This window comes from Wenxinia marina DSM 24838 (assembly GCF_000379485.1).
GTDB lineage: Bacteria > Pseudomonadota > Alphaproteobacteria > Rhodobacterales > Rhodobacteraceae > Wenxinia > Wenxinia marina.
Genome location: NZ_KB902315.1, coordinates 56,334 through 111,432, shown reverse-complemented (window position 1 = coordinate 111,432; position 55,099 = coordinate 56,334). Strand labels below are relative to the sequence as shown.

The 55,099-nt window shown below is 71.1% G+C and carries 52 protein-coding genes and 1 tRNA gene (2 of these 53 only partly in view); 24 read left to right on the top strand and 29 right to left on the bottom strand.

Annotated features, from left to right (window positions below; translation table 11 throughout):
* The 4 genes in view from hmgA to A37W_RS0119635 are tightly spaced (at most 37 nt apart) and all read right to left on the bottom strand, a layout consistent with a single transcriptional unit that may run on beyond the window.
* Positions 1-558, bottom strand: the 5' end (the start) of a protein-coding gene (gene hmgA, locus A37W_RS0119650; protein ID WP_018304764.1) for a homogentisate 1,2-dioxygenase. The gene continues 801 nt to the left of window position 1, outside the view; only the first 558 of its 1,359 coding nucleotides appear in the window; the start codon lies at positions 556-558; its stop codon lies beyond the left edge, outside the window.
* 37 nt (positions 559-595) lie between these two features.
* Positions 596-784 carry a DUF2783 domain-containing protein gene (locus A37W_RS0119645; RefSeq protein ID WP_018304763.1) on the bottom strand — a complete coding sequence of 63 codons (189 nt, stop codon included), beginning with the start codon at positions 782-784 and terminating at the stop codon, positions 596-598.
* Positions 781-2,409, bottom strand: coding sequence for an FAD-dependent oxidoreductase (locus A37W_RS0119640; RefSeq protein ID WP_018304762.1), 1,629 nt, complete (start codon positions 2,407-2,409; stop codon positions 781-783). The genes A37W_RS0119645 and A37W_RS0119640 overlap by 4 nt, the downstream gene beginning before the upstream one ends.
* Before the next feature lie 24 nt (positions 2,410-2,433).
* On the bottom strand, positions 2,434-3,384 hold the full coding sequence (locus tag A37W_RS0119635; RefSeq protein ID WP_018304761.1) for an MBL fold metallo-hydrolase: 951 nt from the start codon (positions 3,382-3,384) through the stop codon (positions 2,434-2,436).
* A 91-nt stretch (positions 3,385-3,475) separates the two neighbouring features.
* Between A37W_RS0119635 and A37W_RS0119630 the strand changes: the two genes are divergently transcribed.
* Entirely contained in the window at positions 3,476-3,979 is a 504-nt protein-coding gene (locus tag A37W_RS0119630) for a MarR family winged helix-turn-helix transcriptional regulator (RefSeq protein ID WP_018304760.1), read from the top strand.
* A gap of 13 nt (positions 3,980-3,992) precedes the next feature.
* On the opposite strand, the gene A37W_RS0119625 is transcribed toward A37W_RS0119630, so the two are convergent.
* Together A37W_RS0119625 and A37W_RS22515 are read right to left on the bottom strand one after the other, a co-directional pair.
* Positions 3,993-5,876: an ABC transporter ATP-binding protein gene (locus tag A37W_RS0119625; RefSeq protein WP_026198624.1), complete on the bottom strand. Its 1,884-nt coding sequence runs from the start codon at positions 5,874-5,876 to the stop codon at positions 3,993-3,995.
* On the bottom strand, positions 5,873-7,771 hold the full coding sequence (locus tag A37W_RS22515) for an ABC transporter ATP-binding protein (protein WP_018304758.1): 1,899 nt from the start codon (positions 7,769-7,771) through the stop codon (positions 5,873-5,875). Before A37W_RS22515 ends, A37W_RS0119625 begins: the two co-directional genes overlap by 4 nt.
* A gap of 306 nt (positions 7,772-8,077) precedes the next feature.
* On the opposite strand from A37W_RS22515, the gene A37W_RS23040 reads away from it, so the two are divergent.
* A complete protein-coding gene (locus tag A37W_RS23040; protein ID WP_018304757.1) occupies positions 8,078-9,091 on the top strand; it encodes a sensor histidine kinase in 1,014 nt (337 codons plus the stop codon).
* A gap of 3 nt (positions 9,092-9,094) precedes the next feature.
* On the opposite strand, the gene A37W_RS0119610 is transcribed toward A37W_RS23040, so the two are convergent.
* Entirely contained in the window at positions 9,095-9,832 is a 738-nt protein-coding gene (locus tag A37W_RS0119610; protein WP_018304756.1) for a FadR/GntR family transcriptional regulator, read from the bottom strand.
* Between the two features lie 186 nt (positions 9,833-10,018).
* Between A37W_RS0119610 and chvE the strand changes: the two genes are divergently transcribed.
* The 4 genes from chvE to A37W_RS0119590 all read left to right on the top strand — a co-directional run bounded on the left by chvE (position 10,019) and on the right by A37W_RS0119590 (position 15,193).
* Positions 10,019-11,086: a multiple monosaccharide ABC transporter substrate-binding protein gene (chvE, locus tag A37W_RS0119605; protein WP_018304755.1), complete on the top strand. Its 1,068-nt coding sequence runs from the start codon at positions 10,019-10,021 to the stop codon at positions 11,084-11,086.
* A gap of 66 nt (positions 11,087-11,152) precedes the next feature.
* Positions 11,153-12,688, top strand: a complete 1,536-nt coding sequence (gene mmsA / locus A37W_RS0119600; protein ID WP_018304754.1) for a multiple monosaccharide ABC transporter ATP-binding protein — start codon at positions 11,153-11,155, stop codon at positions 12,686-12,688.
* Positions 12,685-13,917, top strand: a complete 1,233-nt coding sequence (mmsB, locus tag A37W_RS0119595; protein ID WP_018304753.1) for a multiple monosaccharide ABC transporter permease — start codon at positions 12,685-12,687, stop codon at positions 13,915-13,917. The genes mmsA and mmsB overlap by 4 nt, the downstream gene beginning before the upstream one ends.
* 22 nt (positions 13,918-13,939) lie before the next feature.
* Complete coding sequence (locus A37W_RS0119590; protein ID WP_018304752.1) at positions 13,940-15,193, top strand: FAD-binding protein; 1,254 nt, start codon at positions 13,940-13,942, stop codon at positions 15,191-15,193.
* A 40-nt stretch (positions 15,194-15,233) separates the two neighbouring features.
* On the opposite strand, the gene trhA is transcribed toward A37W_RS0119590, so the two are convergent.
* On the bottom strand, positions 15,234-15,902 hold the full coding sequence (trhA, locus tag A37W_RS0119585; protein ID WP_040754448.1) for a PAQR family membrane homeostasis protein TrhA: 669 nt from the start codon (positions 15,900-15,902) through the stop codon (positions 15,234-15,236).
* 184 nt (positions 15,903-16,086) lie between these two features.
* On the opposite strand from trhA, the gene msrB reads away from it, so the two are divergent.
* Positions 16,087-16,575: a peptide-methionine (R)-S-oxide reductase MsrB gene (gene msrB / locus A37W_RS0119580; RefSeq protein ID WP_018304750.1), complete on the top strand. Its 489-nt coding sequence runs from the start codon at positions 16,087-16,089 to the stop codon at positions 16,573-16,575.
* A 95-nt stretch (positions 16,576-16,670) separates the two neighbouring features.
* Positions 16,671-17,201 (top strand): chitin binding peritrophin-A domain-containing protein, encoded by a 531-nt coding sequence (locus A37W_RS0119575; protein WP_018304749.1) that lies wholly within the window; start codon positions 16,671-16,673, stop codon positions 17,199-17,201.
* Between the two features lie 4 nt (positions 17,202-17,205).
* Here A37W_RS0119575 and rimO read toward each other — a convergent pair whose 3' ends face one another.
* Positions 17,206-18,579 carry a 30S ribosomal protein S12 methylthiotransferase RimO gene (rimO, locus tag A37W_RS0119570; protein WP_026198623.1) on the bottom strand — a complete coding sequence of 458 codons (1,374 nt, stop codon included), beginning with the start codon at positions 18,577-18,579 and terminating at the stop codon, positions 17,206-17,208.
* A gap of 107 nt (positions 18,580-18,686) precedes the next feature.
* On the opposite strand from rimO, the gene A37W_RS0119565 reads away from it, so the two are divergent.
* Positions 18,687-19,892: a mechanosensitive ion channel family protein gene (locus tag A37W_RS0119565; protein WP_018304747.1), complete on the top strand. Its 1,206-nt coding sequence runs from the start codon at positions 18,687-18,689 to the stop codon at positions 19,890-19,892.
* A 28-nt stretch (positions 19,893-19,920) separates the two neighbouring features.
* On the top strand, positions 19,921-21,015 hold the full coding sequence (locus A37W_RS0119560) for an endonuclease/exonuclease/phosphatase family protein (RefSeq protein WP_018304746.1): 1,095 nt from the start codon (positions 19,921-19,923) through the stop codon (positions 21,013-21,015).
* A gap of 227 nt (positions 21,016-21,242) precedes the next feature.
* Here A37W_RS0119560 and A37W_RS0119555 read toward each other — a convergent pair whose 3' ends face one another.
* A complete protein-coding gene (locus A37W_RS0119555; protein WP_018304745.1) occupies positions 21,243-21,824 on the bottom strand; it encodes a GcrA family cell cycle regulator in 582 nt (193 codons plus the stop codon).
* A 152-nt stretch (positions 21,825-21,976) separates the two neighbouring features.
* On the opposite strand from A37W_RS0119555, the gene A37W_RS0119550 reads away from it, so the two are divergent.
* The 3 genes from A37W_RS0119550 (at position 21,977) to argF (ending at position 25,138) form a co-directional block, all read left to right on the top strand.
* Positions 21,977-22,780: an ABC transporter permease gene (locus A37W_RS0119550; RefSeq protein WP_018304744.1), complete on the top strand. Its 804-nt coding sequence runs from the start codon at positions 21,977-21,979 to the stop codon at positions 22,778-22,780.
* A gap of 185 nt (positions 22,781-22,965) precedes the next feature.
* On the top strand, positions 22,966-24,141 hold the full coding sequence (locus A37W_RS0119545; protein WP_018304743.1) for an aspartate aminotransferase family protein: 1,176 nt from the start codon (positions 22,966-22,968) through the stop codon (positions 24,139-24,141).
* A gap of 91 nt (positions 24,142-24,232) precedes the next feature.
* The gene (argF, locus tag A37W_RS0119540) at positions 24,233-25,138 is read left to right on the top strand and encodes an ornithine carbamoyltransferase (RefSeq protein WP_018304742.1); all 906 of its coding nucleotides are present in this window, start codon (positions 24,233-24,235) and stop codon (positions 25,136-25,138) included.
* A gap of 135 nt (positions 25,139-25,273) precedes the next feature.
* Here argF and malG read toward each other — a convergent pair whose 3' ends face one another.
* The 4 genes from malG to A37W_RS0119520 form a co-directional block, all read right to left on the bottom strand.
* Complete coding sequence (gene malG / locus A37W_RS0119535) at positions 25,274-26,164, bottom strand: maltose ABC transporter permease MalG (protein WP_018304741.1); 891 nt, start codon at positions 26,162-26,164, stop codon at positions 25,274-25,276.
* Positions 26,165-26,288: 124 nt separating this feature from the next.
* Positions 26,289-27,785, bottom strand: coding sequence for a maltose ABC transporter permease MalF (gene malF, locus A37W_RS0119530; protein ID WP_086017015.1), 1,497 nt, complete (start codon positions 27,783-27,785; stop codon positions 26,289-26,291).
* A 106-nt stretch (positions 27,786-27,891) separates the two neighbouring features.
* The gene (malE, locus tag A37W_RS0119525) at positions 27,892-29,061 is read right to left on the bottom strand and encodes a maltose/maltodextrin ABC transporter substrate-binding protein MalE (RefSeq protein WP_018304739.1); all 1,170 of its coding nucleotides are present in this window, start codon (positions 29,059-29,061) and stop codon (positions 27,892-27,894) included.
* Between the two features lie 124 nt (positions 29,062-29,185).
* Positions 29,186-30,823, bottom strand: coding sequence for an alpha-glucosidase (locus A37W_RS0119520; RefSeq protein ID WP_018304738.1), 1,638 nt, complete (start codon positions 30,821-30,823; stop codon positions 29,186-29,188).
* Between the two features lie 137 nt (positions 30,824-30,960).
* On the opposite strand from A37W_RS0119520, the gene A37W_RS0119515 reads away from it, so the two are divergent.
* Positions 30,961-32,058 (top strand): ABC transporter ATP-binding protein, encoded by a 1,098-nt coding sequence (locus A37W_RS0119515; protein WP_018304737.1) that lies wholly within the window; start codon positions 30,961-30,963, stop codon positions 32,056-32,058.
* An 8-nt stretch (positions 32,059-32,066) separates the two neighbouring features.
* Here A37W_RS0119515 and A37W_RS0119510 read toward each other — a convergent pair whose 3' ends face one another.
* From A37W_RS0119510 to A37W_RS0119500, 3 genes are all read right to left on the bottom strand, one after another.
* The gene (locus A37W_RS0119510) at positions 32,067-32,450 is read right to left on the bottom strand and encodes a hypothetical protein (RefSeq protein ID WP_018304736.1); all 384 of its coding nucleotides are present in this window, start codon (positions 32,448-32,450) and stop codon (positions 32,067-32,069) included.
* Positions 32,451-32,716: 266 nt separating this feature from the next.
* Positions 32,717-33,382: a GntR family transcriptional regulator gene (locus A37W_RS0119505; RefSeq protein ID WP_018304735.1), complete on the bottom strand. Its 666-nt coding sequence runs from the start codon at positions 33,380-33,382 to the stop codon at positions 32,717-32,719.
* A 31-nt stretch (positions 33,383-33,413) separates the two neighbouring features.
* A complete protein-coding gene (locus A37W_RS0119500) occupies positions 33,414-34,106 on the bottom strand; it encodes a M48 family metallopeptidase (RefSeq protein WP_018304734.1) in 693 nt (230 codons plus the stop codon).
* Between the two features lie 121 nt (positions 34,107-34,227).
* Between A37W_RS0119500 and A37W_RS0119495 the strand changes: the two genes are divergently transcribed.
* The 3 genes from A37W_RS0119495 (at position 34,228) to A37W_RS0119485 (ending at position 35,215) form a co-directional block, all read left to right on the top strand.
* A complete protein-coding gene (locus tag A37W_RS0119495) occupies positions 34,228-34,560 on the top strand; it encodes a TIGR02300 family protein (RefSeq protein ID WP_018304733.1) in 333 nt (110 codons plus the stop codon).
* Between the two features lie 94 nt (positions 34,561-34,654).
* Positions 34,655-34,730 (top strand) — tRNA-Ala (locus A37W_RS0119490).
* A gap of 152 nt (positions 34,731-34,882) precedes the next feature.
* On the top strand, positions 34,883-35,215 hold the full coding sequence (locus tag A37W_RS0119485; RefSeq protein WP_018304732.1) for an HdeA/HdeB family chaperone: 333 nt from the start codon (positions 34,883-34,885) through the stop codon (positions 35,213-35,215).
* A gap of 74 nt (positions 35,216-35,289) precedes the next feature.
* On the opposite strand, the gene A37W_RS0119480 is transcribed toward A37W_RS0119485, so the two are convergent.
* The gene (locus tag A37W_RS0119480) at positions 35,290-35,589 is read right to left on the bottom strand and encodes a 4-fold beta flower protein (protein WP_018304731.1); all 300 of its coding nucleotides are present in this window, start codon (positions 35,587-35,589) and stop codon (positions 35,290-35,292) included.
* A 199-nt stretch (positions 35,590-35,788) separates the two neighbouring features.
* Between A37W_RS0119480 and A37W_RS0119475 the strand changes: the two genes are divergently transcribed.
* Both A37W_RS0119475 and A37W_RS0119470 read left to right on the top strand, forming a co-directional pair.
* Positions 35,789-36,352 (top strand): DUF2585 domain-containing protein, encoded by a 564-nt coding sequence (locus A37W_RS0119475; RefSeq protein WP_018304730.1) that lies wholly within the window; start codon positions 35,789-35,791, stop codon positions 36,350-36,352.
* A 69-nt stretch (positions 36,353-36,421) separates the two neighbouring features.
* Complete coding sequence (locus tag A37W_RS0119470; protein ID WP_018304729.1) at positions 36,422-37,945, top strand: aldehyde dehydrogenase (NADP(+)); 1,524 nt, start codon at positions 36,422-36,424, stop codon at positions 37,943-37,945.
* Positions 37,946-37,949: 4 nt separating this feature from the next.
* Here the strand turns inward: A37W_RS0119470 and A37W_RS0119465 are convergent, their stop codons facing one another.
* Entirely contained in the window at positions 37,950-39,209 is a 1,260-nt protein-coding gene (locus tag A37W_RS0119465; RefSeq protein WP_018304728.1) for a glycerate kinase type-2 family protein, read from the bottom strand.
* Positions 39,210-39,369: 160 nt separating this feature from the next.
* Here A37W_RS0119465 and A37W_RS22505 point away from each other — a divergent pair, with 160 nt between their 5' ends.
* From A37W_RS22505 to A37W_RS0119450, 3 genes are read left to right on the top strand one after another with little or no spacing between them, the layout of a single operon-like run.
* Positions 39,370-39,873, top strand: coding sequence for a 2Fe-2S iron-sulfur cluster-binding protein (locus A37W_RS22505; RefSeq protein WP_018304727.1), 504 nt, complete (start codon positions 39,370-39,372; stop codon positions 39,871-39,873).
* Complete coding sequence (locus A37W_RS0119455) at positions 39,870-40,892, top strand: FAD binding domain-containing protein (RefSeq protein WP_018304726.1); 1,023 nt, start codon at positions 39,870-39,872, stop codon at positions 40,890-40,892. Before A37W_RS22505 ends, A37W_RS0119455 begins: the two co-directional genes overlap by 4 nt.
* Positions 40,889-43,078 (top strand): xanthine dehydrogenase family protein molybdopterin-binding subunit, encoded by a 2,190-nt coding sequence (locus A37W_RS0119450; RefSeq protein ID WP_018304725.1) that lies wholly within the window; start codon positions 40,889-40,891, stop codon positions 43,076-43,078. The genes A37W_RS0119455 and A37W_RS0119450 overlap by 4 nt, the downstream gene beginning before the upstream one ends.
* 583 nt (positions 43,079-43,661) lie before the next feature.
* Here the strand turns inward: A37W_RS0119450 and A37W_RS0119445 are convergent.
* From A37W_RS0119445 to A37W_RS0119425, 5 genes are read right to left on the bottom strand one after another with little or no spacing between them, the layout of a single operon-like run.
* The gene (locus A37W_RS0119445) at positions 43,662-44,072 is read right to left on the bottom strand and encodes a DUF1801 domain-containing protein (RefSeq protein WP_018304724.1); all 411 of its coding nucleotides are present in this window, start codon (positions 44,070-44,072) and stop codon (positions 43,662-43,664) included.
* 4 nt (positions 44,073-44,076) lie between these two features.
* A complete protein-coding gene (locus tag A37W_RS0119440; protein ID WP_018304723.1) occupies positions 44,077-44,292 on the bottom strand; it encodes a hypothetical protein in 216 nt (71 codons plus the stop codon).
* Positions 44,289-44,705: an SRPBCC family protein gene (locus A37W_RS0119435; RefSeq protein ID WP_018304722.1), complete on the bottom strand. Its 417-nt coding sequence runs from the start codon at positions 44,703-44,705 to the stop codon at positions 44,289-44,291. Before A37W_RS0119435 ends, A37W_RS0119440 begins: the two co-directional genes overlap by 4 nt.
* Positions 44,702-45,022 carry an ArsR/SmtB family transcription factor gene (locus A37W_RS0119430; protein WP_018304721.1) on the bottom strand — a complete coding sequence of 107 codons (321 nt, stop codon included), beginning with the start codon at positions 45,020-45,022 and terminating at the stop codon, positions 44,702-44,704. Before A37W_RS0119430 ends, A37W_RS0119435 begins: the two co-directional genes overlap by 4 nt.
* 60 nt (positions 45,023-45,082) lie before the next feature.
* Positions 45,083-45,364 carry a metal-sensitive transcriptional regulator gene (locus A37W_RS0119425; RefSeq protein WP_018304720.1) on the bottom strand — a complete coding sequence of 94 codons (282 nt, stop codon included), beginning with the start codon at positions 45,362-45,364 and terminating at the stop codon, positions 45,083-45,085.
* Positions 45,365-45,462: 98 nt separating this feature from the next.
* Here A37W_RS0119425 and A37W_RS0119420 point away from each other — a divergent pair, with 98 nt between their 5' ends.
* Complete coding sequence (locus A37W_RS0119420; protein ID WP_018304719.1) at positions 45,463-47,799, top strand: heavy metal translocating P-type ATPase; 2,337 nt, start codon at positions 45,463-45,465, stop codon at positions 47,797-47,799.
* An 838-nt stretch (positions 47,800-48,637) separates the two neighbouring features.
* On the opposite strand, the gene A37W_RS0119415 is transcribed toward A37W_RS0119420, so the two are convergent.
* The 3 genes from A37W_RS0119415 to A37W_RS0119405 form a co-directional block, all read right to left on the bottom strand.
* Positions 48,638-50,005 carry an aminotransferase gene (locus A37W_RS0119415; protein ID WP_018304718.1) on the bottom strand — a complete coding sequence of 456 codons (1,368 nt, stop codon included), beginning with the start codon at positions 50,003-50,005 and terminating at the stop codon, positions 48,638-48,640.
* A 131-nt stretch (positions 50,006-50,136) separates the two neighbouring features.
* Entirely contained in the window at positions 50,137-50,523 is a 387-nt protein-coding gene (locus A37W_RS22500; protein WP_018304717.1) for a GFA family protein, read from the bottom strand.
* A gap of 4 nt (positions 50,524-50,527) precedes the next feature.
* Positions 50,528-51,715, bottom strand: a complete 1,188-nt coding sequence (locus tag A37W_RS0119405; protein ID WP_018304716.1) for a DegT/DnrJ/EryC1/StrS family aminotransferase — start codon at positions 51,713-51,715, stop codon at positions 50,528-50,530.
* 207 nt (positions 51,716-51,922) lie between these two features.
* Between A37W_RS0119405 and A37W_RS23035 the strand changes: the two genes are divergently transcribed.
* Positions 51,923-52,360 carry an SH3 domain-containing protein gene (locus tag A37W_RS23035; protein WP_156169336.1) on the top strand — a complete coding sequence of 146 codons (438 nt, stop codon included), beginning with the start codon at positions 51,923-51,925 and terminating at the stop codon, positions 52,358-52,360.
* Positions 52,361-52,501: 141 nt separating this feature from the next.
* On the opposite strand, the gene A37W_RS0119395 is transcribed toward A37W_RS23035, so the two are convergent.
* Positions 52,502-53,794: a sigma-54-dependent transcriptional regulator gene (locus tag A37W_RS0119395; protein WP_018304714.1), complete on the bottom strand. Its 1,293-nt coding sequence runs from the start codon at positions 53,792-53,794 to the stop codon at positions 52,502-52,504.
* Positions 53,791-55,099, bottom strand: partial view of a sensor histidine kinase gene (locus tag A37W_RS0119390; protein WP_018304713.1) — the 3' portion only. 464 nt of this gene lie beyond the right edge of the window; only the last 1,309 of its 1,773 coding nucleotides appear in the window; its start codon lies beyond the right edge, outside the window — the gene reads right to left on this strand; it ends in the stop codon at positions 53,791-53,793. Before A37W_RS0119390 ends, A37W_RS0119395 begins: the two co-directional genes overlap by 4 nt.

The window sequence follows — 55,099 nt, the reverse complement described above, 5'->3', positions numbered from 1 at the left end:
GTCGAGGATGCCGAGCTCGGTATGGAAGCGCAGGCGCCCCTGCTGCGGCACCACCAGCATCTCGCTGTCGGCGGAGAAGAAGTAGTCGTCCACCATCGACTCGGTCACGAGGTAGACGTGGGAGGCCATGCCGACCTGCGTGTGCACGTCGCCCGCCGTCGTCATCGTGCGCATGCCGGTGATCCAGGTCAGCGCGGCGCCCGCCTCCGCCTCCACCGGGTTCCAGCGGTACTGGCCGAGGCTCGCCACCTCGGGGTCGATCAGCGGCGCGCTCTTCCAGTAGGGCACGTCGATGCGCCGGTAGCGGGTGGAGTGCTTGACCGACGGGCGGATGCGGTAGCACCAGGTCCGCTCCGGCGGGTGGACGGTGAAGGCGGTGCCCGACAGCTGCTCGGCATAGAGGCCGTAGGGACACCGCTGGGGCGAGTTGCGGCCCTGGGGCAGGGCGCCCGGCAGCGCCTCGGTCTCGTGGTCGTTGCCGAAGCCGGGCATGTAGCCGGGCGTGATGGCGTTGCTGGCCAGCTGCTGCTGGATGGCGCGTTTGTCCTGGACGTTCATGTCTGTCCTCCTGTCGGGTCGGCCCTGCCGGGCCGGGTCATGTCTCGGCGGCAAGCGCCAGCGCTTCGTCCAGCACCTGCGGATCGCCGATATGATTGGCGAGGATGAGGATGAGGCGCGCGTTCAGCGCGTCGCTCTCTGCTTTGGTCAGCCCCTCATGGACGGCGAGAAGGCGGGCGTAGAAGTCGTCCGGCCGGGCGATATTGGGGTCGGTGACGAGCGTCATGGCCTGTCTCCCCGCGCGGTGGCGACGGCGACCGCCTGCCGCACCGCGCTGTCGTCGAAGGTCTCCCAGCGGGCGGCGACGTGCTGGTCCGGCCTCACAAGGTAGACCGCCGACCGCGCCTCGCCCAGCAGACGCTCCGCCAGTTCGGGATGTCCGGCGGCGGTCAGGGCCACGCGCGTCACCGCGATCCCGCCTGCGTCCAGCCGCTCCGGCGCGTCCGCGTCGATGCTCAGCAGTCGGAACCCTCCGCCCAGCCGCGCCAGCAGCCAACCGCCTTCGACCGGCGCGTCCGGCATCGGCGCGCCGACGCGGGTGCGCGCCGGCCCGCCGGGCAGGGCGTCCGGCCCGTTCAGCGACAGCCCGTCGTAGCAGCAGGGCACCGACAGCCGGCCCGAATTGACCAAGGGCCGCGCGAACGCCGCCCGTCCCGCCAGCGCCAGCACCGCATCGCGGAACAGCCGGCTGAGCTCGGTCTTCGGCGTAATGAAGTCGGTGGAGCGGGTGGAGTTCAGGATGTTCTCGTCCGCCCCGTGCACCCGCTCCTCGGAGTAGCTGTCGAGAAGCGCCTCGGGCGCCAGCCCCTTCAGCACCAGCGCCAGCTTCCAGCCGAGGTTGTCGGCGTCCTGGATGCCGGAATTCGCCCCCCGCGCCCCGAAGGGCGAGACCTGGTGCGCGGCATCCCCGGCGAACAGGACGCGGCCGTGGCGGAACCGCTCCATCCGCTTGCACTGGAAGGTGTAGATCGAGGACCAGACGATCTCGTAGTCCACCGGCCCGAGGAAGGCGTCGATCCGGCGGCGGACGTTCTCCTCCTTCAGCTCCTCCTTGCGATCGACGTCCCAGCCGATCTGGAAGTCGGTGCGCCAGACGTCGTCCGGCTGCTTGTGCAGCAAGGTGGAGGCGCCGGCGCCGTGGGTCGGCTCGAACCAGAACCAGCGCTCGGTCGGGAAGGTCGTCTCGCCGGTGAGGCGGATGTCGGCGATGAGGAAGCTGTCCTGGAACACCTTGCCGGTGAAATCGAGGCCGAGACGCCCGCGTGTCGGCGAATGCGCCCCGTCGCAGGCGATCAGCCAGTCCGCCTCGACCCGGTACGGCCCGTCGGGCGTCAGGACGTCCAGCGCGACGTGGTCGTCCGCGACCTCCATCCCCTCGACCCGGTTGCGCCCACGGATCTCGATCGGCACGCCTTGCGCCTGCATCTCTCGGATGCGCTCCACCAGGTACTGCTCGACGTAGGGCTGCTGCAGGTTGACGAAGGCGGGGAAGCGGTGGCCGCCCTCGGGCAGGAGGTTGAACTCGAACACCTTGGCGTCGCGGTGGAACACCTTGCCGAGGTTCCAGACGACGCCCTTGTCCAGCATCCGCTGCCCGCAGCCGTAGCGGTCCGCGATCTCCAGCGTGCGCTTGGCGAAGCAGATGGCGCGGCTCCCGGCGCCGACGCCCTCGTGGTCGTCCAGCAGCAGCACCGGCACGCCCTGCAGGCCGAGGTCGAGGGCGGTGGCGAGGCCGACGGGACCCCCGCCCACCACGACGACCGGATGGCGCACGGCGTCCGGCCGGTCCTGATCGGCGGACCTCTGGTAGGGATACAGGCGGTGCACCACCTGATAGCGGTCGTCGAACATCCTCCGGTCCTCCCGCCGGCGCCTTCAGGCCTGCAGCTGCTCCCACATCGCGGCGTCCCGCTCGGCGGTCCAGATGCGCGGCGTGTCGATGTCGCGGGCCTCGTCGTAGGCGCGGGCGACGTTGAAGGGCAGGCAGTGCTCGTAGATGGCGTAGTCGCCGAACTTGGGATCGCACTCGGCCCGCACGGCGTCGTAGGCGTCCTTGAGCGAGCCGCCGCCCAGCGCCACCTTCGCGGCGGGGCGGTAGGTGGAGCGGACGAAGTCGGTGGTGGAGTCGAGCGCCGCGTTCACCATGTCGCGGCCGACCAGGGCGTCGCCGCGGCCAGGGGCGATGGCGTCGAGATCCCAGGCGCGGATCGCCTCGATCGTGGCGGGCCAGTCGTGAAAGTGGCCGTCGCCGCAATAGCAGGCGGATTTGTATTCGACGATGTCGCCCGTGAACATCACGTTCTGGTCGGGCACGTAGACGACGGCATCGCCGGCGGTATGCGCCCGTCCCGGCTGCATGAGGTCGATCCGGCGCTTGCCGAGATAGACGCTCATCCTCCCGTGGAAGGTCGTCGTCGGCCAGGTCAGGCCCGGAATCTCCTCGTGGCCCTGGAACAAGCGGGGGAAGCGGGCGAACTCGCTGTCCCAGTCCTCCTGCCCGCGCTCGGCGACCATCGCGCGGGCGGTCTCGGACATGATCACCTGCGGCGCGCCGTAGGCGCTCGCGCCGAGGACGCGGACCGCATGGTAGTGGGTCATCACGAGGTGGCTGATCGGCTTGTCGGTGACCGAGCGGACGCACTCGATCACCTTGCGGGCGAGGCGCGGGGTCGCCTGCGCCTCGACGATCATCACGCTGTCGTCGCCGACGATCACGCCCGAATTCGGATCGCCCTCGGCGGTGAAGGCGTAGAGGCCCTCGCCGATCTGGGAGAAGCTGACATTCTTCTCGGCGGTGTCGCCCTGCGACGCGAAGGCCCTGGCCATGTCCGTTCCTCCCGGTCTGTTGCCGCCTTTATCGTTGCAAACGCAACGATCGTCAATATCATTGCAGGCGCAACGACCCCGGCGAGGCCGCATGACGCCCGACACGTTCCGCCTGTCGACCTTCCTGCCCTACCGCCTCGCGGTCCTGTCCGAGAGGGTGAGCCGGCGGCTGACGGTCGACTACGAGCGCAGCCACGGCCTGACGATGGCCGAGTGGCGGGTCCTCGTCCACCTGCAGCGCAGCGGCCCCGTCTCGGTCCGCGAGATCCGGGACAGCACCAACCTCGACAAGCCGCGGGTCAGCCGCGCGGTCGCCCGGCTGGAGGCGGCGGGGCTGGTCGGCAAGGTCGCGGGGCAGGGGGACGGCCGCCTCGTCGCGATCTCTCTGACGGATGCCGGGCGGGCCGCGCTGGCCGAGGTGGTGCCGAGCGCCCTCGCCGTGGATCGGCGCCTGCGCGAGGCGGTCGGGCCGCAGGACATGGCGGCCTTCCTGCGGGTGATGGAGGCGATGCACCGCGTCCTCGACGCCGACCCCGAGGCGCGGCCCCGCGCCGCCGTCGACGTCGAGGCCGCGGCGGGGGACGTGGCGGACTGACCGGCGCTCCGGCTCAGGTCCCGGTCGCGCGGTCCGCGGCATCCTCCGGCAGGTCGTCGAACGAGGCGTAGTTGAGGTCGTAGAGGCGCGAGTACATCCCGCCTTCCGCCATCAGCGCGTCGTGGTTGCCTTCCTCGATCACCTCGCCGTTGCGCAGCACGACGATCCGGTCGGCGTTGCGGATGGTGGCGAGGCGGTGCGCGATGACGAGGCCGGTCCGCCCTTCCAAGAGGGTGCGCAGCGCCTTCTGGATCTGCATCTCGGTGTAGCTGTCGATGTTCGCCGTCGCCTCGTCGAGCACGAGGATCCGCGCGTCCGCCACCAGCGCCCGCGCGAAGGACAGCAGCTGCCGCTGGCCGAGGCTGAGGTTGCCGCCACGCTCGTCGAGGATCGTGTCGTAGCCGTCGGGCAGGGCTTCGATGAAATCGTGCGCGCCGACCGCCCGGGCGGCCTCGCGCACGTCCTCGTCCGACGCCCAGTGGCTGGAATAGCGGATGTTGTCCATCACCGAGCCGGTGAACAGGAACGGCTCCTGAAGGACCATCGCGATGTGCCGGCCGAGCGACGCCTGCGTCACGTCCCGCACGTCGCGGCCCGCGACGAGGACCGCGCCGTCCTGCACGTCGTAGAAGCGGTGGACGAGGGACATCGCGCTCGACTTGCCGGACCCGGTGGGGCCGACGAGGGCGACCGTCTCGCCGGACTTCACCTTGAACGAGACGTTCCGCAGGACCGGATGCTTGGGATTGTAGCCGAAGGTCACGTTCCGGAACTCGACCGCGCCGTCGTCCTCGGGGCGCAGCTCCACCGCGTCCGGCTTGTCCTCGACCGCGACGGGGACGTCCAGCACCTCGGTCAGGCGGTGGCCCGAGGCCATGGCGCGCTGCATCACCGAATACTGCATCGTCAGCGAGCGGATCGGGTCGAAGAAGCGCTGGATGTAGAACAGGAATGCAACCATCACACCGACGTCGATCCGGCCCGAGGTGACGATGGTGCCGCCGACGACCACGACCACCGCCATCGCGACGCCGGTCAGCGTATCGACGACCGGGATCATCACCTGCGCCAGCCGCGAGGCCCACAGGTGCGCCTGGTAGTTGTTCTCGACCAGCTTGCCGTACAGCTGGTGGTTCAGCGGGCCGCGATCCATCGCCTGCACCGCGCGGACGCCGTGGATCGCCTCGGCCAGCGCGCCGTTGGTGATCGAGTTCGCCTCGTGCGCGGCCATGAAGGCGGCCCGCGCCCTGGTCAGCCACAGGACGCGGACGATCAGCAGCACCGGCAGGACCGCGACGACGAGCAGGCCGAGCTGCCAGTCGAGATACAGCATCACGCCGACGATCCCGAACAGCAGCAGGATGTCCCCCACCGACAGGACCGAGGTCTCGAGGAATTCCTGCATCGAGTTCACGTCGCCCTGCAGGCGGCTCATCAGGCGGCCGACCTCGGTCTTGTCCATGAAGGACAGCGAAACGCGCTGCAGGTGGGCGAACATCTGGCGGCGGATGTCGAACAGGACATGCTCGGCGACGCGGCCGGTCACCGCCTCCTGCACCCAGGACGCGGCGAAGTTCAGCAGGATGACGGCGGCGAAGCCGACCATCGTCCAGATCAGGATGCCGCCGCCGCCCGGCGCCATGCCGTAGTCGATGGCGACGCGGATCAGCAGCGGGATGGCGAGCTGAGTGAGGGTGAAGAGGACGACCGCGGCCACGGCGATCCCCACCTGCGGGCGGTAGGGGCGCACGAACTCCCAGATCCGGCTGACGACCTTGCCGTCGAAGGCGCGGCCGAAGATCTCCTCCTCGATCCGGTGGCTGCCGACGACGGCGAGCATCCGCGGCCGGCCGTCGGCATGGGGGTCTCTCGGTTCTCCGGCGCGGGCGGGGCTCATTCGGCGGCTCCCTGCATGTGGGCCGGACCGGGCGCGGCGGCGTCGTCCAGCATGTCGGCGTCGGGGCGCAGCTGCAGGTCGTGCAGCGCCTTGTAGCGCCCGCCCTTCGCCAGAAGCTCGTCGTGCGAGCCTTCCTCGACCACGCGCCCGCCCTCGAGGAACAGGATGCGGTCGGCGTGTTTGAGCGACCCGAGGCGGTGCGCCACGATCAGCGTCACCCGGTCGGCGGCGTAGTCGCGCAGCGCACGGCGGATCCGGCTCTCGGTTCCGGCGTCGATGGCCGCGGTGCTGTCGTCGAAGATCAGGACCGCCGGGTGGGTCATCAGCGTCCGCGCGATGGACAGGCGCTGCCGCTGGCCGCCGGACAGCGATACGCCCCGCTCGCCCACGACGGTGCGGTAGCCGTGGGGCAGGCCGGCGACGTAGTCGTGGAGCTGCGCGCTCTGGCTCACCTCCTCGATCTGGCCCTCGCCGGCGAAGGGGTCGGCGTAGGCGATGTTGTTCTCGATCGTCGTGGTGAAGAGGAAGCTGTCCTGCTGCACCACCGCCACGGCGCGGCGCAGCGACGACAGCGACACCTCGCGGATGTCCTGCCCGTCGATGGTGATGCGGCCCGCGTCCACGTCGTAGAAGCGCGGGATCAGGTGCATCATCGTGGACTTCCCGGCGCCCGGCGCGCCGACGATGCCGACCGTCTCACCCCGGCGGGCGGTGAAGCTGACGTTCTCGATGGCCCGCGAGTCGCCGGCGCCGGGATAGGCGAAGCTCACGTTCTCGAACCGCAGCGTGCCGTCGGTGATCTGCAGATCGGTCGCCCCGGCCACGTCGTCGATGTCGACCGGCATGTCGAGCAGGCGGAACAGCCGCGCCCCGCAGGTGGAGCCGCGGGCGTAGGCGTTGACCATCAGGCCCAGCTGCCGGACCGGCATCTGCAGCAGCGTCATGAAGGTCAGGAATGTCGCCAGCGTGCCGACGGTGATCTCTCCCGCCGCCACCTGCCGCCCGCCGACGAGGAGGACGAGGCCCATCGCGGCGAAGAAGGCCAGCGTCATCGGGCTGGTGTTGCGGACGCGCACGTTCACCCGCTCGTGGCTGAGCGCCAGCGCGTCGGCCGAGGCGGCGTCGAACTTGCCCATCTCGTGCGGCGCCGAGGCGAAGGCGCGCACGACGCGGATGCCGGCGAGGTTCTCCTCCATCACCTGGCTGAGGACGCCCAGCTTCTCCTGCAGGATCAGCCAGGTCTTGCGCAGCGTCAGCTGCATGACCGACGAGCGCCAGGCGGCGAACGGCACGAAGGACAGCGCCAGCAAGCCCAGAAGGATGTCGGTGGACAGCAGAAGCCACGCCCCGATGCCGATCAGCAGGGCGAGGAGGACGGTCCGCACCAGAGCAGTGGAGAAGTACATCCGCACGCCTTCGAGATCGAGCATTCCGACCGTGATGAGGTCGCCCGAATGGGTCCGGTCGTGGAACGAGAAGGGGAGGCGCTGGACCTTGTCGTAGACGGCTAGCCGCAGGTCGTGGGCGAGGGCATGGCCCACGCTCTCGGCCGAGTAGTTCTGCAGCAGCGTGAACGCGCCGCGGGCCGCGCTGACGGCGAGCAGCGTCAGCGCGATCGCGATCAGCGTGCCGCGGTCGGTGATCGTGCCGGCGGCCAGCGCCTCGGTCTGGTCCACGGCGCGGCCGAGGAGGACGGGGATCGACAGCTGGCTGGCGACCACGCCGAGCGTGCAGAGCAGCGACACGGCGACCCGGCCGGGATAGCGCAGGATCATGCGGTTGAGGCGCCCGAGCGCGGCGATGCCGTCGGCGCTGTCGACGCCGGCGGTCCGGCGGAAAACACGCTCGCGCGGCGCGGCGCGGCCGCGGGCGGTGGTCTGATCGGTCTGGGTCATGGGGCCATCGCCGCGCCGGGCGCGACGTCGTCCTGAAGTTGGTCGCCCGGGAGGCGTCCTGACAGGGTCTAGTCCGCGGGGCACCGGACGGCAAGGCGCGCGGTCCGCCTGCTCCGGGGCGGAGGCGACAGGGCGCGCAACCGGCCCCGCCATCAGGGGGGCACTTGCGTGCCGCCTCGGGGCGCGGCCGGGGGGCGGCGCGGCGGGCACGGGAGGTTGCAAGTTGCAGCCGTCGCCAGCGCCCATTAGGATCGGCTCGACCGGCCCCTCGCGCCACTTTCTTTTCAGATTTCTTCGACCAGGACGATGACCGACCTTCACCATCTCGGTCCGGCCGAGCCCGACCGCCTGCATTACATCCTCGACAGCCTCGTAGCGTTCGTCGCCCTGCTGACGCCCGAGGGGCGGCTGAAGGACGTGAGCCGCAACGCGCTCGAGGCGGGGGGCGTGCAGTTCGCCGACGTCGAGAACCGGCTGTTCTGGGAGTGCACGTGGTACACACACGACTCCGTGGCTGCCGCGCGGATGAAGGATGCGGTGGAACGCGCGGCCCGCGGCGAGACCTCGCGCTACGACGAAGTGGTGCGGACCATCGGCGACGGCCGGCTCGACATCGACGTGCAGATCGCGCCGGTGCGGGACACATCGGGCGCGGTGATCGAGATCGTCGCCTCGGCCACGGACATCTCGGCCCGCGTCGCCGGCCAGCGCCAGACGCAGGCGCTGATGGCGGACATGAGCCACCGCATCAAGAACATCCTGTCGACAGTCCGCGCGCTGGCGCGCATGACCCGCCGCACCGCCCGGTCCGAGTCCGCGTTCGACGACTTCATCGGGCGGGTCGATGCGCTGACCGCGCTGCACGACGCGCTGAACCGGACGCGCGAGGCGGACGAGTTCTTCGTCGAGCTGGCCGAGAGCGTGCTGGCCCCCTACCTCGCCGACCGACGGTCGCGGTTCTCCATCCGCGGGCCGCACCGGACGCTGCAGCGCGACCAGGCCAAGCTGCTCGGCCTGTGCATCAACGAGCTGGCGACCAACGCGGCGAAGTACGGCGCGCTGTCCACCCCCGACGGGCGGGTCGATGTCGAGCTGCGAGCCGAGGGCGGCACGGCCACCTTCGCCTGGCGCGAGACCGGCGTCCCCGGCACGACCGAGCCGACGCACAAGGGCTTCGGCACGCTGTTCGTGAGCGAGACGCTGGGGTCGATCTTCGACGCCGCCGCCTCCCGCCAATACGGCGCCGACGGGCTGACCGTCACTGTCACCGGGACCGACGCGCGTCTCTTCGCCACCGCGTCTCCCGGCGCGGCGGCCTGAGGGTCAGGCGTCCGCCTCTTCCCATTCGTCCGCGATCCGGTCGCGCCCCGATCCGATGACACCGGCCATCGCCGCCTCGGCCCCGACCGCGTCGCCGCGGGCGATGGCGTCGACGATCCGGTCGTGCTGGGCGCAGACCTCGGCCTGCCGGTCCGGGTGTCCGACGGGCGAGCTGAGGCGCAGCACCGTCAGCAGGGCCGCCTCGATCAGGCTGCCGAGCGAGTGGAAGAACGGATTTTCGGTGGCCGAGAGGATGGTGCGGTGCAGCTGCAGGTCGGCGCGGGCGAACGCCGTCTGGTCCTCCGCCGCGCGCATCCGCGCCACCTCGGCCCGCATCTCGCCCACCGCCGCCGCGTCAGCATGGCGCGCGGCGAGCCCGGCGGCGAACGGCTCGAACGCGCCGCGCATCTCGAAGAGGGCGCCGAGGAAGGCGGGCGTCGGCGACGCCTCGAGGTGCCAGCGCAGGAGCTGGGCATCGAACATCGTCCAGTCGGTGCGCGGCCGGACGCGGGTGCCGACGCGGGCGCGGGGTTCGATCATGCCCTTGGCGGCGAGCGTCTTCATCGCCTCGCGCAGGACGGTGCGCGAGACGCCGTAGCTCTCGATCAGCTGCTCGTCCCGCGGCAGCAGGGCGCCCGGCGGCAGCCGGCCATCCACGATCGCCTGCCCCAGCGCCTCGACCACCGCCTCGTGGCTGGTGCGGGCGCCGGCGGACGGCGCCAGCAGGGGGGTCATCGTCATCCCATCCTCGTCGGCCTGTCCGGCGGGGCGGGGCCCGGCACGGATCGGTTGCCTCGATATAGTAATACTGTAGGACTTATGGCCATCGCGAATCGCGGCAACGGCGGTCGCGAACGGGCGCGCCGCCCAGCGGCGGCCCGGGAGGTATGGCGCCCCGCGCCGCAAACGGTCGGAGGAGACCCAGAGATGATTTTGACCCGTCGCCTGCTTCTCGGAGGCGCCGTCGCGCTGTCCGTGACGAGCGCCCCCGCCTTCGCCCAGGACAAGGGCCTGATCGGGATCGCGATGCCGACGCAAAGCTCGGCCCGCTGGATCTCGGACGGCAACTCGATGGTCGAGCAGTTCGAGGCCGCCGGCTACGAGACGATCCTGCAATACGCCGAGGACGACATCCCGACCCAGCTCGCGCAGGTCGAGAACATGATCACGCAAGGCGTCGACGCCCTGGTGATCGCCGCCATCGACGGCACCACCCTGTCGAACGCGCTGGAGAACGCCGCCGCGTCGGACATCCCGGTCATCGCCTACGACCGCCTGATCCGCGACAGCGCGAACGTCAACTACTACGCCACCTTCGACAACTTCCAGGTGGGCGTGCAGCAGGCCGAGAGCCTGGTCGCGGGTCTCGAAGAGCGGTTCCCCGACGTGTCGCCCTGGAACGTGGAGCTGTTCGGCGGCTCCCCGGACGACAACAACGCCTACTTCTTCTACGACGGCGCGATGTCGGTCCTGCAGCCGCTGATCGACGAGGGCCGGATCAACGTCGCCTCCGGCCAGATGGGCATGGACGTCGTCGGCACGCTGCGCTGGGACGGCGCGGTGGCCCAGTCGCGCATGGACAACCTGCTGTCCGCCAACTACGGCGATCAGGAGATCCACGGCGTGCTGTCGCCCTATGACGGGCTGTCCATCGGCATCCTGTCCTCGCTCAAGGGCATCGGCTACGGCTCGGGCGACATGGCGATGCCGATCGTCACCGGCCAGGACGCCGAGGTGCCGTCGGTGAAGTCGATGATCGCGGGCGAGCAGTATTCGACCGTGTTCAAGGACACCCGCGAGCTGGCCCGCGTGACCGTCGGCATGGTCGACGCGCTGCTGCAGGGCGGCGAGCCCGAGATCAACGACACCGAGACCTACGACAACGGCGTCCTCGTCGTGCCGTCCTACCTGCTGGAGCCGGTGTCGGTGGACCTGTCGAACTACGAGGACGTCCTCGTCGGTTCGGGCTACTACACCGCCGACCAGCTGCAGTAAGCTGACCTGACATGGCCCCCGGCGCGGACCGCTCCGCGCCGGGGGCTTTCAGTCCCGGGGGAGGGGATGGCCGCACTTCTCGAGATGCGCTCGATCACCAAGACCTTTCCGGGGGTCAAGGCGCTCGATCAGGTGACGTTCACGGTCGAGGAGGGCGAGATCCACGCCCTCGTCGGCGAGAACGGCGCCGGCAAGTCCACGCTGATGAAGGTGCTGTCGGGCGTCTATCCGCACGGCAGCTACGAGGGTCAGATCCTCTATGACGGGCAGGAGGCGCGCTTCCGCGACATCGCGGGCAGCGAGGCCGCCGGCATCGTCATCATCCACCAGGAACTCGCGCTGGTCCCGCTGCTGTCGATCGCCGAGAACCTGTTCCTCGGCAACGAGCAGTCGCAGGGCGGCGTCATCAACTGGCCCGCCACCTACCGCCGGACAGAGGAGCTGCTGGCCAAGGTCGGCCTGTCCGACCCGCCGACCCGCCTCGTCGGCAAGATCGGTGTCGGCAAGCAGCAGCTGGTGGAGATCGCCAAGGCGCTGGCCAAGAAGGTCCGCCTCCTCATCCTCGACGAGCCGACCGCGGCGCTGCAGGAGAACGACAGCCAGAAGCTGCTGGAGCTGATCCTCGAGCTGAAGCAGCAGGGCGTCACCTCGATCATCATCAGCCACAAGCTGAACGAGGTGCGCCGCGTTGCCGACCGGGTGACGGTGCTGCGCGACGGCGCCACCGTCTCGACCATGGACGGCAGCGAGGTGACCGAGGACCGGATCATCCGCGACATGGTCGGCCGCGACATGGCCCACCGCTACCCCGCCCGCACGCCGAAGATCGGCGAGGTGCTGATGGAGGTGGCGAACTGGGACGTCTGGCACCCCGAACAGGCCGAGCGGCAGGTGATCCGCGGCGCCTCGTTCAACGTCCGCAAGGGCGAGATCGTCGGCATCGCCGGTCTGATGGGCGCGGGGCGGACCGAGCTCGCCATGAGCCTGTTCGGCCGGTCCTACGGCCGCGCCGTCTCGGGCGAGGTGCGGGTGGGCGGTCGCCCCGTCGACACCTCGACCGTGCCGCGCGCCATCGACGCCGGCCTCGCCTACGTGACCGAGGACCGCAAGGAGCTGGGCCTCGTCCTCGAGGAGCCGATCTCGAAGAACATCACGCTGGCCAACCTGCCGGGCGTCGCCCGCGGCGGCGTCCTCAGCCGCGGCGAGGAGCGGCAGGTCGCCGAGCGCTACCGCGAGGCGATGAACATCCGCACGCCGACCGTCTTCCAGAAGGTCGTGAACCTGTCGGGCGGGAACCAGCAGAAGGTCGTGCTGTCCAAGTGGCTGTACGCCGATCCGCAGGTCCTGATCCTCGACGAGCCGACGCGCGGCATCGACGTCGGCGCCAAGTTCGAGATCTACAGCATCATGAACCAGCTCGCGGCGGAGGGGCGGGGGGTCGTCATGATCTCGTCCGAGATGCCCGAGCTGCTGGGCATGTGCGACCGCATCTACGTCATGAGCAAGGGCAGCATCGTGGGCGAACTGGCCCGCGGCGAGGCCAGCCAGGAGCGGATCATGGAGCTTATCCTGGCCAACGAGAGGGGGGCGGCAGCGAGATGACCACCACGGACCCGAATACCGGCGTCGCGAACGAGCGGCCGCAGACAGAGACGACGGGGATCGGCGCCTATCTCGGCAGCCATCTGCGCGAATACGGGATGCTGTTCGCGCTGATCGCGATCATGGCGTTCTTCCAGTTCGTCACCGACGGCACGCTGCTGCGCCCGGTGAACATCACCAACCTGTTCCTGCAGAACAGCTACATCATCATCATGGCGCTGGGGATGCTGCTGGTCATCGTGGCCGGGCACATCGACCTGTCGGTCGGTTCGGTCGTCGGCTTCGTCGGCGCGCTGGCGGCGGTGATGATGGTGAACTGGGGCTGGCCGGTCTGGCTGACCATCCCCGCCTGCCTGCTCGTCGGGATCGCCATCGGCGCGGCGCAGGGCTACTGGGTCGCCTACTGGCGGATCCCCTCCTTCATCGTGACGCTGGCCGGGATGCTGGTGTTCCGCGGCGCCTCGCTGTGGCTGCTCGAGGGGCAGTCGGTCGGCCCGTTCGAGCGCTCGTTCCAGGCGCTGTCCACGGGCTTCGTCCCCGACCTCTTGCCGTTCGTGAAGAGCGTCTTCGGGATGGAGCGGCTGAACGGCCTCGCCCTCGTCGTCGGTCTGCTGATCGCCCTCGCCATCGTCTGGAACGGCCTGCGCTCGCGCCGGCAGGCCGCGGCCTACGGCATGGACACCGAGCCGTTCGGCTTCTTCGTGATGCGCAACGCGCTGGTCGCCGGGGCCATCGTCTTCGTCGCGTGGAAGCTGGCCACCTTCCGCGGGCTGCCGAACGTGCTGATCACGATGGGCGTCCTCATCGTCATCTACGCCTTCCTGACCGAGAACACGACGCTGGGCCGCCGCATCTACGCCGTCGGCGGCAACCTCAAGGCGGCCAAACTGTCGGGCATCAAGGCCGAGCGGCTGACCTTCCTGACCTTCGTGAACATGGGGATGCTGGCGGCGCTCGCGGGCCTCATCTTCGCCGCGCGCCTCAACACCGCGACCCCCAAGGCCGGCGCGTCGTTCGAGCTGGACGTGATCGCCGCGGTCTTCATCGGCGGCGCGTCGATGTCGGGCGGCGTCGGGCGGATCGTCGGTGCGGTCGTCGGCGCGTTTATCATGGGCGTGATGAACAACGGCATGTCGATCCTCGGCATCGGCATCGACTACCAGCAGGTCATCAAGGGCCTCGTCCTGCTCGCCGCCGTCATCTTCGACGTCTACAACAAGAACAAGTAGACCCTTCGTCGGAGGCACGGCCGTGACGCGGACCAACTGGGCCGGCAACTACACCTACCGCGCGCCCGCCTTCCGCGAGGCGGGCAGCGTGGCCGAGGTGCAGGAGGCGGTGGCGACCGCGCGGCAGGTCCGCGTCCTCGGCTCGCGCCACAGCTTCAACGACATCGCCGACAGCGACGGGGTGCTGCTGTCGCTGGAGCGGATGGACGCCGTCCTGTCGCTGGACGAGGGCGCGCGCACCGTCACGGTCGAGGGCGGCATCCGCTACGGCGCCCTCGCGGCCCATCTGCACGGCAAGGGCTGGGCGCTGCCGAACCTCGCCTCGCTGCCGCACATCTCGGTCGCGGGGGCGGTGGCGACGGCGACCCACGGCTCGGGCTCCGCCGTCGGCAACCTCGCGACCGCGGTGCGGGCGCTGGACGTGGTGACGCCGTGGGGCGACATCCGCACGTTCGAGAGGGGGCGCGACGCCGACTTCGCCGGCGCGGTCGTGGCCCTCGGCGCGCTCGGGCCGGTGGTGCGCCTGACGCTCGACATCGTGCCGGATTTCGCCATCGCACAGCGGGTCTTCACCGGCCTGCCGTTCGCGGCGCTGATCGACGGGTTCGACGCCGTGATGGACGCCGCCCGCAGCGTCAGCGTCTTCACCGACTGGCGGGGCGACGCCGCGGGCTCGGTCTGGCTCAAGGCGGACGCGGACGCGGCCGATCCGGGGGCGGAGTTCCACGGCGCAACGGCCGCCGCCGGGCCAACCCATCCGGTGCCCGGTCAGGACGGCGCCGTCTGCACGGTGCAGATGGGCGAGGCCGGTCCCTGGCACGAGCGGCTGCCGCATTTCCGCATGGGCTTCACCCCCAGCCACGGCGCCGAGATCCAGACGGAGTACTTCGTCCCCCGCGAAGAGGGGCCGCGCCTGATCGAGGTGATGCGCACCCACGGCGAGCGGCTCGCGCCGATCCTAATGACGTCGGAAATCCGCACCGTCGCGGGCGACGACCTGTGGCTCAGCCCCGGCCATCGCGGACCCTACGTCGGCGCGCATTTCACGTTCCGGCGCGACGCCGAGGCCGTCCTCGCCGCGCTCCCGGCGATCGAGGCCGATCTCGCCCCGCTCGGCGTCATGCCGCACTGGGGCAAGGTCTTCACCATGGCGCCGCACACGGTGCGGGAGCGTTACCGGCGGATCGGCGAGTTCCGGGCGCTGGCGGAGGACACCGACCCCGAGGGCCGGTTCCGCAACGCCTTCGTCCGGCGGATGGTCTTCGGCGCGGACTAGGCCCGCAGGCGCGGAGGCGTCCCGCGCGCGAGCGAGCAGGTCAGGCCGTCAGGAACAGCCCGAGCGCGATCGCGGTGAAGAAGCAGGAGGAGGCGGTCAGCACGAATCCGTGCCAGATCGCCTGACAGTACTTCAGCTTCTCCCACAGGAAGAAGACGACGCCGGACGTGTAGAGAATGCCGCCGACGGCGATCAGTATGACCGTCGCGAGCGGCGCCACCTGCGCCAGCGGCCAGATCAGCGCCACCGACAGCCAGCCGAGGGCCAGGTACAGGGCCACGCCCACCGCCCGACCCGGCGTCCAGAAGAACAGCTTGCGGATCACTCCGACGAGGGCGAGCACCCACACGACCGCGAGGACGGCGTAGCCGAAGACAGTGCCCACGATCAGCGCGAATGGCGTGTAGGTGCCCGCGATCTTCAGGAAGATCCCGGCATGGTCGAGCCGGCGGAACAGCGGACGCGCCCCCTCCCACGGGGTGAAGTGGTAGAGCGTGGATGCGACGAAGCTGAAGGTCAGCGCCGCGCCGTAGATCGCGATCACCGCCACATGCCCGGCGCCCAGATGCATCGCGGCGAACACGATCAGCAGCGTCGTTCCGATCAGCCCCAGCGCCATCCCCAGCGTATGCACGACGAAATCCGCGATCCTCTCGGACCGGGCATAGGCCGGGTAATCGTAGGGGGCGTCTGGCAGGGGATCGGTCATGAGGGTCAACATAGGACAGGTCGCGGGGAATGCCTGCCATCTCATCGCCCTCGCCGCGGAAACGTTCCGTCAAATCGATGGAAACGCGCACCCGCCGCCTCACCTGCGCTCACGCCCCGGTGAGAGGGGCAACATACTGCCGGACGGGTGCGTATATGAGGAACGTCAGATAGGGGAGATCGATATGAAACGCCGTGCATTCCTGGCCGGCGGCGGCGCCGTAGTCCTGGCCGCGGGCGGCTTCGCCGTCTGGCGGACCGACGCGATGGCTGACGAGAGCTTCGAGGTGAGCCTCAGCGAGGCGGAGTGGCGCGAGCGCCTGACTCCCGAGCAGTTCGCCGTCCTGCGCGAGGAGGCGACAGAGCGCGCCTTCTCCAGCCCGCTGAACGACGAGCACCGCGAGGGCCTCTACCACTGCGCAGGCTGCGATCAGGCGCTTTACTCGTCGGGAACGAAGTTCGAGAGCGGGACGGGCTGGCCCAGCTTCTGGGCGCCGCTCGATGACGCGGTGGCGACCAAGACGGACTTCAAGCTGGTCTACCCGCGGACCGAGGTCCACTGCGACCGCTGCGGCGGGCATCTCGGCCACATCTTCGACGACGGGCCCGAGCCGACGGGCAAGCGGCACTGCCTGAACGGTGTCGCGCTGACCTTCCGGCCAGCGGCGGCCTGATCCCGCGCCTCGGGCCGGCCGTCACGGGAACGTGTGCGGCCGTCCGGACGGCCCGGGTTACCCTCGCGTCAGGTCATTCTGCCGGAGTACCGCTCATGCGCCTCGTCCTTGCCTCCGCTCTCGCCCTCGTCCCCGTGAGCGCCTTCGCCGTAGGCACCGAGACCCCGCCGGCGCCAGAGCCTTCGCCGACGGCCGAGACATGCGACGACGGCCTCGTCTGGGACATCGCGACCGAGACGTGCCTGCCGCCGGAGGAGAGCACGAACGAGGACAGCGCGATGCTGAACGACGCGCGGCGCCTCAACTACGAGGGCCGCTATGATGCCGCGCTTTCGATCCTCGCGACCCTGCCGGCCGATGATCCCATGGCGCTGACGCTTCGCGGCTATGCCCTGCGGAAGGGTGGCGACATGGACGGCGGTCTGGCGCTCTACCAGGCGGCGCTGGACATCGACCCGGACCTGCTGCTGACGCGGTCCTACCGCGGCATGGCCTACCTCGAGCTCGGCGACTATGCCGGCGCCTGGACGGAGCTGCAGGAGATCCGCGTCCGCGGTGGCGCGGGGTCATGGCCCGAGCAGGCGCTGGAGCAGGCGATCCGCGCCGGCGTGCCCACCACCTACTGAGCAATTACAGGCGGCGGCCCCACAGGTCGTAGTCGCCGGCCTCGTCCACCTCCACCCGCACGATCTCGCCGGGGGCCAGGCCCTCGGTGCCCTGGTCGATGAAGAGGTTGCCGTCGATCTCGGGCGCGTCGCCCTTCGTCCGGCAGGTCGCGATGCCGTCGGCGTCGATCTCATCGACGATGACGTCCTGCACTTTTCCGACCTTGGCGGCCAGTTTCGCGGCCGAGATCGCCTGCGCCCTTGCCATGAAGCGATCCCAGCGGTCCTGCTTCACCTCGTCCGGCACGTGGCCCGGCAGGTCGTTCGACCGCGCCCCGGCGACGTTCTCGTACTGGAAGCAGCCCACGCGATCGAGCTGTGCCTCGTCCAGCCAGTCGAGGAGGTACTGGAACTCCGCCTCGGTCTCGCCCGGGTAGCCGACGATGAAGGTGGAGCGCAGGGTGATGTCGGGACAGACCTCGCGCCAGGCCGCGATCTCGGTCAGCGTCTCGGTCTGGGCCGAGGGGCGGGCCATGCGGCGCAGCGTGTCGGGGTGGGCGTGCTGGAACGGGATGTCGAGGTAGGGCAGGATCGCCCCCTCGGCCATCATCGGGATCAGGTTGCGCACGCGGGGATAGGGATAGACGTAGTGCAGCCGCACCCAGGCGCCGAGCTTGCCCAGCTCGAGCGCGAGGTCGTCGATGTGGTTGCGCACCCCCCGCTCGGTGTCGTGCCGGCGGTCGGCGCCGTAGGCGGAGGTGTCCTGGCTGATGACCAGCAGCTCCTTCACGCCGCTTTCGACCAGCTTCTCCGCCTCGCGGACCACGGCGTAGGCGGGGCGCGAGGCGAGGCGGCCGCGCATGTCGGGGATGATGCAGAACTTGCAGCGGTGATTGCAGCCCTCGGAAATCTTGAGATAGGCGTAGTGCCGGGGCGTCAGCCGCACCCCCGACGCGGGCAGCAGGTCCACGAACGGATCGGGCGCCGGAGGCACCGCGCCGTGGACGGCGTCGAGGACCTGCTCGTACTGGTGCGGGCCCGTGACCGCCAGGACTTTGGGGTGTGCGCCGGTGATGTAGTCGGGCTCGGCGCCGAGACAGCCGGTGACGATGACGCGGCCGTTCGCCGTCAGCGCCTCCCCGATCGCGTCGAGGCTTTCGGCCTTGGCGCTGTCGAGGAAGCCGCAGGTATTCACGATCACCGCGTCGGCGCCCTGGTAATCGGGCGAGATCGCGTAGCCCTCGGCCCGCAGGCGCGTCAGGATGCGCTCGCTATCGACCAGCGCCTTGGGACAGCCGAGGCTGACCATGCCGATGGTCGGCTGGCCGGGCCGCGGCGCGTCGGTCAGACGGGCGCGGGGCGCGAGGTCGGGGCGCAGGTCGGGCGGGTTCATGGTCATGCCGCGCCACATACGCGCGCCGGACCCCGCGGAAAAGGGGCAGGGGGTGGCGTCGCTGCGTTGCGGCGCTAGTCTGCCGGGGCGACCGACCCTTTCCGGAGGCGCCGATGAACATCCTCGTCGAGATCGAGGCCGCGATGCGCGACATGCAGCTGGACGGCCTGTGGCCGTGGCTCGTCGTCTGCGCCGGGCTTCTCGTTGCGTGGGTGGTCCACGCCGTCTTCTGGCGGATCGTCATGCGCCTGACGCCGAAGCACGGGATGTGGGCGCAGATCCTGCCGCGGCTGCGCCGGCCGAGCCGGCTCGCCCTTCTCATGCTGGTTGCCATCGCGTTGGTGAACGCCGCGGCCCTGCCGCACCTGTGGCAGGCCGGGCTGTCGAAGGCTGCGCTCGCGCTGTTCGTCGTGATCGTCGGCTGGATGGCGATGATCGCGGTCGACGTGTTCGCCCTGCGCTCCACCGCGCGGCTGCAGCTGGACGCCACGGACAACCTGACGGCCCGCAAGCAGGCCACGCAGATGCGGGTCCTGCAGCGGTCGGCCAAGGTCGTGATCTTCCTCGTCACCCTCGGCAGCGTGCTGGCCACGTTCGAGACGGTGCGCGCCTGGGGCGTCAGCCTGTTCGCCAGCGCCGGCGCCGCCGGCCTCGTCCTCGGCTTCGCGGCGCGGCCGGTGCTGGCGAACCTGATCGCCGGCATCCAGATCGCGCTGACCCAGCCGATCCGGATCGACGACGTGGTCATCGTCGAGGGGGAGTGGGGCTGGATCGAGGAGATCGCCTCGACCTACGTGGTGGTGCGCATCTGGGATCTCCGCCGGCTGATCGTGCCCCTGTCGCAGTTCATCGAGCAGCCGTTCCAGAACTGGACGCGCGAGAACGCCGACATCATCGGCACCGTCTTCTGGTACCTCGATTACACCGCGCCGATTGGCGAGATGCGGGAAAAGGTCAAGGAATTCGCGTCAGACAGCCCGCTTTGGGACGGCAAGGTCGTGAACCTGCAAGTCACCGAAACGGACAAGGACGTCATCACCGTCCGCGCACTGCTGTCCGCCGCGAACTCGCCCGCGGCTTGGGACCTGCGGTGCCAGGTGCGCGAGAAGATGGTCGCCTGGCTGCAGGAGGCGCATCCGAGCGCCCTGCCGAAGGTACGGGGAGAGCTGTCGCGAACCGGGTCGGCCCCGGACAGACCCGCGCGCGGGCCCGGCCCGGAGGAGGACGGGCCGGGCGTGCCGGACGAGGCCCGCCCGGCGCAGGACCGGACGGACGCGGCGGGACCCGTCATGGAACCGCGGCCGGGGCCTGCGCGATGAAAGGGGCAAGGCGACGGGAAGGGCCTGAATGATACTGACAGCGGTGATCTGGGTCCTCGTCGCGTTCGTCGTGCTGGTGACGCTCATTCCCCTGAGCCGGATCTCGCACGGCGCGGTCCGCAGCTTCAGCTTCGCACGGCAGCAGGCGATCATCATGGGTGTCGTCCTGCTGCCGTTCGCCGCCTGGACGCTCACCGATTGGCAGCGCACCGTGGCCCTGCTCCTGCTGATCGCGACGACCCTCTACCAGCTGGCCTACATCAGCCGCTTCTTCCCGATGTCGCGGGTCCAGTCGCTGGACGCCGATCCCGCGCTGGCGGCGAACGAGGCGCGGTGCATCTCGGTCCTGACCTCAAACGTCAAGCTATCGAACCGCGACTTCCAGAAGCTCATCGACCTCACGAGCGAGATCCAGCCCGACATCATGGTCGCCGTCGAGATCGACGACCAGTGGGCCGAGGCGCTGTCGGTTCTGCATGAAGACTACCCGCACCGCGCCATCCGCGCGCTCGACAACGGCTACGGGATGGGCCTGTATTCCCGGCTGCCACTGGAAAACGTGCACTGGCGAGAGCTGCTGCGCGAGGGCGTGCCGTCACTGCGCGCGACCGTCCGGCTGGGCGGGGAGCTGATGCACCTGTACATCCTGCACCCCGAGCCGCCGGTGCCGTATCACTCCACCGACGGCCGCGACGCCGAGATCGGCCTCGTCGGGATGGAGGTGGCCAAGGACCCGACGCCGGCCGTGGTCGCGGGCGACCTCAACGACGTGGCGTGGAGCCGTACGACGCGGCGCTTCCAGCGGCTGTCGGGCTATCTCGATCCCCGGGTCGGACGCGGCTTCTTCAACACATTCCATGCCCATGTGCCGGTCTGGCGCTGGCCCCTGGACCACCTGTTCCACCACCCGCGGTTCCGGCTGATCGAGATGCAACGCCTGCCCGACATCGGCTCGGACCATTTTCCGATGCTGTTCCGCCTCGCGCTCGCCGAGAGGAATGGTTCCGACGAGTCGCCGGAGAAGGCGACCGAGGAGGATCGCGAGGAGATCGAGGAAATGGCCGAGGAGGAGCGCCGTGACAAGCGCGAGCCGATCGGCGCCCACTGGGAGGACGAGAATTAACCCCGCCCCTTCGTCCGACCTCGGGGAGCAGGGGGGGTGCGCACCTCCCTGTCGAGAAAGGCAGGCAAGGATGACGCTCGCCGGGCGTCGATCGGACCGGACGGACAGCGAGCCGGCTCGCGCCGCGGCCGGCCCGTGCGGCCTGCCCCCGGGGCGCAGGCGCTCATGCGGCTGCAGCCGCTCCGCTCAGCCGTCTCTTAGACGAAAGATGGAAAGGCGTCGGGCCGTCAGCGCCGCCGGTCGCGGCGCGAGCTCATCGGCTGGAACGCGACGCCGACATGGGCCTCGCAGTACGGCTTGCCCTGCTGGACCGGCAGGCCGCAGAACCAGAAGTTCTCGGTCGCCGGATCGCCGACAGGCCACTTGCAGGTCCGTTCGGTCAGTTCCATCAGGGTCAGCTTCTTCGCCTGCTTCTCGATCTCGGTCACCTTGGCGAGGGCCTCGGGAGAGATCTCGTTGGCCGACGGCTGCGGCGGCAGCGGCTGGCCGGCGGGGATGATCGCCTTGCGTGCGGGGCTCATGGGAATGGGCTCGGGGTCCTTCTTCTCGGCTAGCTCGGGGGCCGGTGCGTCCTCGGCGGCGGCGGGCCGCGGCGCGGGTTTCTCGGGGGCGGGCGCGGCCGGCCTGGGCGCGGCGGCCGCCGCGGGCTCGGGCGCTCCGCCCACGCGGTTCGACAGGCCGAGACGGTGCACCTTGCCGATCACGGCGTTGCGGGTCACGCCGCCCAGCTCCTTGGCGATCTGGCTGGCCGACTGTCCCTCGGTCCACATCCGCTTGAGCGTCTCGACGCGTTCGTCGGTCCAGGACATGGGTTCCTCCGGGAGATTGTCGGGCAGGCGGGACGATACTAGACGGGCGAGGCGCTGAGATACAACCGCGCCCCCGCGCTTTCAAGGCGACCGGCGGGCGGTTGCCGCCGGGGCCCGGGCTGGTAAGACGGCCGGCGGAGCCGGAAGGGGACATGAGCATGGCACTGGACGCGGGAGTGCGGCGGTTCGGCCGGGTGAACTGGCTGGGGACCTGGACGCTGGCGGTGCGCGAGGTGCGCCGCTTCATGAACGTCTGGTCGCAGACCGTGATGGCGCCGCTGATCAACGCGGGCCTGTTCCTGCTGATCTTCTCGATCGCCATCGGCCCCGGCCGCCCGGACGTGATGGGCGTGCCCTACATGACGTTCCTGGTCCCCGGCCTGCTGACGATGACGGTGATCCAGAACGCCTTCGCCAACACGTCCTCCTCGATGGCGTCGGCCAAGGTGCAGGGCAACATCGTGGACACGCTGATGCCGCCGCTGTCGGCGGGCGAGATCCTGGCCGGCTACCTTGCCGGCGCCGTCGCCCGCGGGCTGTTCGTGGGCGTGGTGATCGCGCTCGGGGCGTGGGCCTTTCTCGGTGTCGCGGTGCAGAACCCTCTGCTCGTCCTCGTCTTCGTCGTCCTCGGCTCGGCGATGATGGGCGCGCTCGGACTGATCGCCGGGATCTACGCCAACAAGTTCGATCAGCTGGCCGCGATCACCAACTTCGTCGTGACCCCGCTCGCGTTCCTCAGCGGCACCTTCTACTCGCTCGAGGCGATGCCGCCGGTCCTGCAGACGATCAGCCACGCCAACCCCGTCTTCTACGTCATCGACGGCGTGCGGCGCGGCACGATCGGCGTCTCGGACAGCTCGCCGCTCCTCGGCCTCGCGGTCGTCGCGCTCGCCACCGCGATCATTGGCGGGATCGCCTGGCGCTGGCTGGCGAAGGGCTACCGGCTGAAGGCGTGACGCCGGGGCTTTCCCCCGCGTCCGGCTTCGGCTATGGCCGTGGCATGATCTTCGCGCCCGCCCTCTCCGGCCTCCGACGCCGCTGACCGCCTCCGCGGCCCGACCGGCCCGCGCCCCGCGTTGACATTTCCTTGGCCCCCGCCGCTCAATGGCGCCGACAGGCCCCAGTACCCGGACCCCCCACAATGATCCCTGCCGTCCTGCCGACCTATTCCCGTGCCCCGCTCGCCTTCACCAGGGGCGAAGGCTCCTGGCTGACCGCCGAGGACGGGACTCGATATCTCGACCTCGGCTCGGGCATCGCGGTGAACGCCCTCGGCCATGCCGCGCCCGAGCTGGTGGCGGTGATGCAGGAGCAGTCGCAGCGGCTCTGGCACGTCTCCAACCTCTACCGCATCCCCGAGCAGGAGCGTCTGGCCGAGCTTCTCACCGAACACACCTTCGCCGACACCTGCTTCTTCACCAATTCCGGCACCGAGGCGTGCGAGCTGGCGGTGAAGATGGCGCGGAAATACTGGTCCGCCAAAGGCGACGAGCGCTTCCGCATCCTCACCTTCGAAGGCGCCTTCCACGGCCGCTCCTCCGCCGCCATCGCCGCGGCCGGGTCCGAGAAGATGATCGGGGGCTTCGGCCCCGTGCTGCCCGGCTTCACCGTCCTGCCGTTCGGCGACCACGAGGCGCTGAAGGCCGCGATGGCCGAGCCGGACGTCGGCGCCGTGCTGGTCGAGCCGATCCAGGGCGAGGGCGGCATCCGTCCGTTGCCGGACGTCTGCCTCAAGGGCCTGCGCGAGGCCTGCGACGCCACCGGCGCGCTGCTCATCTTCGACGAGGTGCAGTGCGGCATGGGCCGCACCGGGCGCCTCTTCGCCCACGAATGGGCCGGCATCACGCCCGACATCATGATGGTCGCCAAGGGCATCGGCGGCGGCTTCCCCCTCGGCGCCGTCCTCGCGACCGAGGCGGCGGCGGCCGGCATGGGCGTCGGCACCCACGGCTCCACCTACGGCGGCAACCCGCTCGGCTGCGCCATCGGCGCCAAGGTGGTCGAGATCGTCTCGCAACCGGACTTCCTCGCCGAGGTGAACCGCAAGGCCGGCCTGTTCCGGCAGGGCCTCGAGGCGCTGGTCGCCGCCCACCCGGACCTCTTCGAGGACGTTCGCGGCCAGGGCCTGATCCTCGGCCTGAAGATGCGCCGCCCCCCCGCCGACCTCGTCGCCGCGGCCCGGGACGAGCAGCTGCTGACCGTCGCCGCCGCCGACCAGACGCTGCGCCTCCTGCCCGCGCTCAACATCCCCGACGCCGACATCGCCGAGGCGCTGGCCCGGCTGGAGCGCGCGGCCTCTCGCCTGAAGACCCAATAGCCTCCTATCTTGCTCCAAATACCTCCGGGGGGAGGCCCGGAACGGGCCGGGGGCAGCGCCCCCCTGACCCCGGCCGAAGAAAGACCGACAGATGCAAAGCTTCCTCGACATCGACAAGACCGACCCGGCCCAGCTCCGGGCCATCCTCGACAGCGCCCGCGCCATGAAGGACGCCCGCGCCGGCAAGCCCAAGGGCACGCCCGACGACGACCAGCCGCTCGCCGGCCACATGGTCGCGCTGATCTTCGAGAAGCCATCGACCCGGACCCGCGTCAGCTTCGACGTGGGCGTGCGGCAGATGGGCGGACAGACGATGGTGCTGTCCGGCAGCGAGATGCAGCTCGGCCATGGCGAGACCATCGCCGACACCGCCCGCGTCCTGTCTCGCTATGTCGATCTCATCATGATCCGCACCTTCGAGGAACAGACGCTGCTGGAGATGGCCGAGCACGCGACGGTGCCCGTGATCAACGGCCTGACCAACGCCAGCCACCCATGCCAGATCATGGCCGACGTCATGACCTTCGAGGAGCATCGCGGGCCGATCGCCGGCCGCAAGGTCGTCTGGTCCGGCGACGGCAACAACGTCTTCGCCAGCTTCGCCCATGCGGCGAAGCAGTTCGGCTTCGACCTCACCTTCACCGGCCCCGAGACGCTGGACCCCGACCGCCGCCTGGACGGCCTCTACCGGACCGAGCGGGACCCGGCGAAGGCGGTCACGGGCGCCGACCTCGTCGTCACCGACACCTGGGTGTCGATGCACGACCCGCAATCGGCGCGCGAGCGGCGGCACAACCAGCTGCGGCCCTACCAGGTGAACCGGCAGCTGATGGCGCAGGCGGGGACGGGCGCGCTGTTCATGCATTGCCTGCCCGCGCACCGCGACGACGAGGTGACGTCCGAGGTGATGGACGGCCCGGCCTCGGTGATCTGGGACGAGGCGGAGAACCGGCTGCACGCGCAGAAGGCGATCATGCGCTGGTGTCTGGGGGCGTGAGCGCCGGTCGCCGCCGGTCGACGGAAGGCTCGTGGCAAGCCGCGTCAACGCGGCTTGCGGCGCCCGCCCCGGCGCGAACGAAATTCGACGAATTTCGTTCTGCCGCCAGAAGAAATTTCCCGAAATTTCTTCGCGCTACCCCTTCACCGCGCCTTCCGACAATCCGCTGACCAGATACCGCTGGGCAATCAGGAACACGACCGTGATCGGCAGTCCCGACAGGATCGCCGCCGCCGCGAAGTCGCCCCAGAGGTAGCGGAACTCGTTGAGGTAGAGGCGCGACCCCACCGCCAGCGTCATCTTGTCCTCCGACCGGATCAGCACGCTTGCGATCGGGTAGTCGTTCACGACGCCGATGAAGGTCAGCACGAACACCACCGCCATGATCGGCACCGCCAGCGGCAGGAATACGTAGCGGAACGTCTGCCAGGGCGACGCGCCGTCGATCGCGGCGGCCTTGTCGAGCGCGACGTCCACGCTGTCGAAGTAGCCCTTGATCGTCCAGATGTGCAGGGTCACGCCGCTGAGGTAGATCAGGATCAGCGACAGGTGGCTGTCGAGGCCGAGGGCCGGCGTCACCTCGCTCAGCGCATCGAAGATCGCGTAGATCGCGACGAGGGCCAGCGTGGTCGGGAACATCTGGATCAGGAACAGCCCGTCCAGCATGACCCCCTTGCCGCGGATCCGGATGCGGCTGAACGCATAGGCCGAGACGGTGGCGACGGCGAGGACGCCGACCGAGGCGATCAGCCCGATCTTGATCGAGTTCCACATCCACAGCAGGACCGGATAGGGCGGCTGGATCACCTCGCCGCTGGCGCGGGTGTAGGGCTGGCCGAAGGCGAGGACCCAGTGCTCCAGCGTCGGGTTGCGCGGCAGCAGGTCGCCGGTGGTGAAGTTGCCTTCCCGGAACGAGATCGAGATCACCATCAGGAACGGGAACAGGATCAGCGCCAGGAAGACCAGGAGGAAGCCGTGGGCGAGGATCTTCTTGATCCTGAGGTCGCGGGGGCGCTCGACGATCATGGGGCGTCTCCCGTGGCGGCCGGGGAGGGGGGCTGTCTGCCCCCCGCGGCTGACGCCGCCCCCCCGAGAGGTATTTGCAGCAAGATAGGAGCAGCGGGTCGGCGCTCCCTGGACGCCGAGGCTCTCATGCCGCGGGCCTCCCCGAGCGGCGGGCGGCGGCGCGGCGGAGCGCGACGAAGTTGAGGTAGCTCATCGTGGCGACGATCAGGAAGATGATCAGCGTGATCGCGCCCGCGAGGCCGAACTGGGTGCCGCTGTCGTCGAACGCCATGCGGTAGGTGAAGCTGGCGAGGATGTCGGTGCGGCCGGCGGGGATCACCGTGCCCGGGATGTCGGGGCCGCCGTTCGTGAGCAGCAGGACGAGCACCAGGTTGTTGAAGTTGAAGGCGAAGCTGGCGATCATCAGCGGCAGGAACGGCGGGATGATCTGCGGCAGGGTGATGGTGAAGAACACCCGCAGCGCCGAGGCCCCCTCCAGCGCGGCGGCCTTCTTGTGGTCCTCGGGCACCGCCTGCAGGAAGCCCATCGCCAGCAGCATCATGTAGGGATAGCCGAGCCAGGTGTTCACGATCAGCAGCATCACCCGCGCGGTCGTGCCGTTCGTGAACCAGTCGGGGCGGACGCCGAAGAGCGCCTCGAGGATCAGATTGATCTCGCCGAAGCTCTGGTTGAACAGCCCCTTGAAGACGAGGATCGAGATGAAGGCCGGCACCGCGTAGGGCAGGATCAGCGCGATCCGGTAGAACGCCTTCCCCCGCAGGTGCGGCCATTGCAGGATCACCGCCAGCGTCAGGCCGACGGCGAAGGTGAAGACGACCGACAGGGCCGCGAACACCACCGTCCAGACGAAGATCGTCAGCATCGGACCGCGGACGCCGCGGCTGGTGAAGATCCGTTCGAAATTGTCCAGGCCGATGCCGACACGCCAGCCGGGCGGGACGCGCTCGCCCTCGGGCGTGGTGAAGAAGCCGACGGAATGGTCGGCGGTGAGGGTCGCGCCGTCCTCGGTCCGCTCCAGCGTCTCCTCGCCGGTGCGGCGGTATTCCGGCGTCACGCGGGCGAAGGAGCGCAGGCCGGAGTTGCGCAGCTCGACGCCCTCCGGCGTCGTCAGGGTCAGCGTCTGCAGGCCGCCGCGGAGCGGGATCGCGTCGCGGGGGGCGAGGAGAGCGGCAGGCTCGTCCGCCGGGGCGAGGGGCGCGGCCTCCTCCTCGCCCTCGATCAGCTCCACCGGGTCCGAGAGGAGCCCGGCGTCCGGCAGCCAGATGCGGTAGCCGCCGTCGCCTTCGGCCACCGCGAAGGGCGTCTCGGTGTCGGGATCGACGGTGCCGCGCGAGAGCAGGACCTCGACCGCGCGCTCGTAGCTGAGGAGGTTGAAGGAGGAGTAGTTCGTGAAGCCCAGCCAGATCGTGTAGACGACCGGGAAGGCGATGAAGATCAGCACCGCCGCGATGCCGGGGAAGATGAACCGCGCGCCGTAGAAGCGCTTCGCCCCGAAGACCAGCGCGATGCCGAGGGCGAGCAGCAGCACGATCACGCCGAAGATCGGCAGGGTGATCTGGTAGAGCAGGAACGCGGCGTAGAGGAGCAGCAGGACGATGGCGCCGGTCAGCGCGAGGCGCAGCGCGGTGCCGCGCGGGCTCTCGTCCGGGATGTCGGCGAGGGTGGAGATGGGCGCGTCCTCTGCAGGCGCCGGAGGGGAGGGGGCGGCGGGCCGCCCCCCTGTTCGGTTATTCGCCGGTGATCCGGGCGGCGGCGTCGTTCAGCGCGTCCGCCGGGGACTGCGCGCCGGTGGTGATGTTCGTCAGCGCCGGCTGCATCGCCGACCAGAAGGCGCCCATCTCGGGGTTCGACGGCATCGGCACGCCCGTCGCCGCGACCTCCAGCATGCCGGCGACCAGCTCGTCGTCCTGGCTTGCCGCCGCGCTTTCGTCCGCGAGCGCGCCGAGGGCGCCGTTGGCGTTCCAGGTGGCGAGGCCCTCGTCGGTGGTGAGGTACTGTTCGATGAACTCCACCGCGAGGTCCTGGTTCGGCGAGGCGGCGTTGATGCCGAGGACCTGCACGCCGAGGAAGGGCGGGCTGACCTGGCCGTTCACGGTCGGGATCGGGGCGACGCCGACGTCGATCCCGGCGTCGCGGTAGACGCCCCAAGACCACGGGCCGTTCAGCACCGCCGCGACCTCGCCGCCGGCCATCGCGCCGTCCATCACGCCGTAATCCACGCCCGCCGGCAGGACGCCCGCGTCGAACAGGGCGCGCATCGCCTCGGCGCCCTGGATCGCGCCGTCGGTGTTCACGCCGGTGGTGGAGCCGTCATAGACGCCGTCGACCTTCTGGAAGGCGAAGCCGCCGTTCGCCATCAGGAGCGGCATGGTGAAGTAGGTGTTGTTGTAGTCCCAGAGGATCGGCGTGACGCCCTCGGGCAGCTCGGCCTCCGCGATCTCCTCGAGACTGCCGTAGGGCTCGTCCAGCAGCGCCTTGTTGTAGACCTGCGTCACCGCCTCGACCGAGACGGGATAGCCCCAGGTGCGGCCGTCGAACTGCACCGCCTCCATCGCCGAGGGCAGGATGCCGCGGGTCCAGTCCTCGCCCGGATCGACCGGAGCGATCAGGCCGCCCGCGGCCCACTCGCCGAAGCGGTCGTGCGCCCAGAGAAAGATGTCCGGCCCGTCGCCGGTGGCCGCGGCCTGCTGGAACTTATCGGTGAGGTCGGGATCCACGACCTCGACGGTGACCGGCACGCCGTAATCTTCGGTGAAGCGGGCGGCGACCTCTTCCAGCGCCGGCTGGTCCCGGTTGGAGCCGGTCCAGATCAGAAGTTCGCCGTCCTCGAGCGCGACCGCGGGCAGCGCGGTCGCCGACAGCAGCGCGGCCAGCGCCGCGGTGGTCCTGTTCGTCATGGTGTCCTCCCTGGGTGGGGCCGCCCTTCGGGCGACCCCTCTGAGAAGAACGCTAGCACAGGTTGCGCGCCGCGCCAGAGCCTTGAGGGGCCGTGCCCGTGAGGCCGCGGCGTCGCCCCGGGGGTCACTCGGCAGGGGTGCTTCCCTCCACCCATTTCAGCTCCACCGCGTCGTGCGACTCGAGGAAGGCGAAGCCGTGGGGCGGGAGGTCGAGGACGTGCTGCTTCAGCTGCGCGTCGCGGGGGCCGACGGGGTGCGCGTCGCCGGGCATCTCGAGGCGGTGCTCGTCGGCGGAGAGGTTGAAGACGCAGGTGAGGACGGAGCCTTCGTGCTCGCGCACGATGGCGAGGATCGGCTCGGGCAGGTCGAGGAAGCGGGTGGTGCCGAGGCGCAGCTCCTCGCGCTGGCGGCGGAAGCCGATCGTCTCGCGGTAGGCCTCCAGCACCGACGAGGCCCGATGCTCCTGCAGGTCCACCGCGCGGGCGGCCTGCGGCGCCTTCACCGGCAGCCAGGGCTGCACCTCGGAGAAGCCGCAATGCGCCTTGTCGTGCTCCCACACCATCGGCGTGCGGCAGCCGTCGCGGCCCTTGTATTCCGGCCAGAAGGCGATGTTGGCGGTGTCCTTCACCTCGTCGTACAGGATGTCGGTCTCGAGCTGGCCCAGCTCCTCGCCTTGGTAGATGCCGAGCGTGCCGGGGAACGAGCAGAGCATCGCGATCGACTGCTTGGCGATCGGATCGGCCTGGTCCTCGTGCTCCATCCAGCGGCTGACGTGGCGCATCACGTCGTGGTTCGAGAAGGACCAGCAGGGCCAGCCGTTCGGCGCGTCCTTCTGGAATCCCTCGATGCAGCGGCGGAAGTGGGCGGCGCTGTGGTCGTGGCTCAGCATGGCGAAGGAATAGGCCATGTGCAGCTTGTCGCCGCCGGACGTGTACTCGCCCATCACCTCGATCTGGCGCGTCCCGGCCTCGCCGACCTCGCCCACCATCATCCGGTCGCGGTAGCGGTCGGTGAGGGCACGCATCCGCTTCAGCACCTCGATGTTCTCGGGCTGGGTCTTGGAGTGGATCTGCTGCTGCGCGTCGTAGGGGTTGTTGGGGAACTCGTTCCAGCCGGCCGGCGGGTTGTCCTTCAGGCTGGCGTCGTGGACGTAGAAGTTCACCGTGTCGAGGCGGAAGCCGTCGACGCCGCGGTCCAGCCAGAACTTCATCACGTCGAGGACGGCGTCCACGACTTCGGGGTTGTGGAAGTTGAGGTCCGGCTGCTCCTTGACGAAGTTGTGCAGGTAGTACTGGTGCCGGCGGGTGTCGAACATCCACGCCGAGCCGCCGAAGATCGACAGCCAGTTGTTCGGCGGGGTGCCGTCCTGTTTCGGGTCGGCCCAGACGTACCAGTCGGCCTTGGGGTTGTCGCGGGACGACCGGCTCTCGGCGAACCAGGGGTGCTGGTCCGAGGTGTGCGACAGGACCTGGTCGATGATGACCTTCAGCTCCAGCCGGTGCGCCTCGGCCATCAGCGCGTCGAAGTCGCCGAGCGTGCCGTAGATCGGCGAGACGTCGGTGTAGTCCGAGACGTCGTAGCCCATGTCCTTGTCGGGCGAGGTGAAGAAGGGCGACAGCCAGATCGCGTCCACGCCGAGGGACGCGACGTGTTCCAGCCGCTGGGTGATGCCCTTGAGGTCGCCGAGGCCGTCGCCGTTGCTGTCCTGATAGGACCGGGGGTAGATCTGGTAGATCACCGCGTCGCGCCACCATTCCCGCATCGTCTTCGCCTTTCGTCCATGGCCCGGAAAATTCCGTTCGCGCTAACACGGGTCCCCCGCCCATGCCAGCGTGCGGGCGCTTTACAAGTGCGCGAGGTGCGCTTCATGCTTCATTTGCAAGCAGGGGAGGGGCGGCCATGGCGCTCGATGCCGGCGGCGCGGGTGCGCCAGCGCTGGAGACCCGCCACCTCGTCAAGAGCTACGGTGCGGTCGAGGTCCTGAAGGACATCTCGATCGAGATGGCCAGGGGCGAGTTCCTCGTCCTCGTCGGCCCGTCCGGCTGCGGCAAGTCGACCCTGCTCAACTGCATCGCAGGCCTGGAGGAGATCACCGCCGGGGAGCTGAGGATCGCCGGCCGCGATGTCACGCAGGAGCCGCCGAAGGACCGCGACATCGCGATGGTGTTCCAGTCCTACGCGCTCTACCCCACGATGTCGGTCGGCGAGAACATCGGCTTCGGCATGAAGATCCGCCGGGTCCCGAAGGACGCGCGCGAGGCGAAGGTCCGCGAGGTCGCGACGCTGCTGCAGATCGACCACCTGCTGGACCGCCAGCCCGCGCAGCTGTCGGGCGGGCAGCGGCAGCGGGTGGCGATGGGGCGCGCGCTGGTGCGCGAGCCGAAGCTGTTCCTGTTCGACGAGCCCCTGTCGAACCTCGACGCCAAGCTGCGGGTCGAGATGCGGGCCGAGATCAAGCGCCTGCACCAGACGACCGGCGCCTCCATCGTCTACGTGACCCACGACCAGATCGAGGCGATGACGCTGGCCAGCCGGATCGTGGTCCTCAAGGGCGGCGTGGTGCAGCAGGTGGCGACGCCGGAGGAGATCTACGACCGCCCCGCCAACACCTTCGTCGCCGACTTCATGGGCTCGCCGCCGATGAACCTGGTGCCGGCGCGGGTGACGGAGGGCGGGCTCGACCTCGGCGACGTCACGCTGGCCATGGGGCCGGGCTGGCCGGCGCCGGGCCTGCCGGAGGAGCTGATCCTCGGCATTCGGCCGGAGCACCTGTCGCTGGCCCGCGGGCCGGCCGACCTGACGGTGACGCCGACGATGATCGAGAACACGGGCGCCGAGGCGTATCTGTCCTTCCGGCTGGGCGGCAAGGCGATCACCGCCCGTCTGCCGGGTCGCATCCGCGAGGATTCGGTGGGGCAGGTGGGGCTGGCGGTGGATCGTGCTGCGCTGTCGTTCTTTGATCGCGGGACGGGCGTCCGGATCGACACGCGGGCCTAGGGCCGTCTCTAGTGCACTCGGGCGCCTGCGCCCGTCGCCATCCGCATCACGCCCAGTCCCGCCTGCTCGGCCATCGCCACGGCGAGCGGCGCCACGTCCGCGCGGACGAGCAGCATCGCCAGCATCAGCGCCTCCTCCCGCTCTCCCGCCGCCGCCAGTTCCACGAGCCGGGCGAAGCAGGCCTCGTCGCCGCCGAGGCAGGGACATTCCTCGGCATGGGCCGAGAGCGGCCGCCGGCCGAAGCGAGCGCAGAGCCCGCAGAGGTCCGCGAGCGGTCCCGCGGCCGGCAGGGCGGCGTCCCGCCGCAGGGCGCGCAGGCACGACACGGCGGCGCGGCCGAGGGGATCGAGGTCGTCGTAGCTGCCGACGGGGGCGCTGCCTTTGGCGTGCATGGGTCGGTCTCCGGAGGCGTTCGGGTAATTCCTGACAGATTTACTATTGTTTGGCAAGCCGGGCGACCGAGCCTCCCTTTGCCTTCAGGAGTCGCCGGCCTCTGATCCCGCAAACCCGCCCCGCCTCGCGCCGGGGCCCCGCCGATCGTGAGCGCAGGCGGACCCGGGGTGGTCCCGGGTCAGGCCCGGGACGGGTATTCACCGTCCATGCGCTCCCGGCCGGCCTCCACCGTCCCACCCGCCCCGGCCCGGCGCGGGCGCGTGCCTCAACCCTTCAGCATCCGCAGCCCCTGGCTCACGTCCGTCCGCACGGCAAGCCGCAGCCCCGGCTCGTCGCCGGCGCGCAGGGCGGCGAGGATCAGGCGGTGGTGCGGCGGCGGTTCGGTGCGGCGAAGGCGGCCGTAGAGCGCGCTCATCGTGGGGCCGAGCTGCAGCCAGACCGTCTCGGTCAGTGCGAGGATCGCGGGCGCCTGCGCCCGCAGATACAGCGTGCGATGGAACTCCAGGTTCAGCCGGATATAGCCGGGGGCGTCGTGGCGCATCACCATCTGGCTGACGCCGTGGTTGATCTGCTCCAGCCGGTCGATCAGGGCGAAGTGGGCGCGGGGCAGGGCGCGGCTGGCGAGCTCCGGCTCCAGCATGGCCCGCAGAGAGGCCAGCTCCTCGATCCGCTCGTTCGTCAGCTCGGGCGTCGCGATCCGCCCCGACGAGCTGACCTGCAGGGCGCCTTCCGCCGCCAGCCGCCGCACCGCCTCGCGGGCCGGAGTCATCGAGACGCCGAACTCCCGCGCGATGCCGCGCAGCGTCAGCGCCGCGCCCGGAGCGGCCTCGCCGTGCATGATCCGCGTGCGCAGCGCCCGGTAGACGCGGTCGTGGGCGGCGCCGGTGGACGGCGCGTCGGCCGGGCGGGGCGGGGGCGGCTGCGGGATCATGGCGCAGTCTGTGATCGCACCCTGCGGGGCGTCAATCGGCGAACCGCCAGCGCCCCAGCTCGGTCCCGTGATCGGCCAGCCAGCGGCGGTGCCGGGCATGGTCGGGGCAGAGCCGCGCGACGATCTCCCAGAAGGCGGGCGAGTGGTCCATCCGCTCCAGGTGGGCGACCTCGTGCGCCGCGACGTAGTCCAGCACCGCGGGCGGCGCCATCACCAGCCGCCAGCAATACATCAGGTCGCCCTGGTGCGAGCATGATCCCCACCGCGAGCGCGTGTCGCGCAGCGTCAGCCGCCCGTACCGGCGCCCGAGCGCCGCGGCGTGCCGGTCCGACGCCGCCGACAGCCTCTCCCGCGCGAGCGTTTTCAGAAATCCTGCGAGCCGCGGGCCGAGCCGGTCCTCCGCGCCCGGCACGGCGAGCGTGTCCGCCCCCAGGACCGGCGCACGCCCCCGGCCCGGCACCAGCAGCCGCGGCACGCCCTCCACCGGCAGTGTGAGGCCGAGCGCCGGCGCCGCCGGCAGGGCGATGTCCGCCAGGTGCCGCCGCAGCCATGCCTCGCGCTCGGCCACGAAGGCGAGGCCCTCCGCCTCGCCGGTCCGGCGCGGCAGGGTCAGCGTCACCCGCCCGTCCAGCCGCGAGACCCGCAGCGACAGCCGCCGCGCCCGGGCCGAGCGGCGCACCGTGACCTCGATCGGGGGGTTGCCGACCAGCCGAGCCTGCCCCATATGCGCGACGTGCCTCCTGCCGGTGCCGAACAGGTTTTGACACCGTTCGCCGCTTATGGCAGGGAGCCGCGATCCGCCGCAAGGCGGTCCGAATTTCACCAGCCAGAGGGACCTGCCCGGCATGCCCAAGGAAGAGTGGGGAACCAAGCGCGTCTGCCCGACGACGGGCAAGCGGTTCTACGACCTGAACCGTGACCCGATCGTCAGCCCCTACACCGGCGAGACCGTCACCGTCGACACCGGCCGCAACCGGACGATGGTCGCCGACGCCGAGGATTCGCAGACCAAGAAGCTCAAGGCGTCGCAGAGCGACGACGAAGAGCTGCTGATCGACGATGACGAGGAAGAGGAGAGCGACGTCGATCTCGGCGACGAGGTTCTCGAGGACGACGACGACGATAACGACGTCTCGTTCGAGGAGCTCGGAGACGTGGCGTCCAACGACGAGGACTGATCGAACGAGGGGGAGATTTCCTCTTGATCTCCCCCAAGTGGCCGCATATCAGCGGCGGCACGCGACGGCCCCCGGGGGCCGTGGCCACCCGGATGGGGCCTTAGCTCAGTTGGGAGAGCGCTTGCATGGCATGCAAGAGGTCAGGGGTTCGACTCCCCTAGGCTCCACCAAACCTTCTTCGACCCGCAGTCGACGACGCTGCCTTGCGCGGATCGCAGCGCACGTGGGCCGTCCGGAGGCGATTCCTTCGGAACATCGTCGCGGGTGAGGGGTTGCCCTCTTGCAAACCTCTACGACTGACGACTGAAGAAGGAGACCCCCGATGACCCGCATGACCAAGTTCTTCGCCGCGACCGGCCTGGCTCTCACGATGGGCGGCATGGCGTCCGCGCAGGAAGGCGTCGCCGAGGATGGCAACGTCGCGTCCATGGACCTCGTCGGCGTGACCTGCATGGACTTCATGGAGGCGGATGCCGCGGCGCAGATGGATTACGCGGACGCGTTCGGCGTGATGAACGCCGCCGACGTCGAGCTTTCGGCCGATGCGGCCGCCGATGTCGACACGATCGACGACGACGTGCAGGCCATCGCGGCCGCCTGCGAGGGCAACGAGGCGATCGAACTGCTCGACCTCGAAGTCGTGGGCGGCATGTAAGCCGGACCGGCAATCCCGAAAGCGGAAGGGCCCCTCTTCAGGGGCCCTTTCTGCATGCGGCGCGTCCGGTCGGGTCAGGCGGCCACTGGCAGGGCGGCTGCGCGGATGACCTCGGCCGGCACGTCCTCGTAGGCCGCGTCTTCCACGGGGCCGCGCACGAGGCGCCCCACCCGAGCCGCGTTGCGGCCGCAGCGGCGCACCAGCCGGTTGCCCGGCCCGACCTCGCCGAGGTATCCGCCACGCATGTCGACGATGATGCCGAACCGGCCGACGACCATTCCCAGGGTTCCGCCCTTGGTGTCGAACAGCGTCTCGTTGTGAAGGAACGCAACGTACTCGCCGCGGCTGTCGTAGAGCGTGGTCGTTCTTTGCATCGTCTTTGTCCCCGGTCGCATGTTCTATCCGTTTCTGCCTCTTGTAGTTGCATTGCGGACTGATTCACTCAACCTGACGAAAAGGACAGGCCTGCCGTCGCCCCCCGGGATGAGGCCGCCGCGACGCCCCCGGAGGGCCGCGCGAGAGGAGGGCCCGCGCGATCTGGACTGCCCGGCTGTCCCGTGCTCCTGTCCGCCCATGATCCGCCGCATCCATCCCGGCTACTGGCTTTCCCTCGGTCTCGCCTTGCTCATGGCGGTCGTCCTGCTGACGTGGGGACGCGAGGCAATCTGCGCCTGCGGCTACGTGGCTCTGTGGCACGGCGAGACGATGTCGGCCGAGAACTCGCAACATGTCAGCGACTGGTACACGCCCAGCCACATCATCCACGGGCTGATCTTCTATGCCCTTCTGTGGCTGGTCGCCCGCCGCCTGCCGCTGGGCTGGCGCCTCGCCATCGCGACCGCGGTGGAGGCGGCGTGGGAGCTGCTGGAGAACACCGACGCAGTGATCGAGCACTACCGCTCGGTCACCATTTCCCTCGACTACTATGGCGACAGCGTCCTCAACTCGGTCAGCGACCTGATCGCGATGTGGATCGGCTTCGCGCTGGCGCGGTGGCTGCCGGTCTGGGCGAGCGTCCTGCTGGCCGTCGCGTTCGAGGTCTTCACCACCTGGATGATCCGCGACGGGCTGGCGCTGAACGTGCTGATGCTGCTGTGGCCGCTGGAGGCGGTGAAGGCCTGGCAGGGCGGCGCCTGATCCTCGGGGCTGGCCATTGCCGGCGCGAGGGGCCATGACTCGGGGCAATCCGCTCCAAGGGAGCCCGACATGAGCGACGAGACCTTCACCCCGCATGGGAAGCACCTGATCGCCGGCGAGTGGGTGGCCGGAGACGCCACCTTCCGCTCCGAGCCCGCCAGCGGCGAGGCGTTCGACTACGCCGTCGGCACCCCGGACGTCATCGACCGCGCCGCGAAGGCGGCGGAGGACGCGTTCTGGACCTACGGCTACACCACCCGCGAGGAGCGGGCGGCCTTCCTCGAGGCCATTGCCGACGAGATCGAGGCGCGCGGCCCGCAGATCACCTGGATCGGCACCTCCGAGAGCGGCCTGCCCGCCGCGCGGCTGGAGGGCGAGCGCGGGCGGACGACCGGCCAGCTGCGCCTCTTCGCCAGCCACATCCGCAAGGGCGACTACCTCGACCGCCGCCATGACGAGGCGCTGCCCGACCGCCAGCCGCTGCCGCGGCCGGACCTGCGGATGATCCAGCGTCCCATCGGCCCGGTGGCCGTGTTCGGCGCGTCGAACTTCCCGCTCGCCTTCTCCACCGCCGGGGGCGACACCGCCGCGGCGCTGGCCGCCGGCTGCCCGGTGATCGTCAAGGGCCACTCCGCCCATCCCGGCACCGGCGAGATCGTCGCAGAGGCGATCCATGTCGCGATCCAGAAGACGGGGATGCCGAAGGGCGTCTTCTCCCTCGTGCAGGGCGGCAAGCGCGACGTCGGCCAGGCGCTGGTGCAGCACCCGCTGATCAAGGCGGTCGGCTTCACCGGCTCGCTCGCCGGCGGGCGGGCGCTGTTCGACCTGTGCGCCCAGCGGCCCGAGCCGATCCCGTTCTTCGGAGAGCTCGGCAGCGTGAACCCGATGTTCGTCCTGCCCGCGGCGGCGAAGGCGCGCGGCGCCGAGATCGGCAAGGGCTGGGCCGGCTCGCTGACGATGGGGGCGGGGCAGTTCTGCACCAACCCCGGCATCGCGGTGATCCCGAAGGGCGCCGAGGGCGACGCCGTCGTCTCCGCCGCGAAGGCCGCGCTGGAGGGCGTCGGCCCGCAGGTCATGCTGACCGACGGCATCGCCGACGCCTACCGCAAGGGCAAGGAGCGGTTCGACGGCCGCAACGCCGTGCACCCGGTCCACGCCACCGAGCAGGAGGGCCGGAACGCCAGCCCCAACCTCTACGAGACCGACGCCGACGCCTACCTGCAGGACCATGCGCTGGGCGAGGAGGTGTTCGGCCCCCTCGGCCTCGTCGTCCGCGTCTCCGGCCCGGACGAGATGGTGTCGCTGGCCAAGGGCTTCGAGGGGCAGCTCACGACGACGCTGCACATGGACGCGGGCGACGCCGACCTCGCCCGGCGCCTGCTGCCGATCCTGGAGCGCAAGGCGGGCCGCATCCTCGCCAACGGCTTTCCGACCGGCGTCGAGGTGGCGGACGCGATGGTCCACGGCGGGCCGTATCCGGCGTCGACGAACTTCGGCGCGACGTCCGTCGGCACGCTGTCGATCCGCCGCTTCCTGCGGCCGGTCTGCTACCAGAACATCCCCGAAGGGGTGCTGCCCGACGATATCGCCTGACGGCTCAGGCGATCAGGACGGCGCGGACGTCGTTGACGTTGGTCAGCGTCGGTCCGGTGACGACGAGATCGCCGAGGCGCTCGAACAGGGTGTAGCTGTCGTGGGCGTCCAGCGCGGCGGCGGGGTTCAGCCCCGCCGCCCGCGCCCGCGCCAGCGTGTCCGGCCCGATCACCGCGCCCGCCGCGTCCTCGGTCCCGTCGATGCCGTCGGTGTCGCCGGCGAGCGCGTGGATCCGCGCGTGCCCGTCCAGCGCCACGGCCAGCGCCAGCAGGAACTCCGTGTTCCGCCCGCCGCGCCCGGCGCCGGCCCCGACCGTCACCGTCGTCTCGCCGCCCGACAGAAGCACCGCCGGCGCCGCCACCGGCGCGCCGTGCGCCGCGACCGACCGCGCGATCCCGGCCATCACCGTGCCGACCTCCCGCGCCTCGCCCTCCAGCGCGTCGCCGAGGATCAGCGGCGTCACGCCCGCCTCCTGCGCCACCCGCGCCGCCGCCTCCAGCGACAGCATCGGCGCGGCGATGAGGCGGTAGTCCGCCTCGAACGTCGCCTGCGGCTCCGCCGGCGCAAGGAGGAGGGCGCGCGCCGCAGGGGGCAGGCCGTCGCCGAGGCGCTGGGCGAGCGGCGAAAGGTCCTCGTCCGCCGCCGGGTCCGGCACCGTCGGCCCCGACGCGATGGCGAGGGGATCGTCCCCCGGCACGTCCGAGATCGCGAGCGTCACCAGCCGCCCGGCCCCCGCCGCCGCCCGCGCCAGACCGCCGCCCTTCACCAGCGACAGCCGCCGCCGCACCTTGTTCATCGCCCCGATCGGCAGCCCGGAGGCGAGCAGCAGCCGGTTCACCGCGACCTTGTCCGCCAGGGTGAGCGGCGGCCGCGGCGCGGTCAGCAGCGCCGAGCCGCCGCCCGAGATCAGCGCCAGCACCAGGTCGTCCGACCCCGCCGTGCCAGCCGCGGCCAGAATCTCGCGTGTCGCCGCTTCGCCGGCGACATCGGGCACCGGGTGGGAGGCCTCGCGGACCGTGATCCTTTCCGTCGGGACGGCATGGCCGTAGCGGGTGACGACGACGCCCGACAGATCCACGTCGGGCCACGCCGCCTCGACCGCGCGGGCCATCGCCGCGGCCGACTTGCCGGCGCCCACCACGATGCAGCGCCCGCGCGGCCGCTCGGGCAGGTGCCGCGCCAGCATCTCGGCCGGATCGGCCGCCGCAACGGCGGCAGCGAAGAGGCGGCGCAGGAAGGCCGCGGGATCGACGGGGGCGGGCATGGGCGGATCCTCCGGCAGACCGGGCAGCTTTAGCCGCCTCGCGCGGGTGGCGCCACGCCGCAAGGGCACGGGGCCGTGGAACCCCCGCCACCCTTCGCCTGTTTGCGGAGGGAGCGCGCGGCCCGTCCGTGCCACGGACCCTCAGACCCGCGGGAGAGACATGCACACGCAACTTGACGTGAACGGACGGGCCTACGCGCTCGATCACGACCCGCGCACGACGCTTCTCGACGCGCTGCGCGACCATATCGGCCTCTACGGCACCAAGAAGGGCTGCGACCACGGTCAGTGCGGCGCCTGCACGGTGCTGGTGAACGGCCGCCGGATCAATTCCTGCCTGACGCTCGCCGCAATGCACGACGGCGACGAGATCACGACCGTCGAGGGGCTGGGAGAGCCCGGCGCGCTGGCGCCGCTGCAGCAGGCCTTCGTGGACTGCGACGGCTACCAGTGCGGCTACTGCACCCCGGGGCAGATCATGTCCGCCACCGGCATGCTGGAGGAGGCGAAGGCGGGCGACCCGTCCCACGTCTCGGCCTCGCTGTCGGGCGACGTGGCGCTGGACGATTCCGAGATCGCTGAACGGATGAGCGGCAATCTCTGCCGCTGCTCGGCCTATCCCTTCATCCGTCAGGCCATCCACAGCGTGGAGGGCAAGGAATGAGGCCCTTCGACTATACCCGCGCCGGCACGCTGGACGAGGCGGGCGCGCAGCTGGGCAAGACCGCGGCGGTGATCGCCGGCGGGACCAACATCCTCGACCTGATGAAGCTGCAGATCATGACGCCCGAGCGGCTGGTCGATATCGGCCGGGTGCCCGGTCTGGACGGGATCGAGGCGGACGGCGACGGCCTGCGCGTCGGTGCGCTGGTCCGCAACTCCGACCTGGCCGCCGACGGCCGCATCCGCGCCGGCTGGCCGGTGCTGTCCCGCGCGCTCCTCTCCGGCGCGTCCGGGCAGATCCGCAACAAGGCCACCACCGGCGGCAACCTGCTGCAGCGCACGCGCTGCCCCTACTTCTACGACCCCGCGATGGCCTGCAACAAGCGCGAGCCGGGCGCCGGCTGCGCCGCGAAGGAGGGGGTCGGCCGGATGCTCGCGATCTTCGGCACGTCCGAGCACTGCCTCGCCGCTCATCCCTCGGACATGGCGGTCGCCCTGCGGGCGCTGGACGCGAAGGTCGCCGTGCGCGCCGCAGACGGGTCGGAGCGGACGCTGCCGCTGGACGAGTTCTACCGGCTCCCCGCCGACCGGCCGGACATCGAGACGGTGCTGGGGCCGGACGGGATCGTGACAGGCGTGGTCCTGCCGGCCCCCGTGGCCGGCTCGGTGCAGGCCTATCGCAAGGTCCGGGACCGCGCCTCCTATGCCTTCGCGCTGGTCTCGGTCGCGGCCGTGGTGACGGTGGAAGACGGCCGCATCGCGCGCGCCCGTCTCGCCTTCGGCGGCGTCGCGCCGCGGCCTTGGGCGAACGACGCGGTGACCGCGATGCTGGAGGGCGAGGCGCCGGACGATGCGCTGTTCCGCGCCGCCGCCGATCGCCTGACGGCGGACGCCGCCCCGCACCCGGACAACGAATTCAAGCTTCCGATGCTGCGCCGGACCCTCGTGTCGGTGCTGCGCGAGACCACGGGCCTCGCCGAGCCCTCCATCGGAACCGACAGGACGGACGCCGCCGCATGACCCAGACCTTCAAGATGGACGAACCGCTGCCGCGGCTGCTCGACGAGACCCGTCAGGGCCTGATCGGCACACCGATGAACCGCCCCGACGGCCCGCTCAAGGTGTCGGGCCGCGCCGACTACGCCGCCGACCGCCTGCCGGACGGCACGGCGCACGGCGTGCTGGTGCGGGCGACGATCACGAAAGGCAAGGTGACGCGGCTGGACGAGAGCGCGCTCGCCGGGATCGAGGGGGTGGTGGCGGTCCTGTCGGGACCGAACTTCGTCCGCAACCCCGCACAAGGCATGGCCGGCGAGTCGCCGGTCCAGCCGGGGCCCCGCGTCGACTACCATGGCCAACCGATCGCCCTCGTCGTCGCCGAGACGTTCGAGGCGGCCCGCGACGCGGCGCAACGCCTCGTCGTGGAATATGACGACGCCGGCGGGGCGGAGGTCGATCCCGACAGCGCCTCCGAGGTCGAGACGGACGATCCCGACGCGACAGGCGACTGGGACGAGGCTTGGGGACGGGCGGCGGCGAAGGTCGACGTCACCTACACGACGCCCGGTCAGGTCTCGGCGGCGATGGAGCCGCACGCGGCGCTCGCCCACTGGGACAGCGGCAGGCTGACGCTGCACGGCAGCCAGCAGATGCTGCGGTTCAACCGCAAGGAACTGGCCGACGCGGTGGGCGTCGATCCGTCGGAGGTCCGCATCCTGTCGCCCTACGTCGGCGGCGGCTTCGGCTCCAAGCTCGGCATCGGCGCCGAGGCGGTGTCCGCCGCGCTGGCGTCCCGCGACCTCGGCCGGCCGGTGCGCGTGGTCATGGCGCGTCAGACGGTGTTCGACGCGGTGCTCCGCCGGACGCAGACGTCGCAGCACGTCCGGCTTGCTGCGGATGCCGACGGCAGGCTGCTCGCGCTGGGTCACGACGACCTCGTCTCGAACCTCCCGGAGGAGAGCTTCGCCGAGCCCACCACCAACGCCTCGCAGTTCACCTATGGCGCCGCGGCCCTGCGCTTCCAGCAGAGCGTCGCGCGCATCCACCGCACACCCTCCGGCTCGGTCCGCGCGCCGGGCGAGGCGGTGGGCATGGTGGTGCTGGAAGCGGCGGTGGACGAACTGGCAGGCGAGCTCGGGATGGACCCGGTCGAGCTCCGGCTGAAGAACATCCCCGACACGGCGCCATTGACCGGGCAGGACTATTCCGGCCGCCGTCTCGCAGACTGCCTGCGGCAGGGCGCCGAGCGGTTCGGCTGGGCGCAGCGGCCGAAGGCCGAGCGGGACGGCGACTGGCTGATCGGCTGCGGCATGGCCGCCGCGGCGCGCAAGAACATGCTGACGAAGGCCGCCGCGCGGGTGCGCCTGACCGGCGCAGGCGCGGTGGTCGAGACCGACATGACCGACATCGGCACCGGCAGCTACGCCATCCTCGCGCAGATCGCGGGCGAGTTGCTGGGCCTGCCGGAAAGCAAGGTCGAGGTCCGTCTCGCCGACACCGACCTGCCCGGCGCCTCCGGCTCCGGCGGCTCGTTCGGCGCCGGCTCCACCGGCTCGGCCGTGTTCCTCGCGGCCCGCAGGATCCGCGAGCAGCTGGCCGCGCAGCTGGGCTGCGAGCCGGGCGAGCTGACGCTGCAGGACGGCATCGCCCGCGGCGCGAACGTGGAGAAGTCGCTAGCCGATCTGGTCCAGGACGAGCTCGTCGGCGAGGCCGAGATCGCCTCGGGCGAGGCGGCGAAGAGTCACCTCTCCGCCGGCTGGGGCGCGCATTTCTGCGAGGTGGCCGTCCACGCCTGGACCGGCGAGGTCCGGGTGCGGCGGATGCTCGGCCTGTTCGACATCGGCCGGGTGCTGAACCGCAAGACGGCGACCAGCCAGGCCGTCGGCGGCATGATCTGGGGCCTCGGCGGCGCGCTGACCGAGGAGCTGCACCACGACCCGCGCACCGGCCACATCGCCAATCGCGACCTCGCCAACTACCATGTCGCGGCCCACGCCGACGCGGCGGGGCGGATCGAGGCGGACTTCGTCGACGACCGCGACGACTGGGCGAACCCGATGCAGTCCAAGGGCGTCGGCGAGCTCGGGATCTCCGGGTCCGGCGGCGCGGTGCTGAACGCGATCCACGCGGCGGCCGGGGTGCGGATCCGGCACCTGCCGGCGACGCCGGACAAGGTCATCGCGGCGCTGGAGGCGGCGGGGCGGTAGGCTCGATGGCCCCGTCTAGGGCCAGCCCGCCCCGGCCCTGAGCCGGGGCCTCGACGAGAACGGGCGCACTACCTGTGGCGGCTACTCCTGCAGCTTTCACCGGTCCAGTCGCGCCCCGCCCGGAATCAGCCGCGCGAGCGGCCCGGGCAGCGTCTGGCCGCCCCCCGGCCAGACGCTACCCCACCACCTGCGAGACGATCAAAGTCATGCGGGAGCAGCGTCATAAATTTCTCTCACCACCGCGTCGGGGCGTCTGACCGCGGCCAGACGCCGCCCTACTGTCATTTCCAGACCTTCATTTCGAGGAATGCGGGTCCGCCGCAACCGGCCGCCGGTGGCGGCTACTCCTGCAGCTTTCACCGGTCCAGTCGCGCCCCGCCCGGCCTCAGCCGCGCAGGCCAGGCGGCCCGGGCAGCGCCTTGCCGCCCCCCGGCCAGACGCTACCGCACCACCTGCGAGACGATCGAAGACATGCGGGAACAGCGGCATAAACCGCCTTTACCGAAAGGTCGGAGCGTCTGACCGCGGCCAGACGCCGCCCTCCGTCTATCCCGTCAATCAACGCTAGAACCGCGCATCCACCCTACGGCGTCCATCCCGGCACCCTTGCGGCCTGCGCGATCCAAACCCGGAACGCGCCCTCGTCGAACTCGCCCTCGCCGACATCCGCCCACCGCGCCGGCTCCGCCTTCGGCGTCCCGCCCGCCGGCACCGGGTCCAGCGACCGGCCGGCGAAGAAGGTGCAGCGCACCACCTTCGTCAGGCAGTGGATCGACAGGAAGAATCCCTGTCCCTCCACCCCCCAGAAGGGCGAGTTCCAGCGGACGGCCCGGGTCGCCTCCGGCACCAGCTCGGTCACCAGCGCCTCGACGCCGCGGCCGATCTCCTGCTTCCAGCCCGGCATCGCGGCGATGTAGGCGTCGACGGGCGCCTGCCCGTCGCCCTTGGGGATCTGCGGATTGCCGCCCGCCAGCAGGCGCGGTCCCTCAGCCATGCGCCTACTCCGCCGGCGTCCGGCCCCGCCGCAGGTAGGGCAGGGCGAAGAGGTACAGGCCGGTGAACAGCAGCAGGAACAAGGGCGGCAGCGGCAGCATGTAGACCCACATCGCCGGCTCGCCCACGATGGCGATGGCGGCGAAGTTGGCCACCACGGCGAGGGTGAACAGGATCGCGATCCAGCGGTGCAACTGCCGGGTCCAGGCGGCGAGGGTCATTCCGGGGTCTCCGTGTCGAGCAGGGTCTGCAACTGATCCAGGAAGTTCGTCCACCCATAGCGGGCGCCGTGGAACGCCTGGGTCTGGTCGGGCCGGAAGCCGGTCTGCTCCATCCGCAGACGGGTGCCCCCCTCGGTCTCGGTCAGCGTCCACGTCACCACGCTCTCCAGCCCCATCGCCTCCCACGTATAGCGCAGTCTGCGCCCGGTCTCGACCTCCAGCACGCGGCCATCCACCGCGCCCCAGTCGCCCTCGAAGGTGAAGCCGTGTCCGACCTCCGGCGCGAAATCCGACTTCATCAGCCACTCGGCCATCAGGGCGGGCTGCGTCAGCGCGCGCCAGACCCGCTCGGGCGGGTGGGCGAGGTCGCGCTCGATGACAACGGTGCGGATGTCGGGGGCCGTGTCGTTCATTGGTCGATCCTCTTCAGCAGGTCTTCGAGGGCGTCCAGGCGGCCCTCCCAGTAGGCCGCCATCTCCGCCGTCCAGTCGAGCAGCGGCGCCAGCGCCTTCGGCCGCGCGGAATAGCGCGTCTGCCGCCCCTCGGGATGGTCGGAGACGAGGCCGGCCTCCTTCAGCTGGCGCAGGTGCTTGGAGACGGCGGGCTGCGAGACGCCGGCGCGTTCCGTCAGCGCCCCGACCGTGAGATCGCCGTCCCGGCACAGCCGCTCGAACAGCGCGCGGCGGGTGGGGTCGGCGAGGGTGCGGAACAGGTGGTCGGGCGACTGCATCTCATAACCCATCGGCTATGCGAAGACGCATAACCTGACGGATATGAGTCGGTCAAGCGCTCAGTCGCGGACCTTCTCCAGCAGCTCCACCACCTCCTGGAACATCTGCCGCTGGCGGTCCTGGTCGCCCGCGACGATGGCGTCCTCCATGCAGGTGCGGGCATGGTCCTCGATCAGCAGCCGCTCCACGGCGCGCAGGGCCGAGCGGATGGCCGCGGTCTGGTTCAGCACGTCCACGCAGTAGCGTCCGTCCTCGACCATCCGGGCGACGCCCTGCACCTGCCCGGCAAGGCGGTTCAGCCGCTTCAGCACGGCCTCGCGGTTCTGCTTGTCGTGGGCCATCGCAGTCTCCTGATCCGCCCTTGCCTCTATACCCCCCTTGGGTATATGTCCACCGGCATGGATGCCCCCCGGGGGCATACGGGACGAAGGGACCAGCCATGCAGACGCACGATGACGCCCACCATCACCATGCCCACGACGCCCCTGCGGCGAAGGACGGCAAGGCGATCGACCCGGTCTGCGGGATGAAGGTCACGATGGCCACGGCCAAGTACACGGCCGAGCACGAGGGCGAGACGTTCTACTTCTGCAACCCCAGGTGCAAGACGAAGTTCGAGACCCGGCCCGAGATCTACCTCGACCCCGCGTTGAAGGCGCCGCCGCGGCCGAAGGCGAAGGACCAGATCTACACCTGCCCGATGGACCCCGAGATCGAGCAGGTCGGCCCCGGCACCTGTCCGATCTGCGGCATGGCGCTGGAGCCGAAGGGCGTGGCGCTGACCGAAGGCCCGTCCGAGGAGTACGTCGACTTCCGCCGCCGCTTCGCCATCGGCGCCGCGCTGACGGTGCCGCTGTTCCTGCTGGCGATGGGGCGGCATCTGCTGCCGGGCCTGTTCCACGACTTGAACGTCGCGGCGCTGAACTGGGCCGAGCTGGCGCTCGCGACGCCGGTCGTCCTCTGGTGCGGGGCGCCGTTCTTCCAGCGCGGCTGGGCGTCGGTTCGGACCCGCAACCTCAACATGTTCACGCTGATCGCGCTGGGCACCGGGGTGGCCTACCTCTACTCGGTCGTCGCCACGCTCGCGCCCGGCCTCTTCCCCGCGCAGTTCCGCGGCCATGCCGGCGAGGTCGGCGTCTACTTCGAGGCGGCGGCGGTGATCGTCGTCCTCGTCCTCCTTGGCCAGCTGATGGAGCTGCGCGCGCGCGAGCAGACGGGCGGCGCGATCCGCGCTCTTCTCGACCTCGCGCCCAAGACCGCCCGCCTCATCGACGCCCGCGGCGAGCGGGACATCCCGCTGGAGATGGTGCGCGCCGGCGACCGGCTGCGCGTGCGGCCGGGCGAGGCGGTGCCGGTGGACGGCGAGGTGACGGACGGCGCCTCGGCGGTGGACGAGAGCATGATCACGGGGGAGCCGGTGCCGGTGGAGAAGGGCCGCGGCGACCCGGTCACGGGCGGCTCGCTGAACGCCACCGGCAGCTTCGTCATGACCGCCACCCGCGTCGGCGCCGACACGATGCTGTCCCGCATCGCCGAGATGGTCGCCGGCGCGCAGCGCAGCCGCGCCCCGATCCAGCGCCTCGCCGACCAGGTGGCGGGCTGGTTCGTGCCGCTGGTCGTGGCGGTCGCCGTCATCGCCTTCGCCGCCTGGTCGATCTGGGGGCCGCCGCCGGCGATGGGCCTCGGCCTGATCGCCGCCGTCTCGGTCCTCATCATCGCCTGCCCCTGCGCCCTCGGCCTCGCCACGCCGATGTCGGTGATGGTCGGCGTCGGCCGCGGCGCCTCGCGCGGGATCCTTATCCGCAACGCCGAGGCGCTGGAGCGGCTGGCGGCGGTGGACACGCTCGTCGTCGACAAGACGGGGACGCTGACGGAAGGCAAGCCAGCGCTGGTGGGCGTGGAAGGCGACGACGACGCGCTGCGCCTTGCCGCGGCGCTGGAGGCGGCGTCGGAGCATCCGCTGGCGAAGGCCATCGTCGACGGCGCCCGTGAGCACGGGCTGACCGTCCCGGAGGCGTCCGGCTTCGACAGCGTCACCGGCAAGGGCGTGCGCGGCACGGTGGAGGGTCGCCGCGTGGCGGTCGGCACCGCGGCGCTGATGGCGGAGGAGGGGGCCGACCCGGCCGCCTTCGCCGCGGCGGCGGACGCCGCGCGGGCGCAGGGGCGGACAGCGATGTTCGTCGCGGTGGATGGCCGGGCGGCCGGGCTGCTGACGGTGGCGGACCGGGTGAAGGAGACGACGCCCGGCGCGATCCGGGCGCTCCATGCCGAAGGGCTGCGGATCGTCATGCTGACCGGCGACGCCGAGGCGACCGCGCGGGCGGTGGCCCGCGATCTCGGCATCGACGAGGTGGTGGCGGGCGTCCTGCCCGACGGCAAGCTGGACGCGATCCGCAGGCTGCAGGCCGAGGGGCGGACGGTGGCGATGGCCGGCGACGGCGTGAACGACGCTCCCGCGCTGGCGGCGGCGGACGTCGGCGTCGCGATGGGGACGGGCGCGGACGTGGCGCTGGAAAGCGCGGGCGTGACGCTGGTGGGGGGCGACCTGTCGGGGCTGGTGGCGGCGCGCCGGCTGAGCCGGGCGACGGTGCGCAACATCAAGACGAACCTCGCGTTCGCGTTCCTCTACAACGGCCTCGGCGTGCCGGTGGCGGCGGGGGTGCTGTACCCGGTGATCGGCGTCCTGCTGTCGCCGATGATCGCGGCGCTGGCGATGAGCCTGTCGTCGGTGTCGGTGATCGCCAACGCGCTGCGCCTGCGGAGGGTGCGGATCTGAGGGGGCGGCATGGTGGGTTTCACCCACCCTACGGCGCCGGGGTAAAGTGGGTGACACCCACCATCCCGGTGCACTGCGACGTCGGAGCGTCCGACTTCGGCCAGACGCCGCCCTCCAGTCCGTTCCCGGAGTCCCGCCCCGGCCTNGAGCCGGGGCCCCGCTCCAAACGGACGGACCAGGGACCCTCGAGGCCCCGGTTCGAGGCCGGGGCGGGCATTCCCTGCGCGCCTACTACGGGACCGTTGTAGGGTGGGTGAAACCCACCATCCCGGTGCACTGCGACGTCGGAGCGTCCGACTTCGGCCAGACGCCGCGCTCCGGTCCGTTCCCGGAGCCCCGCCCCGGCCCTGCGCCGGGGCCCCGCTCCAAACGGAACCAAGGACCCTCGAGGCCCCGGCTCAAGGCCGGGGCGGGCATTCCCTGCGCGCCTACTACGGGACCGTTGTAGGGTGGGTGAAACCCACCATCCGGGTGCACCGCGGCGTCGGAGTGTCCGACCGCGGCCAGACGCCGCCCTCCGATGCGCTCCCGGAGACCCGCCCCGGCCCTGAGCCGGGGCCCCGCTCCAAACGGACGGACCAAGGACCCTCGAGGCCCCGGCTCGAGGCCGGGGCGGGCTTCCCTGCGCGCCTATTACGGGACCGTTGTAGGGTGGGTGAAACCCACCATCCGGGTGCACTGCGGCGTCGGAGCGTCCGACTTCGGCCAGACGCCGTCCTCCGGTCCGTTCCCGGAGACCCGCCCCGGCCCTGAGCCGGGGCCCCGCTCCAAACGGACGGACCAATGACCCTCGAGGCCCCGGCTCGAGGCCGGGGCGGGCGGGCGTTCCCTGCGCGCCTTACGCCACTTCGGCGAAGACCTTGTCCAGCGCGCTGTCCAGCTTGTCGAACATCTCGTCCATCTGCGCCTCGGTCATCACGAAGGCCGGGCACAGGACCACGGCCTGTCCGAGCGGCCGGCAGATCAGGCCGGCGTCGGTGCAGGCGTTGGCGATCCGCTCGGAGACCGACAGATCGCCCGCGAACGGCGTCTTGGTCGCCTTGTCCTTGACCGCCTCGACCGCGCCCATCAGGCCCTTGCCGCGCCATTCGCCGATGTTCGGCTTCTCGGCCAGCCGCGCCAGCCCGGCCTCGAACCGGGGCGTGAGCGCCCGGACGTTCTCCAGCAGCCCCTCGTTCATCACCACGTCGATCGCCTTCAGCGCGATGGCGCAGCCGACCGGGTGACCCGAGGCGGTGAAGCCGTGGGGGAATTCCTCGATCGCCTCGGCGGCGGCCTGCATCCGGTCCGACAGCTCTGGGCCGAGGATGACGGCGCCCATCGGGAAGAAGCCGGCGGTGAGGTTCTTGGAGGAGATGATCGCGTCGGGGACGAAATCGAAGGTCTCGCAGCCCCAGACCTCGCCCGTCCGGCCGAAGCCCGTGATGACCTCGTCCGAGATGATCGGGATGCCGTACTTGCGCAGGATCGGCACGACGGCCTGGAAGTAGCCTGACGACGGCGGGATCACTCCGCCCGCGCCCATGACAGGCTCGGCGAAGAAGCCGGCGATGGTCTCCGGCCCCTCCTTGATGATCGTCGCCTCCAGCTCCTTCGCCATCCGCTGGGTGAACTCCGCCTCGCTCTCGCCCTCCTGGCCGAAGCGCCAGTAGTGCGGGCAGGACAGGTGCAGGAACCCCGGCAGCGGCAGGCCGAACACGGAGTTGTAGGGCTTGCCCGTCATCGAGGCCGAGACGGCGGTGACGCCGTGGTAGCCGTTCCAGCGGGTGAGAATCTTGCGCCGCTGCGGGTTGCCCTCGGCGGCGTGCAGGAACCACAGCATCTTGACCATGGTGTCGTTCGCCTCGGAGCCGGAGTTGGTGTAGAACACGCGCCCCCGCTCGAACGGCGAGACCTCCACCAGCTTCTCGGACAGCATCACCGTCTGGTCGGACATCCGGCCGAAGAAGGCGTGGTAGCCCGGAAAGCGGGCGTACTGCGCCTGCGCCGCCTCGATCAGGCCCGGATGGTCGAAGCCGGCGACCATGTTCCACAGGCCCGAATTGGCGTCGAGGTAGCGGCGGCCGTGGACATCCACGACGTAGGGCCCCTCGCCGTGGGTCAGGACGACGGTGCCGCGGGAATGGACCGTCGGCAGGTCGGTGAAGCCGTAGAAGGACGACGCCTCGGCGCGGGCCTCCCAGCTGTTGGTGCGGTCGTCGGGCATCGGGGCCTCCTTGTCGTTTGGCCGCGACGATATGGCCGGGCAGGAGGGCTTTCAATTGCCGGCGAAGCGGGCGGGCGGGCTGCCGGACCGCTCGTCCCTCCGCCCGCGGGCCCGGGCGGGGGGCGGCGGTTCTACGACGACGGCGGCAGGCTGATGTGCAGCCCGTGCCAGTCCAGCGCCTCGTCCGCGAAGTCCACCCGCTCGGGCCGGAAGACCGCCGGGTCCGACAGCGTCGCCGCGAGGACGTCGATCTGGTGCTCGCGCTTGTCGGTCGAGAAGGTGAGCGGGGTGCCGCAGGTGGGGCAGAAACTTCGCATCACGCCGGGGGAGGAGGCAAAGCGGCCCGGCTCGTCCCCGGTCCAGCGAAAGCCGTCGCGGGCGACGCCCATCCAGCCGACGACCGGGGCGCCGCTGGCGCGGCGGCAGCTCTCGCAGACGCACAGCGCCTGCCAGTCGACGGCATCGTCGTCGATCTCGTAGCGGCAGGCGCCGCACAGGCAGTAGCCGTCCAGCGCCACGGCGTCAGGCCGCCGCGGCGCGGGCGGTCTCGGCCGCCGCCAGCAGGACCTCCGCGACCATGTCGCACTCGCCTTCCGTGAATCGGGCGGGCAGGCGCACGTCGCAGGCGCGGCGCAGCATTGCGGCCGTCCTGGGCAGGTCCGGCACCTCGCCGAGGAAACGCCAGTTCCAGAAGGCCCGCGCGTTGTCGCCCGACAGTCCGAAGATCTGCACCGGCACGCCGCCCTGCGTCGCGTCCGTGACGAAGCGGGCGGCCGCCGCGTCGTCCATGCCGGTCAGGTTGAACTGGATCGAGTCGGGGGCGCGCACCTCCGGCGCCAGCGGCGCGGGCACGTCGAACCACGGCGCCGCGTTCAGCCGCGCGGCGACCCGGTCGTGGTTGCGCCGTCCGTCGCGGACCCGCCGCGGCAGCTCGGCCAGCTGCGGCCGGACCAGGGCGGCGGAGAGGTTGTTCAGCCGTGTGTTGTAGAGCGGCAGCGTGTTCTGCAGCCGCGCGAACGGTGCGGCGAGGACGGGATGCTTCTTCCAGTTGTGCTCGTAGGCGCCGGACATCAGGACTGCCCGGGCCACCAGCTCGGCGTCGTCGGTGACGAGGATGCCGCCCTCGCCGGCGTTCAGCAGCTTGTAGGACTGGAACGAGAAGCAGCCGGCCCGGCCGAGCGTGCCGATCGGCCGTCCGTGCCATGTGGTGCCGAGGGAATGGGCCGCGTCCTCGATCACCGGCAGGTTCGCGGCGGCGGCGAGCGCAAGGATCGCGTCCATGTCGGACGTGTGGCCGCGCATGTGGCTGATGAGGACCGCCGCGGCGCCCGGAAGCTTGGCCGCGAAGTCGTCCATGTCGAGGCGGTAGTCGTCGCCGCACTCCACCAGCACCGGGGTCAGGCCGGCATGGAGCACGGCCGACGGCACGGCGGCGAAGGTGAAGGCGGGCAGCAGAACGCGGCCGCCCTCCGGCAGATCCAGCGCCTTGAGCGACAGGAAGATGGCCGCCGAACAGGACGCGACGGCGAGCGCGAAGCGGCTGCCCAGCATCGCCGCGAACTCCGCCTCCAGCAGGGCGACGGGGCTGTCCTCGGATGTGTAGCGGAACAGATCGCCAGTCCGGAGGAGGCGCTCGACCTCGGCCCGGGCGGCGTCGGGAATAGGCTCCGCCGCGGTCGCGGAGGGCAGGGGAGGGGGAAGATCGCGCACCTGTTGGGTCCCGGCTGCTCTGGTTGCACCAGTCCTAGCACGCGCGCCACCAGCGCACCAAGACGGATCCGCAGGCCGTGCCTACGGAAACGTGACGCGGCAATGCCGGGGCGCCTCCTTCCGGCGGCCGCAATCGGGGGCGATAACGGACCGGTCCGCCGCACTGGTCTGACGGGTCGTCGCTTGCTCACCTGGATCGCGCTCCTGATGCTCCTGCCGTGCCTGGGCGTCCTGCTCCGGCTGCGGCGCGCCGCGCGTCGCGTCCGGGCCTTGGCGCTGGTCCTCGCGGTCGGTGCCGGCGCGGCGGGAAGCGCGCAGCTCGCCACGGGCGGGGCGGAGCCGCCGGGGCGGATGGTCGTCGCCGCCGACGGGCTTCACCTGCGGACCTGTCCGGACACCGCCTGCGGCAGCCTCGGCGTCCTCTCCCGCGGGACCGAGGTGGCGGTCCGCGAGGCGCGCGGCGTCTGGGTCCGCGTGGGCGCGCCGGCGGACGCGGCCTGCGCGGGCGGCGAGAGCGGGCTGGTGCAGACCGGCCGCCGCGCCTGCCGTCCGGACAACGGGATCGAGAACGGCCGCGTCGCGCCGTGGGTCCACTCCGGCCACCTCGCCCCCGCGCCGGGCGGGACGGGGGCGTCGGTGCGTTAGGCGCGCCTCCGGCGGCAGAGGACGTCGGGTGGCGGCAAGGGGCCAGCGGACCCGGCCGGGCCGGAGGGGTGGGACGAGGCGGCACGGGGTCCCGGGTCAAGCCCGGGACGGGAAGTGCGTCAACGAGCTGGCCCGCCCCCCTCACCGCCCTCGCAGCAGTGGCGAGCGGGCGATCTTGTCGTTGAGGGTGCGGCGGGGGATGCCGAGGAGGCGGGCGGCGCGGTCGGTGTTGCCGTTGCACTGGTCCAGCACGCGGGCGATCTCGCGGCTCTCGAAGTCGGCGACGAGGTCGCGCAGCGTCTGCTCCCCCGGCACGCCGCCACCGGGCCGGGCTGCCGCCGTCCCCGCGCCGGGCCGGGCGAGCCCGAGGACATAGCGTTCCGCCGCGAGGCGCAGTTCGTGAGCGTTGCCGGGCCAGTGATGCGCCTGCAGCGCGCGGCGCTCGCGGAAGTCGGCCGCGGGCGCCTCCCGGCCGTGGCGGGCCGCCGCCGCCCTGACGAAGTGGGCGAAGAGCGCGGGGATGTCGCTGGCGATGTCGCGCAAGGGGGGCAGGGGCAGGACGTATCCGGCGATCCGGTAGTACAGGTCCTCGCGGAAGGCCCCCTCCGCCATCGCCTGCGTCAGCGGGCGGGACGCGGAGGCGACGACGCGGAAGGCCGCCTCCGGGTCGTCCCGCCGCGCCTCCAGCACGCGCAGCAGTTTCGGTTGAAGCGCCAGGGCCAGCGTGTCGATGTGGTCGAGGTAGAGCGTGCCGCCCCGCGCCTCGCCCACCAGCCCTCCCGCGCCCTCGGCCGGCGTGGCGCCGAACAGGACGGCGTCGGCGCCGACGTCGGGCAGGCTGGCGCAGTTCACCGCGACGAACCGGCCGTCCCGGCGGGGCGAGCGGCGGTGCAGGATCCGGGCGGCCAGTTCCTTGCCCGTCCCGGTCTCGCCGACCAGCACGACGTCGATGTCCACCGCCGCCAGGTCGGCCAGCCGGCGGCGCACCTCGTCCAGCGCCCGGCTGTCGCCGATCAGATCCTCCTCCGGCTCCAGCCGGTGCTGAAGGCGCGCCACCTCGGCCTTCAGCCGGGCGGTCTTGAGCGTGCGCTCGACGACCGAGAGGAGGTGCTCGGCGTCGTAGGGCTTCTCGAGGAAATCCTCCGCCCCCGCGCGCATGGCACGCACGGCATGGTCGACGTCGCCGTGCCCGGTCAGCAGGATCACCGGCAGGTCGAGCCCGCGCTCCGCCACCTCCATGAGAAGGCCGATCCCGTCGAGGCCGGGCATCCGCAGGTCGGTGAGGACGAGGGAGGGCGCATCCCCCGCCGCCGCGTCGATCGCCGCGCGGGCGCCGGCGAAGGGGACGGGCTCGTGGCCGGCGGCGGCGAGCAGGTCGCACAGGCTGTCGAGATGGTCGGGATCGTCGTCGACGACGAACAGCCGAGCGGTCATTCCGCCGCAATCCCGTCCGTCCGGCCCGAGGTGCCGAGCGCGTCCAGCGCGATCCGCGCCCGGGTGCCGCCGCCTGGGGCGGGGCCGATCTCGAACGCGCCGCCGAACTCCTCGACGATGGTGCGCGAGATCGACAGGCCGAGGCCCAGGCTCTCGCCTCCCGACTTGGTGCTGAAGAACGGCTCGCCGATCCGGGCGAGGAGGGCGCGCGGGATGCCGGGGCCGTTGTCCGTCACGGTGATCGTCACACGGCCGCCCGCCTCGTGCCGCGTCACCTCGATCCGCCCGTCCGGCCGGTCCGCCACCGCGTCGAGCGCGTTCGACAGCAGGTTCACGAGCACCTGCTCCAGCCGCACCTGGCCGGCCATCGCGACCGGCGAGGGGCCGGCGGGCCGGAAGACGATTGCCGCGCCGTCCGTCGCGCGCAGGCCCGCGATCTCCAGCGCCGAGCGGATCGCGTCGTCCACCGTGACCGGCCGGGCGGCGACCGCTTCCTTCCGCGAGAAGCTCTTGAGGTGCTTGATGGTGCGCAGCATCCGCCGGATGTGGGCGCGCGCCTTCTCGACCCGGCCGCGGGCGGCGTCGGTCTCGATCCCGCCGGACAGCAGCGCGGCGGCGAGCGAGGCCTCCATCGCGGCGAGCGGCTGGCTGATCTCGTGGACGATGGCGGCGGACATCCGTCCGAGGGCGGCCATCTTCTCGGACTGGACGAGCGCGTCCTGCGCGGCGCGCAGGTCCGCCTCGGCCTGCCGCCGCTCCTCGATCTCGCGGCCGAGGGCTTCTGTCCGCTCCGCGACCCGCCGCTCCAGCAATTCGCCCTGACGCAGGCGCATCTGCAGCAGACGCTGCCGCTGCAGGCGCACGCGCAGCAGCGCCGACAGCATCAGCCCCGCCAGCGCACCGACCGCCGCCGCACCCCAGGCGAGGCGCCAGGCGGGGGCGAGCGGCGCGGCGGCGAGGAGCTGCCAGTCGTCGACCGGCAGGACCAGCGCCCGCAGCATGCTCTCGCCGCCCGGGCCGCCGACGGTACCGCCGGTCCCGGTCAGCGGGGCGGAGCGGGTGACCGGGATGCCGGCATAGGCGCGGGTGCCGAGAATCGCCTCCGCCCGGTCCGCGTCCAGCGGCCGAAGCGGGCGGTACAGCCAGTCGGGGTCGCCCGACAGGATGACGATCCCGTGCCGGTCGGCGAGGGCGAGGGTGACGCCGGTGCGCGCCCAGTCCTGCGGCAGGTGGCGCAGATCCACCTTCACCACCATCACGGCGGTGCGCCCCGCCACCTCGGCCCGGGTGGACAGGAAGTAGCCC

Coding starts and splice junctions, on each gene's coding strand:
- A37W_RS0119430 (WP_018304721.1), bottom strand. CDS start 45,022: ATGCAGTCGCCCGACCACCTGTTCCGCACCCTCGCCGACCCCACCCGC.
- argF (WP_018304742.1), top strand. CDS start 24,233: ATGCAAAGCTTCCTCGACATCGACAAGACCGACCCGGCCCAGCTCCGG.
- A37W_RS0119450 (WP_018304725.1), top strand. CDS start 40,889: ATGACCCAGACCTTCAAGATGGACGAACCGCTGCCGCGGCTGCTCGAC.
- trhA (WP_040754448.1), bottom strand. CDS start 15,902: ATGACCGATCCCCTGCCAGACGCCCCCTACGATTACCCGGCCTATGCC.
- msrB (WP_018304750.1), top strand. CDS start 16,087: ATGAAACGCCGTGCATTCCTGGCCGGCGGCGGCGCCGTAGTCCTGGCC.
- A37W_RS0119515 (WP_018304737.1), top strand. CDS start 30,961: ATGGCGCTCGATGCCGGCGGCGCGGGTGCGCCAGCGCTGGAGACCCGC.
- A37W_RS0119435 (WP_018304722.1), bottom strand. CDS start 44,705: ATGAACGACACGGCCCCCGACATCCGCACCGTTGTCATCGAGCGCGAC.
- A37W_RS0119465 (WP_018304728.1), bottom strand. CDS start 39,209: ATGCCCGCCCCCGTCGATCCCGCGGCCTTCCTGCGCCGCCTCTTCGCT.
- mmsB (WP_018304753.1), top strand. CDS start 12,685: ATGACCACCACGGACCCGAATACCGGCGTCGCGAACGAGCGGCCGCAG.
- A37W_RS0119565 (WP_018304747.1), top strand. CDS start 18,687: ATGAACATCCTCGTCGAGATCGAGGCCGCGATGCGCGACATGCAGCTG.
- malG (WP_018304741.1), bottom strand. CDS start 26,164: ATGATCGTCGAGCGCCCCCGCGACCTCAGGATCAAGAAGATCCTCGCC.
- rimO (WP_026198623.1), bottom strand. CDS start 18,579: ATGACCATGAACCCGCCCGACCTGCGCCCCGACCTCGCGCCCCGCGCC.
- A37W_RS0119480 (WP_018304731.1), bottom strand. CDS start 35,589: ATGCAAAGAACGACCACGCTCTACGACAGCCGCGGCGAGTACGTTGCG.
- mmsA (WP_018304754.1), top strand. CDS start 11,153: ATGGCCGCACTTCTCGAGATGCGCTCGATCACCAAGACCTTTCCGGGG.
- A37W_RS0119645 (WP_018304763.1), bottom strand. CDS start 784: ATGACGCTCGTCACCGACCCCAATATCGCCCGGCCGGACGACTTCTAC.
- A37W_RS0119545 (WP_018304743.1), top strand. CDS start 22,966: ATGATCCCTGCCGTCCTGCCGACCTATTCCCGTGCCCCGCTCGCCTTC.
- malE (WP_018304739.1), bottom strand. CDS start 29,061: ATGACGAACAGGACCACCGCGGCGCTGGCCGCGCTGCTGTCGGCGACC.
- A37W_RS0119445 (WP_018304724.1), bottom strand. CDS start 44,072: ATGGCTGAGGGACCGCGCCTGCTGGCGGGCGGCAATCCGCAGATCCCC.
- A37W_RS0119440 (WP_018304723.1), bottom strand. CDS start 44,292: ATGACCCTCGCCGCCTGGACCCGGCAGTTGCACCGCTGGATCGCGATC.
- A37W_RS0119500 (WP_018304734.1), bottom strand. CDS start 34,106: ATGGGGCAGGCTCGGCTGGTCGGCAACCCCCCGATCGAGGTCACGGTG.
- A37W_RS0119520 (WP_018304738.1), bottom strand. CDS start 30,823: ATGCGGGAATGGTGGCGCGACGCGGTGATCTACCAGATCTACCCCCGG.
- A37W_RS0119425 (WP_018304720.1), bottom strand. CDS start 45,364: ATGGCCCACGACAAGCAGAACCGCGAGGCCGTGCTGAAGCGGCTGAAC.
- A37W_RS0119395 (WP_018304714.1), bottom strand. CDS start 53,794: ATGACCGCTCGGCTGTTCGTCGTCGACGACGATCCCGACCATCTCGAC.
- A37W_RS0119470 (WP_018304729.1), top strand. CDS start 36,422: ATGAGCGACGAGACCTTCACCCCGCATGGGAAGCACCTGATCGCCGGC.
- A37W_RS0119485 (WP_018304732.1), top strand. CDS start 34,883: ATGACCCGCATGACCAAGTTCTTCGCCGCGACCGGCCTGGCTCTCACG.
- A37W_RS0119560 (WP_018304746.1), top strand. CDS start 19,921: ATGATACTGACAGCGGTGATCTGGGTCCTCGTCGCGTTCGTCGTGCTG.
- A37W_RS22505 (WP_018304727.1), top strand. CDS start 39,370: ATGCACACGCAACTTGACGTGAACGGACGGGCCTACGCGCTCGATCAC.
- A37W_RS0119550 (WP_018304744.1), top strand. CDS start 21,977: ATGAGCATGGCACTGGACGCGGGAGTGCGGCGGTTCGGCCGGGTGAAC.
- A37W_RS0119610 (WP_018304756.1), bottom strand. CDS start 9,832: ATGACGATGACCCCCCTGCTGGCGCCGTCCGCCGGCGCCCGCACCAGC.
- A37W_RS23035 (WP_156169336.1), top strand. CDS start 51,923: ATGCTCCTGCCGTGCCTGGGCGTCCTGCTCCGGCTGCGGCGCGCCGCG.
- A37W_RS23040 (WP_018304757.1), top strand. CDS start 8,078: ATGACCGACCTTCACCATCTCGGTCCGGCCGAGCCCGACCGCCTGCAT.
- chvE (WP_018304755.1), top strand. CDS start 10,019: ATGATTTTGACCCGTCGCCTGCTTCTCGGAGGCGCCGTCGCGCTGTCC.
- A37W_RS0119575 (WP_018304749.1), top strand. CDS start 16,671: ATGCGCCTCGTCCTTGCCTCCGCTCTCGCCCTCGTCCCCGTGAGCGCC.
- A37W_RS0119455 (WP_018304726.1), top strand. CDS start 39,870: ATGAGGCCCTTCGACTATACCCGCGCCGGCACGCTGGACGAGGCGGGC.
- A37W_RS0119495 (WP_018304733.1), top strand. CDS start 34,228: ATGCCCAAGGAAGAGTGGGGAACCAAGCGCGTCTGCCCGACGACGGGC.
- A37W_RS0119635 (WP_018304761.1), bottom strand. CDS start 3,384: ATGGCCAGGGCCTTCGCGTCGCAGGGCGACACCGCCGAGAAGAATGTC.
- A37W_RS0119505 (WP_018304735.1), bottom strand. CDS start 33,382: ATGATCCCGCAGCCGCCCCCGCCCCGCCCGGCCGACGCGCCGTCCACC.
- A37W_RS0119555 (WP_018304745.1), bottom strand. CDS start 21,824: ATGTCCTGGACCGACGAACGCGTCGAGACGCTCAAGCGGATGTGGACC.
- A37W_RS0119640 (WP_018304762.1), bottom strand. CDS start 2,409: ATGTTCGACGACCGCTATCAGGTGGTGCACCGCCTGTATCCCTACCAG.
- A37W_RS0119625 (WP_026198624.1), bottom strand. CDS start 5,876: ATGAGCCCCGCCCGCGCCGGAGAACCGAGAGACCCCCATGCCGACGGC.
- A37W_RS0119420 (WP_018304719.1), top strand. CDS start 45,463: ATGCAGACGCACGATGACGCCCACCATCACCATGCCCACGACGCCCCT.
- A37W_RS0119510 (WP_018304736.1), bottom strand. CDS start 32,450: ATGCACGCCAAAGGCAGCGCCCCCGTCGGCAGCTACGACGACCTCGAT.
- A37W_RS0119630 (WP_018304760.1), top strand. CDS start 3,476: ATGACGCCCGACACGTTCCGCCTGTCGACCTTCCTGCCCTACCGCCTC.
- A37W_RS0119415 (WP_018304718.1), bottom strand. CDS start 50,005: ATGCCCGACGACCGCACCAACAGCTGGGAGGCCCGCGCCGAGGCGTCG.
- A37W_RS0119475 (WP_018304730.1), top strand. CDS start 35,789: ATGATCCGCCGCATCCATCCCGGCTACTGGCTTTCCCTCGGTCTCGCC.
- A37W_RS22515 (WP_018304758.1), bottom strand. CDS start 7,771: ATGACCCAGACCGATCAGACCACCGCCCGCGGCCGCGCCGCGCCGCGC.